General features: G+C 43.1%; 60 protein-coding genes (1 of these 60 only partly in view). 17 read left to right on the top strand and 43 right to left on the bottom strand.

What is annotated here, in order from left to right; all coding sequences use genetic code 11:
* A protein-coding gene (gene hpsL, locus AAFP11_RS11015) for a hormogonium polysaccharide biosynthesis protein HpsL (RefSeq protein WP_341737101.1) crosses the window boundary here: on the bottom strand, positions 1-200 show its start. The gene continues 1459 nt to the left of window position 1, outside the view; only the first 200 of its 1659 coding nucleotides appear in the window; it begins with the start codon at positions 198-200; its stop codon lies off the left edge, out of view.
* Positions 201-406: 206 nt separating this feature from the next.
* Between hpsL and AAFP11_RS11010 the strand changes: the two genes are divergently transcribed.
* Both AAFP11_RS11010 and AAFP11_RS11005 read left to right on the top strand, forming a co-directional pair.
* A complete protein-coding gene (locus AAFP11_RS11010) occupies positions 407-1108 on the top strand; it encodes an alpha/beta hydrolase (RefSeq protein ID WP_341737100.1) in 702 nt (233 codons plus the stop codon).
* A gap of 586 nt (positions 1109-1694) precedes the next feature.
* The gene (locus tag AAFP11_RS11005; protein ID WP_340522145.1) at positions 1695-1943 is read left to right on the top strand and encodes a DUF6761 family protein; all 249 of its coding nucleotides are present in this window, start codon (positions 1695-1697) and stop codon (positions 1941-1943) included.
* A 178-nt stretch (positions 1944-2121) separates the two neighbouring features.
* Here AAFP11_RS11005 and grxD read toward each other — a convergent pair whose 3' ends face one another.
* The 3 genes from grxD to AAFP11_RS10990 all read right to left on the bottom strand — a co-directional run bounded on the left by grxD (position 2122) and on the right by AAFP11_RS10990 (position 3484).
* Positions 2122-2445 (bottom strand): Grx4 family monothiol glutaredoxin, encoded by a 324-nt coding sequence (gene grxD / locus AAFP11_RS11000; protein ID WP_341737099.1) that lies wholly within the window; start codon positions 2443-2445, stop codon positions 2122-2124.
* Between the two features lie 105 nt (positions 2446-2550).
* Positions 2551-2811: a BolA family transcriptional regulator gene (locus AAFP11_RS10995; protein WP_340522120.1), complete on the bottom strand. Its 261-nt coding sequence runs from the start codon at positions 2809-2811 to the stop codon at positions 2551-2553.
* 46 nt (positions 2812-2857) lie between these two features.
* Entirely contained in the window at positions 2858-3484 is a 627-nt protein-coding gene (locus AAFP11_RS10990; RefSeq protein WP_341737098.1) for a hypothetical protein, read from the bottom strand.
* Positions 3485-3806: 322 nt separating this feature from the next.
* On the opposite strand from AAFP11_RS10990, the gene AAFP11_RS10985 reads away from it, so the two are divergent.
* Complete coding sequence (locus AAFP11_RS10985; RefSeq protein ID WP_341737097.1) at positions 3807-4217, top strand: hypothetical protein; 411 nt, start codon at positions 3807-3809, stop codon at positions 4215-4217.
* Positions 4218-4651: 434 nt separating this feature from the next.
* A complete protein-coding gene (locus tag AAFP11_RS10980) occupies positions 4652-6979 on the top strand; it encodes a S8 family serine peptidase (protein ID WP_341737096.1) in 2328 nt (775 codons plus the stop codon).
* A 213-nt stretch (positions 6980-7192) separates the two neighbouring features.
* Here the strand turns inward: AAFP11_RS10980 and AAFP11_RS10975 are convergent, their stop codons facing one another.
* The 4 genes from AAFP11_RS10975 to AAFP11_RS10960 all read right to left on the bottom strand — a co-directional run bounded on the left by AAFP11_RS10975 (position 7193) and on the right by AAFP11_RS10960 (position 9196).
* On the bottom strand, positions 7193-7558 hold the full coding sequence (locus AAFP11_RS10975) for a PIN domain-containing protein (RefSeq protein ID WP_341737095.1): 366 nt from the start codon (positions 7556-7558) through the stop codon (positions 7193-7195).
* A 34-nt stretch (positions 7559-7592) separates the two neighbouring features.
* Positions 7593-8066 carry a helix-turn-helix domain-containing protein gene (locus tag AAFP11_RS10970; RefSeq protein WP_341737094.1) on the bottom strand — a complete coding sequence of 158 codons (474 nt, stop codon included), beginning with the start codon at positions 8064-8066 and terminating at the stop codon, positions 7593-7595.
* A gap of 125 nt (positions 8067-8191) precedes the next feature.
* A complete protein-coding gene (locus AAFP11_RS10965) occupies positions 8192-8923 on the bottom strand; it encodes a WecB/TagA/CpsF family glycosyltransferase (protein ID WP_341737093.1) in 732 nt (243 codons plus the stop codon).
* A 132-nt stretch (positions 8924-9055) separates the two neighbouring features.
* Positions 9056-9196, bottom strand: coding sequence for a hypothetical protein (locus tag AAFP11_RS10960; protein WP_341734694.1), 141 nt, complete (start codon positions 9194-9196; stop codon positions 9056-9058).
* A 250-nt stretch (positions 9197-9446) separates the two neighbouring features.
* Between AAFP11_RS10960 and AAFP11_RS10955 the strand changes: the two genes are divergently transcribed.
* From AAFP11_RS10955 to AAFP11_RS10940, 4 genes are all read left to right on the top strand, one after another.
* Positions 9447-12656, top strand: coding sequence for a glycoside hydrolase family 15 protein (locus AAFP11_RS10955; RefSeq protein WP_341737092.1), 3210 nt, complete (start codon positions 9447-9449; stop codon positions 12654-12656).
* 308 nt (positions 12657-12964) lie between these two features.
* Complete coding sequence (locus AAFP11_RS10950) at positions 12965-13786, top strand: M15 family metallopeptidase (RefSeq protein ID WP_341737091.1); 822 nt, start codon at positions 12965-12967, stop codon at positions 13784-13786.
* Positions 13787-13858: 72 nt separating this feature from the next.
* Positions 13859-14437: a pantetheine-phosphate adenylyltransferase gene (gene coaD, locus AAFP11_RS10945; protein WP_341737090.1), complete on the top strand. Its 579-nt coding sequence runs from the start codon at positions 13859-13861 to the stop codon at positions 14435-14437.
* Positions 14320-14985: a DivIVA domain-containing protein gene (locus tag AAFP11_RS10940; RefSeq protein ID WP_341737089.1), complete on the top strand. Its 666-nt coding sequence runs from the start codon at positions 14320-14322 to the stop codon at positions 14983-14985. Before coaD ends, AAFP11_RS10940 begins: the two co-directional genes overlap by 118 nt.
* A gap of 114 nt (positions 14986-15099) precedes the next feature.
* On the opposite strand, the gene AAFP11_RS10935 is transcribed toward AAFP11_RS10940, so the two are convergent.
* Positions 15100-15831: a TIGR04283 family arsenosugar biosynthesis glycosyltransferase gene (locus tag AAFP11_RS10935; RefSeq protein ID WP_341737088.1), complete on the bottom strand. Its 732-nt coding sequence runs from the start codon at positions 15829-15831 to the stop codon at positions 15100-15102.
* Between the two features lie 199 nt (positions 15832-16030).
* Here AAFP11_RS10935 and ubiG point away from each other — a divergent pair, with 199 nt between their 5' ends.
* Entirely contained in the window at positions 16031-16876 is an 846-nt protein-coding gene (gene ubiG / locus AAFP11_RS10930) for a bifunctional 2-polyprenyl-6-hydroxyphenol methylase/3-demethylubiquinol 3-O-methyltransferase UbiG (RefSeq protein WP_341737087.1), read from the top strand.
* Positions 16877-17176: 300 nt separating this feature from the next.
* Here the strand turns inward: ubiG and AAFP11_RS10925 are convergent, their stop codons facing one another.
* From AAFP11_RS10925 to AAFP11_RS10905, 5 genes are all read right to left on the bottom strand, one after another.
* A complete protein-coding gene (locus tag AAFP11_RS10925) occupies positions 17177-17443 on the bottom strand; it encodes a FeoC-like transcriptional regulator (protein WP_341737086.1) in 267 nt (88 codons plus the stop codon).
* A 203-nt stretch (positions 17444-17646) separates the two neighbouring features.
* Positions 17647-19986, bottom strand: coding sequence for a Fe(2+) transporter permease subunit FeoB (gene feoB / locus AAFP11_RS10920; RefSeq protein ID WP_341737085.1), 2340 nt, complete (start codon positions 19984-19986; stop codon positions 17647-17649).
* Positions 19986-20228 (bottom strand): FeoA family protein, encoded by a 243-nt coding sequence (locus AAFP11_RS10915; RefSeq protein ID WP_341737084.1) that lies wholly within the window; start codon positions 20226-20228, stop codon positions 19986-19988. The genes feoB and AAFP11_RS10915 overlap by 1 nt, the downstream gene beginning before the upstream one ends.
* Before the next feature lie 180 nt (positions 20229-20408).
* The gene (locus AAFP11_RS10910; RefSeq protein ID WP_341737083.1) at positions 20409-20783 is read right to left on the bottom strand and encodes a FeoA family protein; all 375 of its coding nucleotides are present in this window, start codon (positions 20781-20783) and stop codon (positions 20409-20411) included.
* Between the two features lie 294 nt (positions 20784-21077).
* Complete coding sequence (locus AAFP11_RS10905; RefSeq protein WP_341737082.1) at positions 21078-21203, bottom strand: hypothetical protein; 126 nt, start codon at positions 21201-21203, stop codon at positions 21078-21080.
* A gap of 48 nt (positions 21204-21251) precedes the next feature.
* Between AAFP11_RS10905 and AAFP11_RS10900 the strand changes: the two genes are divergently transcribed.
* Entirely contained in the window at positions 21252-22142 is an 891-nt protein-coding gene (locus tag AAFP11_RS10900; protein WP_341737081.1) for an alpha/beta hydrolase, read from the top strand.
* 84 nt (positions 22143-22226) lie between these two features.
* Here AAFP11_RS10900 and AAFP11_RS10895 read toward each other — a convergent pair whose 3' ends face one another.
* The 4 genes from AAFP11_RS10895 to AAFP11_RS10880 form a co-directional block, all read right to left on the bottom strand.
* Positions 22227-23129: a glycine betaine ABC transporter substrate-binding protein gene (locus AAFP11_RS10895; RefSeq protein ID WP_341737080.1), complete on the bottom strand. Its 903-nt coding sequence runs from the start codon at positions 23127-23129 to the stop codon at positions 22227-22229.
* A 154-nt stretch (positions 23130-23283) separates the two neighbouring features.
* Entirely contained in the window at positions 23284-23859 is a 576-nt protein-coding gene (locus AAFP11_RS10890; protein ID WP_341737079.1) for a Uma2 family endonuclease, read from the bottom strand.
* A gap of 155 nt (positions 23860-24014) precedes the next feature.
* Complete coding sequence (locus tag AAFP11_RS10885; protein ID WP_341737078.1) at positions 24015-24512, bottom strand: PIN domain-containing protein; 498 nt, start codon at positions 24510-24512, stop codon at positions 24015-24017.
* A complete protein-coding gene (locus AAFP11_RS10880; protein ID WP_341737077.1) occupies positions 24509-24817 on the bottom strand; it encodes a hypothetical protein in 309 nt (102 codons plus the stop codon). The genes AAFP11_RS10885 and AAFP11_RS10880 overlap by 4 nt, the downstream gene beginning before the upstream one ends.
* Before the next feature lie 270 nt (positions 24818-25087).
* On the opposite strand from AAFP11_RS10880, the gene AAFP11_RS10875 reads away from it, so the two are divergent.
* Positions 25088-25357: a hypothetical protein gene (locus tag AAFP11_RS10875; RefSeq protein WP_341737076.1), complete on the top strand. Its 270-nt coding sequence runs from the start codon at positions 25088-25090 to the stop codon at positions 25355-25357.
* Positions 25358-25362: 5 nt separating this feature from the next.
* Here AAFP11_RS10875 and AAFP11_RS10870 read toward each other — a convergent pair whose 3' ends face one another.
* The 11 genes from AAFP11_RS10870 to AAFP11_RS10820 all read right to left on the bottom strand — a co-directional run bounded on the left by AAFP11_RS10870 (position 25363) and on the right by AAFP11_RS10820 (position 38525).
* Positions 25363-27162: a mechanosensitive ion channel family protein gene (locus AAFP11_RS10870; protein ID WP_341737075.1), complete on the bottom strand. Its 1800-nt coding sequence runs from the start codon at positions 27160-27162 to the stop codon at positions 25363-25365.
* Between the two features lie 165 nt (positions 27163-27327).
* Positions 27328-27678, bottom strand: a complete 351-nt coding sequence (locus AAFP11_RS10865; protein WP_341737074.1) for a hypothetical protein — start codon at positions 27676-27678, stop codon at positions 27328-27330.
* Between the two features lie 49 nt (positions 27679-27727).
* Positions 27728-28321 carry a DUF6272 family protein gene (locus AAFP11_RS10860; RefSeq protein ID WP_341737073.1) on the bottom strand — a complete coding sequence of 198 codons (594 nt, stop codon included), beginning with the start codon at positions 28319-28321 and terminating at the stop codon, positions 27728-27730.
* Positions 28322-28594: 273 nt separating this feature from the next.
* Positions 28595-29905 (bottom strand): SpoIIE family protein phosphatase, encoded by a 1311-nt coding sequence (locus AAFP11_RS10855; RefSeq protein ID WP_341737072.1) that lies wholly within the window; start codon positions 29903-29905, stop codon positions 28595-28597.
* 52 nt (positions 29906-29957) lie between these two features.
* Entirely contained in the window at positions 29958-30995 is a 1038-nt protein-coding gene (locus AAFP11_RS10850; protein WP_341737071.1) for a chemotaxis response regulator protein-glutamate methylesterase, read from the bottom strand.
* 46 nt (positions 30996-31041) lie between these two features.
* Entirely contained in the window at positions 31042-34035 is a 2994-nt protein-coding gene (locus AAFP11_RS10845) for a hybrid sensor histidine kinase/response regulator (protein WP_341737070.1), read from the bottom strand.
* Positions 34032-34721, bottom strand: a complete 690-nt coding sequence (locus tag AAFP11_RS10840; RefSeq protein WP_341737069.1) for a chemotaxis protein CheW — start codon at positions 34719-34721, stop codon at positions 34032-34034. Before AAFP11_RS10840 ends, AAFP11_RS10845 begins: the two co-directional genes overlap by 4 nt.
* A gap of 39 nt (positions 34722-34760) precedes the next feature.
* Positions 34761-36245, bottom strand: a complete 1485-nt coding sequence (locus AAFP11_RS10835) for a methyl-accepting chemotaxis protein (protein WP_341737068.1) — start codon at positions 36243-36245, stop codon at positions 34761-34763.
* Positions 36246-36368: 123 nt separating this feature from the next.
* On the bottom strand, positions 36369-36710 hold the full coding sequence (locus AAFP11_RS10830; protein WP_341737145.1) for a HAMP domain-containing protein: 342 nt from the start codon (positions 36708-36710) through the stop codon (positions 36369-36371).
* Positions 36707-38068 carry a CheR family methyltransferase gene (locus AAFP11_RS10825; RefSeq protein ID WP_341737067.1) on the bottom strand — a complete coding sequence of 454 codons (1362 nt, stop codon included), beginning with the start codon at positions 38066-38068 and terminating at the stop codon, positions 36707-36709. The genes AAFP11_RS10830 and AAFP11_RS10825 overlap by 4 nt, the downstream gene beginning before the upstream one ends.
* On the bottom strand, positions 38040-38525 hold the full coding sequence (locus AAFP11_RS10820) for a chemotaxis protein CheW (RefSeq protein ID WP_341737066.1): 486 nt from the start codon (positions 38523-38525) through the stop codon (positions 38040-38042). Before AAFP11_RS10820 ends, AAFP11_RS10825 begins: the two co-directional genes overlap by 29 nt.
* A gap of 152 nt (positions 38526-38677) precedes the next feature.
* Here AAFP11_RS10820 and AAFP11_RS10815 point away from each other — a divergent pair, with 152 nt between their 5' ends.
* Complete coding sequence (locus AAFP11_RS10815) at positions 38678-38893, top strand: hypothetical protein (protein WP_341737065.1); 216 nt, start codon at positions 38678-38680, stop codon at positions 38891-38893.
* A 51-nt stretch (positions 38894-38944) separates the two neighbouring features.
* Here AAFP11_RS10815 and AAFP11_RS10810 read toward each other — a convergent pair whose 3' ends face one another.
* The 3 genes from AAFP11_RS10810 to AAFP11_RS10800 are packed head-to-tail and all read right to left on the bottom strand — an operon-like array spanning position 38945 to position 41109.
* Positions 38945-39526 (bottom strand): TdeIII family type II restriction endonuclease, encoded by a 582-nt coding sequence (locus AAFP11_RS10810; RefSeq protein WP_341737064.1) that lies wholly within the window; start codon positions 39524-39526, stop codon positions 38945-38947.
* 14 nt (positions 39527-39540) lie between these two features.
* Positions 39541-40911, bottom strand: a complete 1371-nt coding sequence (gene dcm, locus AAFP11_RS10805; RefSeq protein ID WP_341737063.1) for a DNA (cytosine-5-)-methyltransferase — start codon at positions 40909-40911, stop codon at positions 39541-39543.
* Positions 40912-41109 (bottom strand): type II toxin-antitoxin system HicB family antitoxin, encoded by a 198-nt coding sequence (locus AAFP11_RS10800; RefSeq protein WP_341737062.1) that lies wholly within the window; start codon positions 41107-41109, stop codon positions 40912-40914.
* Between the two features lie 186 nt (positions 41110-41295).
* Here AAFP11_RS10800 and AAFP11_RS10795 point away from each other — a divergent pair, with 186 nt between their 5' ends.
* Entirely contained in the window at positions 41296-42054 is a 759-nt protein-coding gene (locus AAFP11_RS10795) for a hypothetical protein (protein ID WP_341737061.1), read from the top strand.
* Between the two features lie 7 nt (positions 42055-42061).
* Entirely contained in the window at positions 42062-42508 is a 447-nt protein-coding gene (locus tag AAFP11_RS10790; protein ID WP_341737060.1) for a hypothetical protein, read from the top strand.
* Between the two features lie 2 nt (positions 42509-42510).
* On the opposite strand, the gene AAFP11_RS10785 is transcribed toward AAFP11_RS10790, so the two are convergent.
* The 4 genes from AAFP11_RS10785 to AAFP11_RS10770 all read right to left on the bottom strand — a co-directional run bounded on the left by AAFP11_RS10785 (position 42511) and on the right by AAFP11_RS10770 (position 47925).
* Complete coding sequence (locus tag AAFP11_RS10785) at positions 42511-43275, bottom strand: class I SAM-dependent methyltransferase (protein WP_341737144.1); 765 nt, start codon at positions 43273-43275, stop codon at positions 42511-42513.
* A gap of 88 nt (positions 43276-43363) precedes the next feature.
* Positions 43364-43570: a type II toxin-antitoxin system HicB family antitoxin gene (locus tag AAFP11_RS10780; RefSeq protein WP_341737059.1), complete on the bottom strand. Its 207-nt coding sequence runs from the start codon at positions 43568-43570 to the stop codon at positions 43364-43366.
* Complete coding sequence (locus AAFP11_RS10775) at positions 43560-43835, bottom strand: type II toxin-antitoxin system HicA family toxin (protein ID WP_341737058.1); 276 nt, start codon at positions 43833-43835, stop codon at positions 43560-43562. Before AAFP11_RS10775 ends, AAFP11_RS10780 begins: the two co-directional genes overlap by 11 nt.
* A 94-nt stretch (positions 43836-43929) precedes the next feature.
* Complete coding sequence (locus tag AAFP11_RS10770; RefSeq protein ID WP_341737057.1) at positions 43930-47925, bottom strand: magnesium chelatase subunit H; 3996 nt, start codon at positions 47923-47925, stop codon at positions 43930-43932.
* Between the two features lie 520 nt (positions 47926-48445).
* Here AAFP11_RS10770 and AAFP11_RS10765 point away from each other — a divergent pair.
* The gene (locus AAFP11_RS10765; RefSeq protein WP_341737056.1) at positions 48446-49498 is read left to right on the top strand and encodes a calcium-binding protein; all 1053 of its coding nucleotides are present in this window, start codon (positions 48446-48448) and stop codon (positions 49496-49498) included.
* Between the two features lie 191 nt (positions 49499-49689).
* Here the strand turns inward: AAFP11_RS10765 and AAFP11_RS10760 are convergent, their stop codons facing one another.
* From AAFP11_RS10760 to AAFP11_RS10750, 3 genes are all read right to left on the bottom strand, one after another.
* Positions 49690-50457 carry an ATP-binding cassette domain-containing protein gene (locus tag AAFP11_RS10760; protein ID WP_341737055.1) on the bottom strand — a complete coding sequence of 256 codons (768 nt, stop codon included), beginning with the start codon at positions 50455-50457 and terminating at the stop codon, positions 49690-49692.
* Positions 50458-50669: 212 nt separating this feature from the next.
* Complete coding sequence (glyQ, locus tag AAFP11_RS10755; protein ID WP_341737054.1) at positions 50670-51548, bottom strand: glycine--tRNA ligase subunit alpha; 879 nt, start codon at positions 51546-51548, stop codon at positions 50670-50672.
* A 294-nt stretch (positions 51549-51842) separates the two neighbouring features.
* Positions 51843-53348, bottom strand: coding sequence for a hypothetical protein (locus tag AAFP11_RS10750; protein ID WP_341737053.1), 1506 nt, complete (start codon positions 53346-53348; stop codon positions 51843-51845).
* 124 nt (positions 53349-53472) lie between these two features.
* Here AAFP11_RS10750 and AAFP11_RS10745 point away from each other — a divergent pair, with 124 nt between their 5' ends.
* Positions 53473-53595, top strand: coding sequence for a hypothetical protein (locus AAFP11_RS10745; RefSeq protein WP_341737052.1), 123 nt, complete (start codon positions 53473-53475; stop codon positions 53593-53595).
* On the opposite strand, the gene AAFP11_RS10740 is transcribed toward AAFP11_RS10745, so the two are convergent.
* Positions 53590-53916: an XRE family transcriptional regulator gene (locus AAFP11_RS10740; protein WP_341737051.1), complete on the bottom strand. Its 327-nt coding sequence runs from the start codon at positions 53914-53916 to the stop codon at positions 53590-53592. The two genes, AAFP11_RS10745 and AAFP11_RS10740, sit on opposite strands and share 6 nt — an antisense overlap.
* Positions 53913-54287: a type II toxin-antitoxin system RelE/ParE family toxin gene (locus AAFP11_RS10735; RefSeq protein ID WP_341737050.1), complete on the bottom strand. Its 375-nt coding sequence runs from the start codon at positions 54285-54287 to the stop codon at positions 53913-53915. The genes AAFP11_RS10740 and AAFP11_RS10735 overlap by 4 nt, the downstream gene beginning before the upstream one ends.
* Before the next feature lie 150 nt (positions 54288-54437).
* On the opposite strand from AAFP11_RS10735, the gene AAFP11_RS10730 reads away from it, so the two are divergent.
* Positions 54438-55592 carry an Rpn family recombination-promoting nuclease/putative transposase gene (locus tag AAFP11_RS10730; RefSeq protein ID WP_341737049.1) on the top strand — a complete coding sequence of 385 codons (1155 nt, stop codon included), beginning with the start codon at positions 54438-54440 and terminating at the stop codon, positions 55590-55592.
* Between the two features lie 230 nt (positions 55593-55822).
* Here the strand turns inward: AAFP11_RS10730 and AAFP11_RS10725 are convergent, their stop codons facing one another.
* Both AAFP11_RS10725 and AAFP11_RS10720 read right to left on the bottom strand, forming a co-directional pair.
* Complete coding sequence (locus tag AAFP11_RS10725; protein ID WP_340523812.1) at positions 55823-56110, bottom strand: NfeD family protein; 288 nt, start codon at positions 56108-56110, stop codon at positions 55823-55825.
* A 671-nt stretch (positions 56111-56781) separates the two neighbouring features.
* A partial coding sequence (locus tag AAFP11_RS10720) for a GNAT family N-acetyltransferase (protein ID WP_341737048.1) occupies positions 56782-57062 on the bottom strand: 281 nt, incomplete at its 5' end.

Raw genomic sequence — 57062 nt, 5'->3', positions numbered from 1 at the left:
ATGGCAAGTTTGGCGCGGGTAACAAATAATAGGGGGATGATGACAACGGTGCTGATTAAGGTGTAAATCGCGATCGCCTGGATGAGTTCATTGCGCTTTTGTGAAGTTTTACGTTTTTGGGCAGCTATTTCTTTTTTACTGAATCCTGTGTGTTTTTGTTTTTGTTTAGACTTCGGGGATTTACGCTTGTTTTTTAACATAAATTTTCAGATTTATTTCAAATAAATAATGCAGGGAAATCCACAGAATCAATCGTTGGCTAGCGACTTAATCCTGAGAACAATTTATCAAGTTTTTTTGTAGGTGTAGATGCTGTCAAAAAAAAGGGTCGCGAGCTTGTAGAATATAACTCCTGCATCTACAATAGTGTAGGAAGCTCTAATTAGTTTTAATTTTGCAGTCAATTATGAAGTTAACAAAATTTGTATCGATCGGCATCACCGTATTTTTGGGAGCAAGCGCTAGCATATTATCGACCAATACTAAAGCATTAGGCGCAGAAAAAGTTGTCCTCACCTTTGGCCCCATCAGACAAGCCATTAATGTCACCGACTTAGAAGACTTTGCGAAAAACGGTACAACTACCACCACCATCCGACAAATTATCGGAGTGTCAAAAATGGATGCGGGAACCCTGCGCGGGTTAATGAGCCTAGAAATTGGCTTAAAGCCAGCTAATCTAGCGCGGGTAGTCTACAGTACCCCAGGAGAAAAAATTACTGACGAAGTTGGTCAAGCAATTCGGACTCAACGCAATACAGAAAGTGGCAAAGCTTTGCGCGCCGCGATGATCCTCGCAGCCAGCGATGACGGGAAAGTTTCGGTGCTGGAAATCCTGAAACAGTATCCTTTGCCGGAAGTTTATGTAGATGTTGCCAAAATTGGGGGTGCGGTAGCAAAAGTTCAAGGTTTAGCGGGGACTTTGCAAACATTGCTTCAGGATAGTATGCGATCGACTACGACAACTCAAACAACTCGTACCGAAACGACAACGACAGTGGAACCACGTCGCAGCGTGCAGCCCACCACTGCGCCTCCAGCCCGTCCCGTCTTTGCCCCAGCCCCCGCACCTGCACGGACACCACAGCCTGTCAGAGGACTTTGGTGAAGATTCAAAACTTTATGGCTGTGATTGGGGAATATTAAGTTGTGAGTTTGGAGTTTTGATTTAAGTCGTGTCTGTTGCTTCTTATAAAGCTATGAACAAGACAAGGGTGACAATTTTAAAAATTTTGTCAAATTTTGCCGATTGAGACTCCAGAAAGATTCCAGCGCTCTGGTGACTATCTTACAATGAAAGTATTAGAGTATGCATTCGATCGACTCGCCGGCCTCAATCCTCGGCAAAAACAGATTCCCAACCAAAAATCCCTTCCTGGGAAGTTGACAAATCTGCCAACTCAAACTAAAATAACGACCACCGTTCCCTCGGTAGCCGGACCACTGACACAGTTTGACCATAAAATTAAATAACTTCCCGACTCTATTCAACCCAGGATGAATCATCCATCTAGCGTTTACACACTTTGAGTCGTGCCAACTAGCCCGTGAAATTTTTTATGGAGGGTAACCTGTTAGCAGGGTAGAAATTGTTATTTAGCAATAGCCTAGACCTGAGCAATTGGGCCACAGTCGAAGCATTTTCTAAATCCCGCCGTCATTGTACTAACCACAAAGGATTTCAACCTCACACCATGCTTCAAGACACCCAAACCATCCGGCACTACCAAAAACTCACCGACGCCCTCGTCGAAATGTGGAATAGAGGTTATCGTTTTGATGACCTGCGACTCTACTTAGACGGGTATTTGGCAGCCCTCCGTCATTCAAACGGTTTAGAACCCTACCTGATTCACAGATTGGAGGAAGAAGCCGCCCGTTATATTCACGACCCCTCCAATTTTGAAATGCCCATGCCCCAGCCTGAATCCGGCTATTACTAATACAAAATTTATCTGTAATAGTCAGCAGTTTGGAATCTGTCGGCACAAAAAATCATATTTTTGTAGGGTCGGCAGTGTCCGCCCTACAGCCGTTAAGGTTGGGAATTTGGGAATTTGGGAATTTAGGAAAATTTAGAGTTCCAAATTCAGAACTCCAAAATTTCTGCCCTCCCATGATTTAAGAGGCTAAAGCAACTTCTACGGCTTCTTGCAATTCGCCTTTCTGATACATTTCGATCAGAATATCCGAGCCACCAACAAATTCGCCGTTAATATAAACTTGGGGAATTGTCGGCCAGTTGGAATATTCTTTTACTCCCTGACGAATTTCCTGGTCTGCCAAAACATCCACAGTTTCGTAAGGCACTCCCAAGGTATTGAGAATTTGCACTACGTTGTTAGAAAAACCGCACTGGGGCATTAATTTATTGCCCTTCATAAAGACCATGATTTTGTTTTGTTTAACCAAGTCGTCAATTCTTTGATGTGCTGCTGTACTCATGGTCGCTCCTAAATATTGCTTGAATAATTTTCAACAGTGACAGTTGCTGGTTAAGCAACTATTGACACATTAACCAATTTCTGAACTCAATTGCTCGCTCAACAATTAAGCCACTTGACTTTGCGCGTCCCATTCTGCGGGAGTGAAAGTTTGCAAAGCCAAAGCGTGGATGGCTTCACTAGCCATTGCTTGTTTGAGCGCACCATACACCAGTTGATGTTGCTGTACTCGGCTTTTCCCTTCAAAGGCGGCAGAAACTACCCTGGCTTGGTAGTGGTCGCCACCACCAGTTAAATCATCAACTTTTACTTTAGCGTCTGGCAATCCAGTCTGAATCATTTCCGCTACTTGAGATGGTGTAACCATTAGTTTTTTTTTGGGATAAACGGCTGCAATTTAGATTTTAGTGGAACTATTTCTTAGGCGGAGTCGGGGGAGTGCTGCTGGCTGGTCGAGGATAGGGCGTATCCACAAACCCCAACTCCACTAACTGCTGGTAAGCTTTTTTGCCCAAGTCGCGAGTTGGCTGCTGGGAACGAATAATCTGGATCAGCAGTGGAACAGCCAGTTCCGGCTTATTTTGGGCTCGGTGTACCAACGCCAGCCGATAGGTGGCTTCGTCACGCATTTGGGCTGTATCGACGGCTTTGGTGCGGTTGCTGTCAGCGATGCGGATGTCGATTCCGGCAAAACTGCTGGACAGTTGTTGGTAGAAATTGGACAATTGATTGAAAATTTGGCGGGATTCTTGAAGTTTTTGAGAAGCTACAGTGTAGTTCTGGTTGGAAATAGCGTTGCTAGCTTCTGTCATTAAACGCTGACCTCCGGGAATGCTCAAGAGGCTGTTGTTTTGGATAACGGGACGGAGATTGTTTGGGTCCGTAGGGTCATCTACGGGTTCGACTTGGGGTTTGTTATCTAGCCCAGAAGGTTGCTGTGCTTGGGCTTGGGGCGGTTGTAATAGGAGCAAAGCTGCGATCGCCACAATGCTAATCCGGGCGGTGGAGCGAAGCCAGCAAACAGTTCCAGAGTATACCATGAAATTACTTTGCGCCCTGGGCGCTTTAAAAAAGATATTTAGCTTGAGCAGATCTTACCATTGGCGATCGCAACCGGATGAGTGTAAACCAAATTTGGGGAAATGTCAAAGGGGGGGAGCGATTTTGGATTAAATGAAGAAAATCGCAGGCGATTCGGAAATATCCCGGCGGTTGAAACCGCTGCTAAACAAACAAAGTCCGCCTGCGCGGACTGAAAAAGAAAGGAAATTCAACCGGACTGATGTTAGTTGAGTCATCCATGCTGATTACCCTGAACTTTTTGGTATAACTTTCAAATGCCGCAGTGACGGTAGTTTTTCCTTGACTCCAACCGCCGAAAAATGGATGGAGTGGGCGAATAGCACCATGAAGAACGGTCATTGCGAAGGGCTGGCAGCACTGAGTTTGTTGATGTACGAGGGTAAGATTCGTCCCCAAGATTTTGGCGCCGAACGGGCGGCGGATTTGAATCTGGAAGGGAATACGAAGCTTCAGCGCGAGATTGCTTATTGGTATGCAACTGGTTTGGTCGATCGGGACACCACGGTCAAAACTTCCCCTAATGATGTTTTAGCAGCATTACGGACGAGTTTGAACACATCAGGCTCGGCGATCGGGACTTTGCGGTTCTCCAATCCTGGTGGTTCAGGAGGGCATTCCGTCGCGCCGATTGGCATCAAGGAAGAAGAATTCATGACCGAGGATGTGGGTGACAACTTACCGATAACTTGAGATTGCCTTTTTCCCTAGCCTAAAATGGCGGGGATTTTTGTTAGCTAAGGCTTGCAGTTGGGTAGCGATCGCTGCGTCTTTAACCATCGAACTTTGAATGTTTTCGGCAATCCAAAATTTTCGGAGAGGCACTCCCAAACCAAAAAAATGATTGGTGGCTGCATTCTTTTGAGGGTTTCCTGCAAGTCGTTTTCTTGCTCTTTAGACAGGTAGCCGTGCTAGGAAATAATTGACAATCCCTTAACTTTTTGCGGCCAATATTCAGGTGCGTCGCCTTCTAGAATCTGCAAGTTCCACGGAATATCTCATAGCGACGTACCCTACAAAGCGTGAATTGCAAATTGCTAGGTACCTACCTCACTTCAAAAGAAACTGCTATAGTGCGGGAAAATTAAATTGTAAAATTGCATTAAAACTGAACAAAGGCATTTCTGATGACACAACCGAGCGCACTTTCTGCCACAACCTTACAAAATTATCAAGGTATAGGAGTCCCAGATGAAAGTCTGGCATTGATTTTGCAACGCGGAGGAGATGAAGTGCTACTGTCAAAAGCGACCGATCGCTTTACAGTCCGCCCCTCATCCACAGCATCAGCCTCAAACCCTTGGTTAGTCAAAGCCCAAGCCAAACTCATCCGCCGCGTCGCCAACAGCAATCTAGAAGAATATCTAGTTGTGCCCGCCCTTCTCAATACCGCCATGCAAGCGGCCAGGGCCAGCGATGCCGTTGCTTTTGCTAGCCACGTCTATTGTCCCGCCAACAATCCGGGTACATTCTTTTATTTAACCGATCGAATTACCATTCAATTTACCGAACCACTAAAAGAAGAATCGCGAAATGCGATCGCCAATGCAGCAGCATTAAAAATGGTCCGACAAGTAGAAGGAATTCCCAACACATTTATCTATGAAGTCACCAAACAAGCCACAGAAAACCCAGTCAAAATAGCCAACCGTTTGACCAGATACCCAGAAGTTCTCGTTGCAGAACCAAACATTATAGTACAAACTCAACACCACTATATCCCCCGCGATCCGCTGTATCCCCGACAGTGGTATCTCAATAACAGAAGCGGTAGCCAAATGGCAATAGGTTCTCACGTTTTTGCCGAAAAAGCCTGGGACATTACTCGCGGAATACGATCGATCGTAGTCGCGATCGCCGACGATTCCGTGGACATGACACACCCCGATTTTCAAGGCCAAGGCAAAATCGTTTTTCCCCTGGATTTAAAAGACGGCGACTTGTCCCCAATGCCAGTCCTCGACTCCGACAACCACGGCACATCCTGCGCGGGTGTCGCCGTCGCGGAAGAAAACGGCAAAGGCATTGTCGGTGTCGCCCCTGGATGCGCCCTAATGCCCATCCGTACTACAGGCTACCTGGACGATGATTCTGTTGAACAAATATTCAATTGGGCGATCGACAAAGGGGCCGCCGTCATTTCTTGCAGTTGGGGGCCATCAGCGGTTTATTTTCCGCTTTCCCTCAGACAAAGTGCCGTCATCACCAAAGCAGCCACCCTAGGGCGCGGTGGCAGAGGTTGCGTCATTGTCTTCGCAGCCGGCAATGCCAACCGCCCAGTCAACGGTACGATTAACGAAAAAGGCTGGCCCGATGACATCATCAAGGGTCAAACTCGATGGCTGAGTGGATTTGCCGTTCACCCAGACGTGATTGCGGTTGCAGCTTCCACTTCCCTGAATAAAAAAGCAGCCTACAGCAATTGGGGTGGCAGCATCTCGGTTTCCGCCCCCAGCAACAACGCCCCGCCGGGAACTTGGATGCAGCAAACCGGATATATCAGCACTCCGCCGGAGGTGACGCAAGATTTGCCCGGTTTGGGAATATTTACTACCGATCGCATCGGGACCGAGGGTTACGATCCAGGGGACTATACCGACTCCTTTGGCGGTACTTCCAGCGCCACTCCTCTAGTGGCTGGGGTGGCAGCTTTGGTACTTTCGGCCAACCCCCGTTTGACGGCGCGGGAAGTGCGGGGAATTCTGGAACAAACTGCTGACAAAATTGTTGATGGCGATCCCGATCCCCAGTTGGGTACTCGCATGGGTACTTATGACACTCAAAATCAGCGTAGCGATTGGTTCGGTTACGGGAAAGTGAATGCTTTTCAAGCTGTGCAAGCGGCGGTGAGAAAGGGTGGCGGTAATCCGAATATTGGTGATTCGAGGTTTAGTGATATTTCTGGACATTGGGCCCAGAAGTTTATTGAGGCCCTGGCGGCAGCGAATATAATTAGTGGTATGCCGGATGGTTCTTTTCGACCTGATGAGAGTTTAAATCGAGCTCAATATGCTTCGTTGTTGGTGACTGCGTTTAGTCCGGTTCCGAAGATGCCTGCTACGAATTTTATTGATGTTTCTGCTAGTTTTTGGGCCAGAAGTGCGATCGAACGGGCGAATCGGGCTGGGTTTTTGTCGGGGTTTCCGGGGTTGAAGTTTGGCCCGAATTTGAATTTGACTAAGACTGAGGCGATCGTGTCTTTGGTGAATGGTTTGGAACTGAAGGGCGGAAATGCTGACACTCTGAAAGTATACACCGATCGCTCTCAAATCCCTAATTTTGCTTTAAGTGCGATCGGTACAGCAACTAGCTTGAAGATTGTGGTTAATTATCCTTCCCGCGATTGGCTTTCGCCGCAGCGGGATGTCACCCGTGGAGAGATTTCAGCTTTGATTTACCAGACTTTGGTGGCGATTAAACGGGCCAAGGCGATCGATTCTCCTTATATCGTTTAATCGCGATCGGTCTATTGTAACTCAAATGAGTGTCACTCGAAAAAGCGACTAGGCGATCGGCTCATATCAATTCCGGTTACACCGGAATGATGTTGACTGTTGACGGTTAATGTTTGACAGTCAACAGTCAACTCGAATTTACTATTCCGATGCTAACAGATTTGATATCAGACTTTGCTGATGTCGAATACAAACCAACAAAAACCCGTTTCTTTATTTGTAGATTTGTTGTAAACTTTTGACGGTACTTTGTAACCCTTGCTTCAGCAAAATTTCCAAGTATTCATCGAGAGATTTAGGGGGATTTTTCAAACGTTGATGACAGGTTGTTACAGCGTTAGCAACCTTTAAGTAATTCAAGTCAATTAAGTCTAAGATAAAATCATCTGGGTGTTGAGCCTCAATCTCATATTGGTCGAGAATCAACGGTGGAAAGTCCTTGAGGTTAAATGTAACGATCGCACTAGCCTCTGATTTGATAGCTGCTGCTAGAATATGTCGATCGTTAGGATCTGGTAAATTAAGAGAAGGAATTATCCATTCATAAAATCGCGTAATGGGGCAGAATATAATACGCACGCATCATATAAGGCGATCGGATTAGAGGCCATAATTACTCATAGCCCATGTTCAGTTCTTGTGCTTGGAATGCCAGTTCATCAAGCACTTTTAAACGTTCATTATCAATCCATTTCTTATACTTCATAACATCTTCAAAGCGGATACGTTGATGTCTTCCGACTTGATGAAAGGGAATTTCCCCTGATTTTAACAATTTCGTTAAGTAAGGACGGGATACGTTTAGCAATTGGGCCGCTTCTTGGGTGGTGAGTTCGGCATTAATAGGAATTAAGGTAATTGCTTTACCTTGGGCTATTTGTTCTAGGATCTCAAACAAAAGTTGGAAAGCGACAAAAGGAATATCAACTACTTGTTCGTTACCATTGGATTCAACAATTTTAATTTTTTGAGTTGAAGTGCGAACTGTCAGAAAATAAGCAGCCAGAATGCGACTACCTAGCTGAGACAGTTGAGTATCGGCTTCAGAGGGAATGACTGGTTCTTTACTTTGAGGAAGGGCTGTCATAATTGATTTTAAGTAGATGAGTTGTTATAGCAACCACCAAGATGATTAGGATATTTCGAGGGAGTTTATCCTGAGCGTATAGCCTTGGTGACTGCTATATTATCAGTGTAGCGCCTACAATTTATTCACCCTCGCAAATTGCCCAATGCTTTGAATGCAAACTGTGGCAAAGCCAACATCCTACGCCAGCGCCAAGGCTCTTGATAAAGTCGATACAACCATTCTAAATGATTGTCGCAAAACCAAGCCGGAGCACGAGTTTTTGTTCCCGCCCAAATGTCGAAACTGCCACCTACTCCTACCCAAATAGATTGAGGACAAAGATGTCGGTGTTTGGCAATCCAAAACTCTTGACGCGGCACTCCCAATCCGACTAAAATCATTTTGGGTTGGATTTTTTTCAGGGTTTCCAGGAATTCTGGTTCTTCTTCAGGTGAGAGATAGCCATGTTGAGATATAATAGATATTCCGTTCATCTGCTGTTGCCAAGTTTCTGCTGCTGCGATCGCCACTCCGGGCGCACCTCCAAAGAAAAATACTGATTCCCCATGCGGCAATTTGGCCGCTTGTTGCAGCAAGGACTCTGCTAATTCAATCCCCGGAAATCTGTTGACTTTTTTACCTCGCATTCTCAAGTACAGCACGACTCCGGCACCGTCTGGAATCACGAGTTCCGCAGAACTAATTATATCGGCTAAAGCCTGATTTTTCTCGGCTTGCATCGCCATCTCTGCATTCAGCGTGACGACGTGACTTCCTAATCCTTGATGCAGACGCTCTATCAGCCAACCTGCATGATCGTCTAAGATGTGAACTGGTAGTCCCAGCACAGAAAATTGTGAGCGCGATCGATCCATATTTTTTGATGGGAGATTCCTACACAGGTAGTTATACCAGAAGGGAGAGGGAAGAGGGAAGAGGGAAAAGGGAAGAAGGGGAATACTCATATCCAAAATCCCCAATCTAAAATCTACAATCGATCGACCTAATTAGCGATCGCTCTTTTTAACAGAGCCATCTGCGTACCATTCCATCGGGACTAACTCTATTTTGCCATTGACTTTAATTGTAGAATAGACAATTTTTACAAAAGGAGCATTATTGTTGTTATGGTGATGGCGGTGAGACATGGTAATTACCTCCAGATTATTTACAAAGTAGAAATTTTTAACAAAATGTTAACTTCGATTCAAAATATATTTTATGGACTAAGATTGACTTAAAGTTACTGTCAAATCCTAGACGAAGCAGAAACTATGACAACTCGACGCTCAGAAAAATAAAAGTTGAGAGACACAGAGCAATCTAATTTCTGATATATTTAAAAGTCTATTCAGAGCAACTCAGCTAGCTTCAGGAAAAAAGTACAAGGAAAACGAAATGGCGATCGCAACAGCTCAGCGGCAAAGCAGGTTAGATTATTACTACCAACAAATCAAAACTGTCATACTCAAGCGGCAGAACCCAATTACCGGCTTACTCCCAGCGAGTACCGCCGTTAACGCCCACGGCGACTACACCGATGCTTGGGTACGCGACAACGTTTACAGCATCCTCGCAGTTTGGGGCTTGGGCTTAGCTTACCGTAAAATTGATAGCGATGGGGCTAAAACATTTGAACTCGAACACAGTACAGTAAAACTGATGCGAGGCTTGATGTTTGCGATGATGCAACAAGCCAATAAAGTAGAAAAATTTAAAAATACCCAGTTACCCCTAGATGCCTTACACGCCAAATACAATACCCAGACGGGCAATATTGTTGTCGGCGATGATGAGTGGGGACACTTGCAGTTAGATGCAACATCTATATTCTTGCTAATGCTTGCTCAAATGACAGCTTCAGGATTGCACATTATTTTCACAATCGATGAAGTCAATTTCGTGCAGAATTTAGTGTACTATATTGGTAGATCCTACCGCACACCCGATTATGGAATTTGGGAAAGAGGCAATAAAATTAATCGGGGCAATGCCGAATTAAATGCCAGTTCCGTAGGAATGGCAAAAGCAGCACTTGAAGCGATAAATGGATTAGATTTATTTGGCTTAAACGGCTCTCAAGCCTCTGTAATTCACGTTTTGCCAGACGAAATTGCCCGAACTCGGATGACATTAGAATCGCTTTTGCCTCGCGAATCGAGTTCCAAGGAAGTAGATGCGGCTTTGTTGAGCATCATTAGTTTTCCCGCTTTTGCAGTAGAAGACAAACAATTAGTTGAACGAACCCGAAATAAAATTATCGATAAATTGCAGGGAAATTACGGCTGCAAAAGGTTTCTACGGGATGGACACCAAACAGTATTGGAAGATGGCGATCGCCTCCACTACGAACCCACAGAATTAAAGCAGTTCGAGCACATTGAATGCGAGTGGCCACTGTTTTTCACTTACCTATTATTAGACGGAATATTTGAGGGAAATCAAGCCCAGGTTCAAGAGTACGAGCAGCGTTTAGCATCTCTGGCCGTTGAGCGATCTGGTTTATCTCTGCTACCAGAATTGTATTATATCCCTGCCGAAAATATCAATGCCGAAAAATCAAATCCCCGCAGCCAACAGCGTTTACCCAATGAAAACATTCCCCTAGTTTGGGCGCAAAGTTTGTATTTTTTAGGTCAATTATTAAACGATGGATTAATCGCCATTGGTGATATAGATCCCCTGGGAAGACACCTCTCAGTGGGGCGGCACAGAGAACCTCTAGTCCAAATTGCACTGTTAGCTGAAGACGAAGATTTGCAAGCAGAATTAGCAGCCAATGGAATTGCAGCCCAAACTCCAAAACAGGTAGAACCAATTCAAGTCCGTCAAACTAAAGAATTATCAGCCATTTACACCCAAATAGGACGCAATGACCAATTAGGCTTGACCGGCCGTCCCGTTCGCAGGCTACGGAGTTTGACCACTTCAAGGGTGTTCCAAATTCGCGGAGAGGCGATCGTCTTTCTGCCCTCTTTTCTCGACAGACAAGAGTTTTATTTAACCCTAGATTACCACTTTTTAGTATCTCAAATCAATAGTGAATTAGCTTACATTCACCGTCATTGGTCTCAGTTGGGACGACCGACAGTAACCCTGATGCTGACTCACAGAATGCTGGAAACTGGTCGGGAAGCTTTGTTAAACTTGATGAAAGAACTCCGGGATGGACACTGCAAAAATACGCCTGTTAAGTTGGGGAATCTCAATCAATTAATCCTGACTGCTGGTACGGAAAAAATTGACTTTCTTCACGATTTTGATTTTACGGAATCTCCAGTTACAGGTGCTGTAGAATTGCCGAGCTATCTCCGTTACAATCCTGAAATAACAGGGCCTTTGGGTCACACTCAAGAATTTAAATTAGAGTGCGAAACTAATACTAGCTTCTTGCTAAAAAGCCTGCGGGAATCAGAAAATTTGTACGAACAAATAGAGTTACTCCACACCCTAGTACGTCTCAAAGGGATGGACTTTGATACTGGATTTGGAACCCAGGGAGAAAGTGTTAAAGTTGTAGATTTGCTCAAGGAAGTTTATACTAAAGCCGGAGACAGTTCCCAATCTAAAATAGAATGGGCAGTCATCCGTTATGCTGCTGGTTTGCTGGATAAGATTGATATCAGCTTGTCCGATGCCGTGACGGATATTTTGGTTCGACAAAAACAGATTTCTGTGGGGAAAGCTTACAGCGAAGCTTCCCTGATTTCTCGACCTGGTTCTTACATGGAAGTGATGGACAAAATTCGCCAATTCTGCGGCGAAGACGTTCGCGATCGAGTTCTCACCCAAGAAGTTTTGATCTACCTTGGTTTGCTGATTAAAGCAGAACCTCAGTTATTTAAAGGACTTTTGACCCTGAGAGTTAGCTATTTTATTCTGTTGCTAACTAGCGAATTGGCCCGCGAATTGGGAATCACGCAAAATGAAGCTTACGAAGATTTAATGCAGTTAAGTCCCTTTGAAATTAAAAACCGCCTGCGCCAAGTTTTGTCAGAGTATGAGGAAATGAATCAAGTCCTGAAACAGCAAGAATCTCTGCGGGTCAAACAATCGGAAAAAGAAATAGAATGGGTGGTCGCGCCTGTTTCGTCCGAGTCCCAAATGCCGGCGGGTGGATGGCGCAGGAAGCGACAAATGGAAGGTGCTGTCAATCGGGTTCCCAAGGATTTTTATCCGAATGTTTGGGGAATGCTGCGTCACTGCAAGGGCTTGATTATTGGGGATAAGTTGGAACGCCGAAATCGGTTGGATAGTGAGGTGATTTTATCGGAAATGACTCCTGGTGAAAAGAATTTTGCTCTACAGGTGGAGCATTTGCTGAATAAAATTGTTGCGCCTGAGTACAGACAGGTTAATATTGAGGCATTGATGGAGTTGGCTGCGATCGCCCAACGCAACCCAGAGCTACAAATAGAAGAGTACATCGTCTTAGATGTATTGATCGGTCACGCTGTCAGGCTCAATTGGCTGGAAAAACACTTGGAAAGAGCAGATAGATACGACGAAGATAAGGCAGCGGCTTGGCAAGCTTTTTATAATACTTCGCCTTATGTCTGCGCTACTCATGTTCTGAATGCTTTCCGATTCTTAACGCAGTTTGGGTAAATCTTATAGGGGCATCGGGCATGGGCATTAGTGTCAACTTAACGTCAAACCCTGTCACAGACTGCTGTTTGACTATTAAGGCCAGATCCCCCCTAGCCCCCCTTAAGAAGGGGGGGACAGGAGTCTTCTCTTTCGTCCCCCTTCCCCCATCCCCCCTTGGGGGGATGGGGGAAGGGGCATGGGGCATTGCTTGCAAATAACCAATTCCCAATTCCCAATTCCCAATTCCCAATTCCCAATGACTTTGGGCAATATCAGTCTACAATTTGTAACGTTGAGCCTTATTGAAGTGCAGGAGCGAAGCTGGCTTGGATAACGCGAGTCTATCAAGAAAACCCCCGCAAGCATCAGAGCTTGGGATTGACGAAATTCCAGAAGCAGTACGAGACCATCCATATATTGAAGTCAAGCCTAGTCAGTCCAGAAAAAAAGGGCTGATTTGGAAACTCCTAGCGTTGGGCGTAGTCGCCTTTGGGGTCAGCATTTGGCTGCACCTCAACTTTAAATTTTTCCCAGACACCAGTAGGGCAGAACAAAGTCAACCAAACCCAGTATCGGCAAGTTCCCCCTCACCCACAAGTCCCGTTGCTAACTCAAAAAGCAGTACGGCAACACCGGACAAACTACTGGGACATTTACCTTATCAAGAAGCACCAGCCTCTGACTTGGTAGCCGTCACCGGAGACGGCGGGATCAAACTCCGCAAAGCCGCAGCCGCCAAATATCAAGAAATGGCAAACGCGGCTGCCGCCCAAGGCATATATTTTGCTCCCATATCCGGCTTTCGTTCCCTGGAAGACCAACAACACGTATTTTTTGACGTGAAAGCCGAACGCAAGCAAGATGTTAGCAAGCGGGCGGAAGTTAGCGCTCCTCCAGGATATAGCGAACATCATACCGGGTACGCGATCGACCTGGGAGACGGCAGTGTCTCATCGGCAAACCTCAGTACCAGCTTTGAAGATACCCCAGCATTCAAGTGGCTAGAAGCTAACGCCACTTCCTTTAGCTTTGAAATGTCCTTCCCCAAAAACAATCGCCAAAAAGTCAGTTACGAACCTTGGCACTGGCGGTTTGTGGGCGACAAGCAAAGCCTCGAAACTTTCTACAAGGCTCATTCGCTTCCTTGACAAACTCAAGAGTTTTCCGAGAAACTGGTATTTTTCCTTTAGTCCTGTTAATTACCGCATCGGGCCCAATTTGTGATTGCAATTTATCCAGGCAGCTTTGACCCGATTACTTTGGGTCACGTAGATATCATCGAGCGAGGCTGTAAACTGTTCGATCGAGTAATCGTGACCATAGTCCGAAATCCCAGCAAAGTCCCTCTATTCACCGTAGAAGAACGGATAGAACAGATTCGGCGCTCTACCCAACACTTGCCAAACGTAGAAGTAGATAGTTTTGAGGGTTTGACAGTAAACTATGCTAAAATCCGACAAGCCAAAGTGCTGCTACGGGGGCTGCGAGTATTAACAGACTTTGAAATGGAACTCCAGATGGCCCACACCAATAAAACCCTGTTAGGTGAAATTGAAACAGTCTTTTTGGCGACTTCTAACGCCTACAGCTTTTTAAGTAGTAGTGTAGTTAAAGAAATAGCCAAGTTTGGTGGCTCCGTAGATCATCTTGTTCCGAAACACGTCGCCCTAGATATTTACCAATGTTACGCCAGCAGGAACCAACTCGTATCGAACCCAACAGCACCGGACGCACAACTGAGAACGAAACACCTCAGCACCCAGCCGCCTTCGGAGACGACAGCAGAACCGCAGGAGTAGACATCCAGCGGGAATTGAATCGGCTTGAGGAAATTGTTCTCGACAGTCCGCGTATCCCCATGACCAGACGTACTCTGGTAGATGAAGAACAGTTACTTGACCAGCTAGACTTGGTGAGGCTAAATTTGCCCATAGCCTTTCAGGAAGCCGAGTTGATTATCCGACACAAGGACGACTTGCTGCAAGAGGCCGAACTCTACGCTCAAGAAGTCATAGAAGCGGCAGAACAGCGAGCGGCAGAGCTTTTAAACGATATGGGCCTGATCCAACAGGCGAAGGTGGAAGCGGATCAGTTGCGACAACAGGTATTGCTTGACTGTGAAGCAATTCAGCAAGCGACGCTGGCGGAAGTTGAACAAATTCGCTATCAAGCTCAAGAAGAATTGGCAGAAATGAGAGCGAGGGTGATGGCTGAATGCGAGGAAATTCAAAACGGAGCCGACGACTACGCGGATCAAGTTCTCGATGATATTGAGCGTAAGCTGAGCGATGCGCTGCGGGTAGTTCGCAACGGCCGCCAGCAGTTGGATAATGTTTCTGGCTCTTGAATTTATAATCCCAAGGAAGGGCAGGCTGGATGCCTACCCCACAAGCAGGAAGGTAACTCTTTGTGGAACAGGCAGAATGCCTGTTCTTGATGATCAGTAAGGGCAGTTTGTTGGTTAGCGAACCTCTTCATAAAATTGTTTTAAATACTTCCCAGAAACTCCGAAACCCCACAAAAAACCAATCGCAAGATAGATAAAAATTGCTTTAAATTCCCCCCAAGATGCAACTCGGCGATCGCTACTTTCGACAATCCTATTTACTAACTTCATCTTACCTCGTCTTACCAACTTCAAACACAAATCTGCTTCCTCCATAATTGGTAGTTCTGCATCAAAACCATCGCATTCTAAAAAGTCTGTACGACGGCAAAAAATAACTTGATCCCCAAAGATTAACCGCAATCCTTTGATAAATAAATGAGGGCGAAATAATAACGGGGCATAGTAAGTTTTCAGGTAATTATGTAGCGAAAAACCCCATCTTGTTTGTTGGGAACCCGACATCAGAGAGATAAATCCGCCAGCGACTATTTGACTGTCAAACAGGGTTTTCTGGATGACGGCTACGAAGTCATCTGGTACTAAAGTATCAGCGTGGAGAAAGCACAGAATGTCACCAGTGGCGGTTTGTGCACCTAGGTTCATTTGTACGGAACGTCCGGGTATAGTGCTATAAATAACCTGGGTTTGGCAGGAAAGGGCGATCGCCACTGTCTCGTCTTGACTACCACCATCTACCACCAACACCTCCCAAGCAGGAGGATTGAGAATGCTGAGTTGACGGAGAGTACGTTCGAGACAACCCGCTTCGTTGAGGGTGGGAATAATAATAGAAACACGATCCATCTGGTTAAAATTTATGCCAAAAGTATTATAGCAACCCTAAATAAGTCGTATAAATATGTAGGGGTAGTGCCCCCGTGCCTACCCCGACCAAAGGGGCAACCACGGGGGGTTTGCCCCTACAAGAATTACACAAATGATTTAGGACTGCTATAATCTTAAATTGTGGCGATGTAAATCATTATAAGTAGGAAAAAAAATCATGGTAAAAACAGAAGTCAAAAATGATTTAGAATTCTACGATGAGAATGCCGATAATTGGTGGGACGAAAAATCTAAAATCTACGCTCTTTACCATCTAAACAAACCCAGATTTGAATTTTTCGACAGACACGCGACAAATTGGCGAGGATTGAAAACCTTAGATGTTGGGTGCGGCGGCGGTTTTTCCTGTGAATTCATGGCTGAGAGAGGCGCGCTTGTTTCGGGAATAGACCAATCTGAAAAATGCGTTCAAGCAGCTAAAAATCATGCAGTGATCAGTGGTTTTGAAATTGATTATCGGCAAGGTTTGGCAGAAAATATGCCCTATGATGATAACACGTTTGATGTGGTAATTTGTGTTGATGTTCTAGAACACGTTGCCGATTATAAACAAGTTGTCTCCGAAGTTCACAGAATTCTGAAGCCTGGGGGATTGTTCTTTTTTGACACGATTAATCGAACTTTTTCGTCACAAGTTGTGATGATTGGGCTGATGGAAAATATCTTGCAGGAAATTAGGAAGGGCGTTCACGATTGGGACAAGTTTATTATGCCAGAGGAACTGTCTGTGGTGATGGGCGACACCGGTTTTGGCAATATCGAAATTAAAGGTTTTGATATGTTTGGCGAAATCGGCGCTCTTTTAGCTCAGATGAATGGTTTTTGGGGAAATTTGATGAGCGGAAAGCAGCTATTTCCAGATTCGGGTGTTATGAAACAAGCATCTCAAACATTAATGTCTAATTTCGGTAATTATGTTGATTACAAAAAGTCTGGGTTGTTTAAAATCCAAATTAATGAGGATACTTCGATTATGTATGTTGGGGTGGGGGCGAAGAATTAGTTAGTCATTAGTGGTTAGTTATTAGTTAACCGTGATTAATTGTAGGGACAAAGGCCAAGCCCATTGGTGTCAACCTAGGCCTGAAAGCCTGCCAATCCTCTTGCTCGCCCGCCAGTCCGCCAGGGAATGAATTCCCTGTCTAATAGCTAAAGTCCTCTAAAGAGGACTAATGAGTTGAAAATTCTCCTCTTCAGTCCTCTTTAGAGGACTTTAGCTTTGAGGCAGGGGTTTTAACCCTTGTCGGACTATGGGTTCTACGTTAAGTTGACACTTATGGGCACCGTGCAGTCTCCTAATTTCTTAATGGCAAGTTGCAGAAACAGGCTCTTTTTCTAACACCGACTGGCCAGGATTTACCCATACATAAATCTCGGTGGCATCGTCGGAACAACTGTGACAGCCGCCACATTTTTTGGCTGCTGCCATTTTACTAATGCGGCCTTTACGAATTAAGCGGTTTAGCATTCCGCGCAAAGCGTCGCTATCCATGCGGAAGTGGATTTTGAGATCCGCGATGGAGGCTCTTTTGTTGTCAGCAATAAATTTTTGCAGTTCGCTTAAAATCATGGTTTTTCTGGTTTGGTTGACAGTTAAACGCAGTTATGGGTTAGCGGTTATATCAATTCTGGTTGTATCGGAATGATTAAACCACAGAGAACACAGAGCACACAGAGAAAGAGAAGAGAGAAATAGTAATTCCGATGTCAACGGATTTGATATTATCGGTTATTTGTTAGGTGCTAATAGCCAAGCACCAAAACTAATAACAATTAACTACTAATTACTTCGCGTCGCTTTGGTAGCTTTTCTCCAGCCATTTTTAATCCCGCAAGAGTCACACCCATAGCTATTGTTAGTCCGACAATCCAAGCAATAGATGATTGTGGATGCTGTGAAAATGTGGCGAGTTGATAGTAGCCAACTGCTGTGAAATAAGCAATGCCAGTAGTCCAAGAACCCGCGAATATTGTCCAACCTAAATTTGTTTCCCGGTAAAGTGCAGCGGTGGCGGAGACGCAGGGAAAGTATAGCAAGACAAATAGCAAATAGGCAAAAGCGGCGGCATTGGAACCGAAGCGCTGGGACATTTGCCCGTAGGTGCTACCAGAGATACCTTGGGCTTGTTCTGCTTGTTTTTGGTCGGTAATATTGGCTGAACTTAAGCCTAGGGGATCGAAAAGTTGACCGGGGAGTTTTGCGAAATTATCTGGAATACTGACAAATGCTTTACCGATGTTTCCCCAGAAGCTAAATTCTGCTGCTTTCTGCGGTGTTCCGCTTGCTGATTTTTGTTCGTCTGCTAGTTGGGTGTAGAGGGAATCTAAGGTTCCAACCATTACTTCTTTGGCAAATACTCCTGTTAGTAAACCGACGGTGGCTGGCCAGTTTTCTTGGCTGATTCCCATGGGGGTAAATACAGGTGTAACTGTGCGGCCGACGGCGCTCAAAATTGAGTCTTTGCTGTTTTCTTTGCCGAAGGAACCATCGGTGCCGACGGAGTTCATGAATCCTAGTATAATCACCATGATCACGATCGCAATTCCGGCTTTTCTGATAAACGCTTTGAGTCTATCCCAAGTACGCAGTAGCACTCCTTTGAGTTTGGGAATGTGATAGGGCGGCAGTTCCATCACAAAGGGCGCTGCTTCTCCTTGCAAAAGGGTATTTTTTAAAATGAGTCCGGTGAAAACTGCTGCTAAAATTCCGATTAGGTAAAGTCCCAATACCATATTTTGACCGCCGACTTGGAAGAATGCGCCACAAAATAGGGCGTAAACTGCTAATCGGGCGCTACAAGACATGAATGGATTCATCATAATCGTCATGGTGCGATCGCGCTTATTTTCCAAAGTCCGCGTCGCCATAATTCCGGGAATGTTGCAGCCGAAACCTACCATCATCGGTACAAAGGATTTACCGGGAAGTCCCACAAATCGCATTAATCTGTCCATCACAAAAGCGGCCCGCGCCATGTAGCCGGAGTCTTCTAAAACTGACAAACACAAAAACATCATCCCAATTTGAGGGATAAATGTAGATGTGGTTTGAACGCCACCGCCAGCACCTTTTGCTAGGAGTCCAATCAACCATCCGGGCGTACTAATGCTGGCTAATAATTCACCGAAACCATCGACAAAAATTGTGCCAAAAAAGATATCAAAAAAATCGATAAACACGCCACCGACATTAATAGAAATCGTAAACATCAGGTACATTACCGCTAAGAATACGGGAATTCCTAGGAAACGGTTGAGAACAATTTGGTCTATTTTATCGGAAACGTTGGTTTTGACTTCTCTAGAAAATTCAGCGACACCTTGGGTTAAGTTGCGGATGAAGGTGTAGCGGCTGTCGGCGATGATAATATCGAGGTCGTCATCTAGGGTTTCATGGACTCGGCGACGGTGCGGAACTACGATTTTTTCGAGTTCTGTATGGGCGAGTTCCGGGGCGACTTCATCCACGTATTCTAACAGTTTCAGGGCTGTCCAGCGGGCATCTACGGTGCGATTGGGACTGTATTTTTCGATGTGTGGTATGAGTTGGGCGATCGCATCTTCGATCGCAGCCGGATAAGCGACATAGGCAGATGGTACGATCGGCTTAGCCAGGGCCCGATTAACCGCATCCCGCAATAAAGGAACACCCTGATTGGAAGCAGCACTCATCGGCACAACCGTACAGCCCAGACGTTCAGCAAGTTTGCTAACATTAATTCTGACATCCCGTTCCTTAGCAACATCCATCATATTCAGCGCCAAAATTGTCGGTACGCGCATCTCCAAAATTTGGGTAGTCAGATACAAATTGCGCTCTAAGTTAGAAGCATCAACAATATTAATAATTACATCGGCTTCACCAGATAACAAATAATCTCGCGCCACCAATTCATCGAGTCCGGTATCTCCATCTTCGGCATCCAGAGAATAAACTCCCGGCAAATCAACAATAGTAATAGCTAAACCATCATGAGTGTATTTTCCCTCTTTCCGTTCCACCGTTACTCCAGGCCAATTACCTACTCGCTGGTTAGCACCAGTCAAGGCATTAAATAAAGTAGTTTTACCACAGTTAGGATTGCCTACCAATCCAATAATTTGCTTACTCATTATTTCACTTCTTCTACAAATAGACTTTTAGCTTCATCTTTGCGTAAACTGAGTTTAAAACCCCGCACCAGAATTTCTACAGGGTCTCCTAAAGGTGCGTGCCTAGTGATCGTAAATTCAGTTCCCGGTGTCAGCCCCATTGCCAACAATTTGCCCTTATAACCGCGGGCTGTTTTCTCATAACCAACGACGCGACCGATAGCGCCTACAGCCAAATCCCCTAATTGTTTTCTCTCGTTCATCAGTTGTTGTAATAAAGTCTAAATTTGAACAAATTAAACTCCTGAATCTAGCAACCCTTTCAAAATGTGCGAACATCTCTCTTTACTCTTCCTCTGCGCCCTCTGCGCCCTCTGCGGTTAATAAAAAAAAATCTTGGTCACAAATCAAATAGGATTGCTGTAGATACAAATTTTTTAGATCTATGCAGAATTCCTACACATAATTTTCTGTGCCATACCAGCCCCCAAACCGATGCGGTTGTCACCAATTGCCACAATGACAGAACCGCCAGAATTGCTGACGATTTGAACTTCGATAGCGGGGACCAATCCCATGCCAATCAGGCGGCGCACCGTGCCTTCTGAACCCTTAAGTTTGACAATCCGCAGTTTCTCGCCGACGCTAGCCATTGCTAGGGGGAATGATTTACCTTCGGGTACCCCAGGCTGAGTTTCTTGGCGGCACTCTTCGCTTCCAGAGACTTCTGGTGTCTCGCCGTAAAAGGTGAAACCCTCGAAATGTCTGGGGTTTGACTCTTGGTATTGTTGGCTGTAGTCTTCTGTGTTTTGTTTCATGGCCTTGGTGATATCGGTTTTAGCAGCAAGTTGTTGGGCTTCATGGCACTAAGAACTTGACATATATTCTCAATATACTTGAAGCATCGCAATTTTACGCATTTTGAGATTTCCCTTGCAGTTAGAGATTTCGGACACTGGGATCGCCCAGAGACGGAAATTAGGCTGATTTTTGGGGCTTTGAGAGCTTATATCTGTCTTGGGTTAGATGCTGCTCTGCGGTAAAATCCTGTGTATGCGACAAGTCCTGCTGTTTATCATGTTATATGAAAAATAGTTTATTAGCAATTGTTCTCAAATAAATTCACTAAAAAAACCATCCTCAGCCGCTATTTTTAGTATGCTGGGAAAAATAATTCTCCATGGCGATCGAATTTTGATGGCCCGATCGCCGATCGCCCTACAATAGCGATCGAGCATATATACTTAACCCGCTCCCCCGTACAGATTAACAATCGATCGAGAATTATGCCAGCAAATTTCCTGCCAACATCCATCGCCCAGCTTACAGAATCCACATCCATAGCTTTAGCCCAAAACATTCAACAAACAGTCATTACAACCCCCCTCAGCCAGCAGCCAATTGCCACCACCTACGTACATGAAGGTACTGGAAATACACCGATTTTGCTAATTCACGGCTTCGACAGTTCGGTGTTTGAATACCGCCGTCTGTTGCCGCTGCTGGCAGAAAAAAATGAAACTTGGGCGGTGGATTTACTAGGTTTTGGCTTTACGGAAAGATTGGCTGGTTTGCCTTTTAGTGCAAAGGCGATCGGTACTCATCTCTACTATTTTTGGAAAACCCTAATTTCGCAGCCCGTCATCTTAATTGGTGCATCGATGGGAGGTGCAGCAGCAATTGATTTCACGCTCAATCATCCCCAACTTGTCAAACAATTAATCTTAATAGACAGTGCAGGTTTTGCCATCACTTCTAATAATGGCAAATTTTTAATTCCACCTTTAGGATATTTGGCAACTTCATTTTTACGCAACCCTAAAATTCGCCAAAATATTAGCCTTAATGCTTATTTTGATAAAACCTTCGCTTCTGTGGATGCCCAAACTTGCGCCGCGCTACACCTAGAGATGCCCAATTGGAATCAAGCTTTAATTGCTTTTACCAAAAGCGGTGGTTACTGTGGTTTTGGGGAAAAATTGTCGCAGATTCAGCAGCAAACCCTGATTTTGTGGGGGAAACAAGACCGAATTTTGGGGACTGCGGATGCAGAAAAGTTTGCCAAGGCGATCGCAAATTCTGAACTAATTTGGATACCCGATTGCGGACACGTTCCCCACTTAGAAAAACCGCAGATTAGCGCCCAACACATTTTAAAATTTATCACTAATACATAATATGGGGAGATTTTGAGTGGGTGAAGGCGGGTTTTTGATGTTTTTGGTAGTTTATGTTGTGGAACAGGCATCTTGCCTGTTCTCTTAATTAGAATTACCAAATTTTTGCTGTAAAAACTGCTGTGCAACTTCTCCAGCATCCTGTTGTTTTCCATCAACTAGATAGTTCATTTTCCGCATATCTGCTTCTGATATTTTCCCGCCCAATTCTGCGAGGACCGATCGCAATTCTGGGTATTTTGTCAAGATTTGCGATCGGACCACAGGCACTGCTTCATAGGAAGGAAAATAGTTCTTATCATCTTTGAGCACCACCAAACCGAAACTTTCAATCAAACCATCAGTAGTATTCCCAGCAATCACATCCACCTCTTTTTGTTGCAAAGCCTGCACCAACAAACCTAACAACAATTCCTTCGGTTCTTCCGCAAATTTAATCCCATAAGTTTTAGCCAATCCCGGAAATCCATCCTCTCTTTCTTTGAACTCTGGTCCAAAACCCGCCCGCAGTTTCGGTGAAACCTTTCCTAATTGCGAAATAGTTTGTAAATTGAATTTTTTCGCATCATCTCCCCGCACAATAATCGCAAAACTATTATTAAATCCCAGGGGTTCAATCCATTCTGCTTTAAACTGTTGCGGATACTCCTGTTTGATATAATTAAAGACTTGTTTGGAATCAGAAGTGGTCTTTTGTTTAAGAATATTGGTGTAAGCAGTACCCGTATATTCGACGTACAAATCAATTTTACCTGCGGCGAGGGATTGATGACAAAGGGAACCTCCCAGATTCAGTTCTCGTTCCACCTTAATATCAGTTTTCGCTTCGATACGGCGCGCTAAAATTTCGGCCAGAATGACTTGTTCCGAAAAATCTTTCGAGCAAATGACAACTTGTTTTTTGGAACTAGAGGTACATCCTGCTACAGCAAACAAGGAAAGCAGCAAGCAGGAGGAGAAAAAAAAATCGTTTTTAGATATTCTCATGAGTTTACTATGTTTTAAATTATACAAAGGTTAATAGCCCTAGCTGAAAATTCATCGGTGATAACCATACTCAGCCATCTAGACATCTTTTAATCTATGGTAGCAGAAAAGGGACTGCTCAATGATAGGGTGATGGACCAAGTGCGATCGCACATTACCAGATAGATTCAAGATTCAAAATAAATCCGGGGAGAACATCTTCACCGGATACAGTGGCTGGAGATTCCAGCATTTCAACTTCTTGATGGGGACGGTAAATTTCAACTTGTCGCGATTTGCGATTAATTAACCAACCTAAAACAGCACCATTGTCTCGATACTCTTTCATCTTATCCTGAGTTTCTTTCAAACTATCGCTGGGAGAAAGTAACTCGACGACAAAATCAGGACAAATCGGGGGAAATTTCTGTTGTTGTTCGGGAGTTAGTGCATTCCAGGTTTCTAATTTTACCCAAGAAGCATCAGGCGCTCTATTTGCACCATTTGGAAGTTTGAAACCAGTTGAGGAATCAAACACTTTTCCCAATTTATGTTGCTGATTCCAAATCCAAATCTGTGCAGTTAATCCTGCATTGCTGCTTCCAGTTTCTCCTCCTGCTGGTGACATGATAATTAGTTCTCCTTTGGCTGTGCGTTCCAATCTAATATTTTCATTCTCCTGACAGAGTTGGAAAAACTGATCGTCTGTCAGCTTAATAATGGGGTTGAGGTTGAGGGTGAGGGTAGTCATAGGGGTATTTTATCGCGACTAAACGACCTTTATTGGCGATTGTAGCAGATCGAGTAAGGCTTGAGGGCGATCGCTTTTCGTAATAGCTTTGTTTGTGCGGGCTTTGCGGGAGAAAAGGGTGATACCGATTCCATTTATTCTAAGGTAAATGAATATCACCATCCATAGGTTCTAATATTGTTAAAATTTATCGTATCAATTCCTATTTTTTGAAGATAAGATGCTAACTTCAGATCGTCTGTCAGCACCAGATAACCTTGGCTTCCTAAATATATAATTCCCACATCAGTCAACCCAAATTTAGTAAACTTATCAACTTGCACAGCCGTTAGACTTTCAATATAGACTTCGTTTAATCTTTTAATTCCTTGTGCAAATATTTTTAAGCATTCAGAACGTTCTGGCTCTCCTATTTGGTTAAGTAAGCTATTAACTTCAGTTAAAATATTTGGTGTAGTTATTATATTACCAAAATTAGATAATATGTTTACTAATAAATCATAATCCTCTGGTGCAAATTTTTCTGTGCGATTAAATTGAGAAATCCGGGAGCGATTAACACTCCCGACAAACCACAAAACCAAAATATTTGTATCTACAATGACCCCTTTTTTTCGATATTTATTAAAAATATTATGGATATACTCCTTCATACTTCTCTGATTTTCATTGATTCTATTTCACCTGTTTCTGCATTGACTTTAAAAATTTTATACTCCCGTTCATCTCTATATCTAATTCCCATCGGGAGTTCTTCTGTAAACGTCTTACCCTCAAAGCTTATAGTAATCAACCAAAATTGTTTATCATCTGATAGCTCAATTTCCTCTAATCTGATATCGTTGGTAGAAAGTCGAATCAAGTCTTGTATATATTGGCAATAAGTTTTTACTGCTGAGACAGCAGCACGCACATCAATTCTCTTGATTTGTGTGATTTGTTCGAGTTGTTGTTCCATAATTTTTATTAAGTTTCAAGTAATTCTTGGTTGGAGGTTGTTTTTTTAGGATGATAGTAGGCAAGATGCCTGGTATATATTATAACAAAATAAGTTCTAGTAAAGCTTAAGATAGCATAAACGAGAATACTCTCCAAAGTCCGATTAGTGGTAAAGGGGAGGGGCGATTCCCTACGGGAATCGCTTCGCACGCGCGTACTTTGGGAAAAAAGGGGCGAGGCAGTCATCAAGGGCTATAATGGTAAAAATAGAGAATAGTTGATATTAGCTATGCAGCGAATATTTGAGGCTATATTGAAGGGAAACTTTTTAGAATGGTCTAATGAGGTTCCAATACAGGGCGATCGCCCTGTCAGAGTTTACGTTACTTTACAAGAAGAGCTATCGACTTTAAGTGCGGAGTTTCGCCGTCAGAGAATAGTTGAAATATTGGAAAAAATCGCAGCAAGTAATGTCTTTCAGGGTTTCACCCCTGTGTACTCGATCGACCTGCAATCTGCTGTATATTCCAACTTTTATTATACGTCATTTAGATGCTGAATAGCTTACCCCTTAAGAGTTTTTGAGGACTTGACCCCCGGTTTATTTCTACCTACGGACAGGTAAAAGGCGAACCCTTGCTTAGCAGTAGTCGGGTCTAGTCCAGTCTGCACAAAACTGCTGACAGGACTCTGATTAATGCTAGCATCAACCGCATTCCCATTATCCTCTGACTCGGACTCTCCTATCGGTTTAATGCCATTCCAATTAAGGTAAGTATTCCGCAGATTGCTGAAAATTTCTTGATAAATTTGGCTTCTGACGCGATCGCCCCGCTTCCCATCTTCCAGTTTGATATCATCCACAAAAAAGCCGATCTGCAATTCAAGATACACCGAGGATTCCTCGTGATTCATTCCGATCATCCTGATTTGCGGTTCTTGCCATTTTTTTCGCGGTACTTTCAACTTTTCTCTGATCCATTTAATTATATCCATGACATAATCATCTAAGCGAGTTTCGTCAGCTTGAGGGTTCGAGATTTTTTGATACAAGCGTTGCGCTCTTCGCTTTAACAAATTAATCTTTTGTTCCCATTCTTCAGAAATAAAGTATTGATCGTCATCCAGCAAATTTGGATCTCTCAGCCAAATTCGATACCACTGCCTAATTAACTCAATCAGTCCCTCTTCATTATATTCTTCAAAATTAACTACAGCACGGCTATCTTCAGTTGCCTCGATCACTTGAAAACCAAAGAGTTCTAAGATTGCTAAATATTCCTGTTGGACGTTTTCTCTTTCATCTTGAGTTAACCCTCCTTTTTCTGCAAACTGCACCGTAACAACCAAAGATTCCAGGGCTTGTTCAATTTCCTCTAATTTTAAATTGACCTCCTGTTCAGCCAGTAGTCGCGATTTCCCAACTTCTTGTTGTTCGACTAGAGCGGCATCACTTCCTTCCGCGTTATAGTACCTATCAATTACCTCCAATTTAGCATCCATATCCCCTAGTGTATCTGGATGAGCTAACACAATTTCTTGCATCAGCTTCTTGGAATCCTCAAGATTACCTTCCGAGGGTATTTCTATTTCTATAGAGTTATAGTATAAGGAGGTAGGGCGACTTAGATTAGTAAGTTTTTGACCCTGCAATACACTGTTGGGAATATAAACATCGCAATGGTTGCTAAATATATATAGCTCAGTCACCCTAATCCCAATCCGGCGCAGCATTCCGATTGAACCATCTTCAAGGAGCAGAATATCACCAAATCGAAAAGGAGTATCAATAAGTAAAACAACTCCACTAAAAAAGTTAGACAAAATATCCTGAAGCGCAAAACCCAGAACAAAAGTAGCACCACCCAAAGCTACCCAAATTCCACTTAAATCAACCCCAAACGAACTGATAACCAGCACACCGCCACCCACGAAAATAATCACAGGAACAACGGCTGAGAGGATGGGAAGCAAGACATCATCCCACATCACCTCAGTTTTTTTAGTGTACTCTTTGAGGTAGTAGATAAAAACTTCGATAAATAATTGAACACACCAATAACTAATAGTGATAATTAAAATCGGTGTCAGGATGTGTTCGATGGCAGCAAAAATATCAGGAGAGACTAACTTCCCAAAAGTGATTTTTAGACCGAAAATAGCGAAGACAATGAGAGCGGGATAGGCAGAAACATTTAAGGTGACAATTGCAATGTCCCGTTCAAATCTCCGAAAAATGGGGCGCAAGATATAAAACAATATTAGATATAATAGCCCAGTTCCCAGAGCGGTGAGTAGCAAACAGATCGAGAGCTTACTAATTATATTTAGCGTGTCAAATTGATGAAAAATGTTTTCTAACATAGTAGTTTATCCCTTAAATAAATTAACTTAATTTTTGTCACAAAAACTCCCTAACATTTTTGGTCATTAGTTGCATTTACTCCTCTAGAACAGTCATCAACTAATTGGACATGAATAGAGGTGTAAATTTCATAAAATGTTACGTTCGCTCCTAAAGATTTTACTTTATTCAACTACAAGCTTTAAACCTGGAAGCAATCGCTCTAAGTTTTTCAAAGATTTAACTTGCCAGGGCATTCTTTTTGTGCCTAAAACCACCAATTGACTCTTCTTTTTCCGCATCCCAAGTACAAATTTCGACAGCATACTGATGCCAGAACTGTTGAGAAATTTTAATTCTTTCACATTTAATGTGAGAGTTGTGGGTGCTAATTTAGCTACATCATCGAGCAATTTAACAATGGGAGCATAATCCTTGGGGCCTCCTAGACTGATAGCACCTTTAAAATAAACTGTTGAGGATGCTGGATCGTATTGCACTTGATAATCCTCGCCGGTGACTTCTTGATTGGTCATAGCTTTTCTGTCTTTTTTTGCTTCTGATGTCTAAATTAATCAGTTAAAATTATACAACAACTTGAGCCATTGTAGTAACGGTGATAATTTGTGGATTACTGGGCTCGGACTCAAATTTCCAGCCGAGTTTGGCTGAATAATCATTGATCGCGGTCAGCAAACCTAAGCCAGAAGCTTCACCATCTTCGGATTCGGCTGCTTTTGTTATCTGCTCAACATATAAGTCATTAGGATCTGCCGATCGTAATTCCTCAATAAAGGCTTGAAATTTCTCCACACTTTCAGGACTAATACTGTTCGTGGTAAAAATTACAGCAGTGACTATCTCCAAGTTTTCCCTAAAATGTATGCCAAACTTAACTGGATCGTTCTCGCTTCCTTCATTAAATTTCATGGCATTCTCTAAGAGTTCGTTTCCGATATAACTCACCGCGTTTTTCATGGCTTCGATGCGTTCTTCTACCTCACTATCCTCCTCGTCAATTGGCATAATATTAAAAAAATAGTCGGCGATAAAACAAGCTGATAAGCGGTTATTCAGCCACCGCCGTTTAACTGGTCTAGAACTGGAAGTAAAGCTCAGTTCTAAAGAATCATGTGACCGGGAAAACTCTTCAATAAAATCTCCAACAAGCTGGATCATCTTTGTTACCTATTAATTGATAAAGGTTGGTAAGTAGAAGGAAGAAGGAAGAAGGAAGAAGGAAGAAGGAAGAAGGAAGAAGACATACACAGCAAGCTTGAGCGCGAGCCGTATTTGACGTTTACTTAGGTGATTTAGTTATCATCCCTTAGTTGTTAGTGACATTTTTTTGGTTTTTCGGGATATTTGTGCTGGATGCAGAATAAGTTACCATTTTGTGAGGCTTTAAGGTTAATTGCTAACTGCAAAATGTTCATGGCAAGCCTACGCACATCAGTTGCGAAAAAGGTTGAATATATTCTTTTTATTCACATTCTCTTTAACTTCCTTCACTAATTCTGGTTCCTCAAATGATTCCAGGTTATCAGATGCTTCTTCCTCAAATGATTCTAGGTTATCCGATGCTTCCTGCTTGATCACCAGTAAAGTAATGTCATCAAAAACTTTCTGCTTGCCAATAAATTGTTTAAGATCGTCAACGATCGCTTGTTTGATTTCTTCGGCCGAGCCAGCCCAATTATGACTAATAACTTCGCAGAATTTATCCAGCCCATACTGTTCTTTATCAAGGTTATAAGCTTCAGGAATTCCATCGGTATAGAGGACAATTCCATCCCCCTCCTTTAATTCAATGATTGTATGATTGATAAATTCAGTAATTTCTTCATCTAATCCAATAGGGAAGCCTAGATTCATCGTGTCAACGCGCTCAACCAACCCGCCCTTTCGCACTACAATAGTTTCCTCATGCTGACCGCTGATACTTATTCTACCTTTTGTATAGGTGAGAATGACTAACGTCAAATTCTTCTCAGAATTCATCCGTCGGACATTTTTATAAATAGTGCGGTTGAGTGCATCTAAAAATTTAACCGGATCGAGTTCTCTAATTTCTTTAAGAGTACGAACTGCTGTTTGCGTCATTACCATTAAAATCCCACTTTCGAGTCCGTGTCCGGTGACATCACCGATGCCAATTGTGACGATTCCGTCTACGTAGAGAACGTCATAGTAGTCGCCGCCTATTTCGTCTGCGGGTTCCATAAACCCTGCAATTTCTAAACCTTCGATGGCGTCTAGTTCGTCTGCTGTAGGAAGAATCATCTGTTGCATTTGACGCAACATATCTAGTTCTTTAGCCATGCGGAAGTTTTCCGATTGGAGGATTGCTTCTGCTTCGTTTCGCTTGAGAAGGTTTACATAGGCTTTAGAGTGGTAGCGGATACGAGCTATTAGTTCTGCCTTGTCTGGGAGTTTAACTATATAATCGTTTGCCCCTAAAGCAAAAGCTTTTGCTTTAATCAGCGGTTCTTCTTTACTAGAGAGAACGATCAGCGGAACATATCTTGTGGGAGCGTTATTGGCTCGCAAAAAGCGTACTAAGACCAGTCCGTCCATCTCTGGCATCACTAGGTCTTGTAAGATGACTGTTGGTTGACATGACCTCGCGACTTTGATCGCCTCGGTAGGGTTGCTACAGTAATGAAAGGTGATATCTTTTTCTGGAAGCAACATTCGACGAACGGCTTCGCCGATCATTGGCTGATCGTCGATGAGTAAGACTGTAATCGGATCTTCTGTCACTGAGTTCACTTCCTTTTGAAAGACTAACTTGAAGATAAAATGTAAGCAGTAGTTAACGGCTCCTTGCTAATCGGTCAATGAGAGTAGAAGCGATCGCATCCAGTGGTAAAATCTCCGTCGCTGCACCAAGCTCTACTGCTGCCTTGGGCATCCCATAAACCACACAACTTGCCTGATTTTGGGCGATCGTATGCCATCCCTTTTCGCGTAACAAACCTAGCCCTTCCGCTCCATCTCGACCCATACCTGTTAGTAACACAGCAGTTCCTTGACGGTGCCAGTAATGAGCGACACTTTTGAAAAACACATCAACCGAAGGACGATAGGGATAATCAATCGGGTTTTTTGTATAACTTAAGCTAAAATTTGGTTGCAATGACAGGTGATCGTTTGTCCCGGCAACTAATACCTTTCCTACTTCCAAACGACTACCTTCGGATGCTAGCTCTACGCTGAGGGGTGTTTGTTCGTTTAGCCATTCTACCAAACTGGGAGTAAATTGTGCATCTACGTGTTGGACGATCGCCACTGCTGCACCAAAGCTTGCTGGTAAACGAGAAAGAATCTTTGCTAGAGCATTGGGGCCGCCAGTAGAAGAGCCGATCGCAACTAGGGGAGGAACGCGGGCTGCGAGGGGTGAGAATATAGATTGAGGGCTTTGGGTAGTGGTTCTATATTTAGAAGTTGCACCTGATTTACCAATTAGTTTACCAATTGTCACGATTTTCGCAAGCAAAGCTGTGGCAGCTTCTGGGTTGCCGCTAGCACCCAAAACTGGCGTGCTAACAGCATCTAATGCTCCATATCCCATTGCTTCAAACACTTGAGACCCATTTTTTTCAACGCTAGCCGTTACTACCACAATAGCGCAGGGAGAATTCTTCATGATGTGGCGAGTTGCCTCTACCCCATCCATGATTGGCATGATCAAATCCATCAGAATCAGATCTGGGGTATCTTGGGCACATTTGCTAACTGCTTCAGCACCATCATGTGCTACCCAAGCCACTTGATAGTCTTTGACAGTCATCAAGACTCGCCGTAGCGTCTCTACTGCCATCACCATGTCGTTTACAATTGCGATTCTCATAGGATTGGTAATTGGTAATTGGTAATTAGTAATTGGTAACGAATGACTAATTACCAATCAAGTCGTACACGGCGTTTACTAATGTATCGTCCTGAAAACTTGCTTTGGTTAAGTAATAATTAGCTCCAGCTTCTAAGCCACGAATGCGGTCTTCTTCACGGTCTTTGTAGGAGACAATAATCACCGGAATCGAACTCAGTTTGGGATTATTTTTAATCTTACTGGTAAACTCAATTCCGTTCATGCGGGGCATATCAACATCACTAACTACCAAATCGTAGTGATTTGTGGAAACTGCGTGCCAACCTTCCATGCCATCTACCGCAACATCAACATTGTAACCTTTATTTTGTAGCAACTTCCGTTCCATTTCTCGCACGGTAATAGAATCATCCACCACCAGAATACTCTTGCGGTCGTCTACAGAACTTTTATGAGAACTGCTAATAACACGGTTCAAGTGGCTGTTATTAAGCAGATTATCGACAGAACGCATCAAGTCAGAAGCATCGACAATCAGGATAGGAGAACCGTCTCCCATCAAAGCAGCAGCACTAATATCCTGAACTTTACCCAATCGGGGATCTAAGGGTCTTACCACCAAATCGTGTTCGCCCAAAAAGCGATCGACCACCAGTCCGTAATAGTCTGATTGTTCGCTGATGACGACGACAGACAAGGTGTCGGAATGGGGCGGAGGTTGCTTCAATTCTAATACTTGATAGGCAGCTACTAAGCCGATATTCTTATTGTTCATAGTGAAATATTGGCGATTTTCCACTGAGGCAATCTCTTTTTTGTCCACATTGACAATTTGCTCGATCCGCGCCAGAGGAAAGGCATAGGGTTCGCCAGATATTTCTACTAACAGGGTGCGAACAACGGATAGCGTCAAGGGTAATTGGAAGTGGAAAGTCGTACCTTTTCCCAGATTAGAACTAGCTCGCACGGTGCCGCCAACTTCGTGCGCCATGCTTTTAGCAATATCTAAACCCACGCCGCGGCCGGAAATTTCGGTGACTTGTTGGGCTGTTGAAAATCCTGGTAAAAATAGAAATTCCATCAGTTCGGCTTCGTTAAGCTGAGCTACTATTTCCGGGGTTGCCAGGTTCTTATTAATAATTTTTCCGCGCAGCCAGTCAAAGTTAATTCCTCTACCATCGTCAGTGATGGTAATCGATAGCATTCCTCCTCGGTGGACTGCTTCTAGCCGCACGGTTCCTTCTGCTGGTTTGCCGGCGACGAGGCGCTCTTCGGGAAGCTCCAAGCCGTGATCGATGGAGTTACGCAAAATGTGGGTGAGGGGGGCTTCCAGTTTTTTGATAATATCCCGATCGACAGGCGTGCCTTTGCCGAAAATTTGAAATTTTACTTGCTTATTCAGCTTCCTGGCTAAATCGCGCATCATCCGAGGAAACCCCTGCACCCCATCGGCGAAGGGACGCATATTAGAGGCAATTACTTCCTGGTAGAGGCGATCGCTCAGACTGCCGGTGCGACGGGCATATAATTCTAGTTCGATCAGGCGATCGCTCAAAATCTGCCGACATTCCCGCTCCTTTGCGCGGGCTCCTTCTAAATAGTTTGCGGCTTCTTGATTGTGCTTGACTGCGAGAGTTTGCTGAAAATTATCTAAAATTTTAGATAATTCTAGTTGGCGTTTTTTGAGGATCGTCAGGGAATCGGCAAAGGGCTGAAGCCAATTTGCTTCGATCAAAGATTCGCCAGCCAAACCCATGATCCGGTTTAAGTTGTCGGCGCTTACCCGGACAACGCGATCGCTAGAGGCCCCTCCCTGTTCTGCTCCCGGTTTGACTTGCTCTACATCGCTAGATGTTTGCTTAACAATTGATTGAGTTTCACCTAAGTTATTCTGACCATTTGGTTGTGTTTGGATAGTACCGGGAGCGCTGAGCACGATTTCCGGTTTTTGCACAGGAGTAGATTGTGCCTGAGTTTCCTGATTAGATGGCAAGATTTCGGCTCTTTTCACTGGTGCAGATCCCGGTGTCAGCAGAGCAGAAATTTCCTCTCTAGTAGTTTCAACATCGTCCCGATTTTCCTTAACCCAACTTTGCCCTTGCTGACTGATGTTTAGCAGCAGATCGACTCCATGCAGCAACACGTCAACTCCATCGGCTTCTAGGGTAATTTTTTGGTTCTGTGCTGCTACAAAACAATCTTCCATAACGTGAGCCAAATTAACCGCAGCATCGAGGGCCACGATGCGGGCGGCTCCTTTAACGGAATGGGCGGCTCGCATTAACGACTCTAAGACTTTGGGAGACCCTGGTTGGCTTTCCAGGGCTAAGAGTCCCTCACTTAAAATAGCTGCTTGGGCGTCTACTTCCAGCTTGAATAACTCCAACATTGAGGTGTCGCCGATGGTTGACATCTCATCTGATTCTGGATAATCTTGACGGTTTGCGATCGTGGTTGGCGACACCTCGGTGGTCACTGCTGCACGAGCAAGCGAGTTCAAATCTCTAGCTGATTGGTTTGGCCCAACCGATATTTTGGGGCTATTTAAATCATCTTCTAATCTTACTTCTACAGTGGGAGTTTCTGGCTTTCCCTGCCAACTTTTCAACTCTACTCTTGGCTGAGAAACTAATACAGATTCTGGTGTCAGTAAGGTAGCAACACTGTTGGTAACGGTTTCGATGTTATCTTGATTTTCTGAAAGCCAACTGTCTAAATCGTCTTCCTTGACTCTGCTGATATTTAGGAGTAAATTTACACCTTGCAGCAGCACGTCAATCTCACCCGCACCCAGAGTAAAGCTTTGCTTTTGAGCACGATCGAGGCAGATCTCTATGCTCTGAGCCAGATTAATAGCATCATCGATTTCTACGAGCCGAGCCGTTCCTTGAATTGCATTAGCGACACGCATTAATGACTCTAGAATTTGGCGAGACTGGGGTTCGCTTTCCAGGGAGAGAAGCCCCTGATTTAGTATTGCTGCTTGGGCTTCCACTTCCTGCCGGAATACATCTAGCATCGTGATGTCGTTCATCGCATCCTCCCTCTGATCTGTCATAATATTCTTTTGTTTAAGGTGTAAAATAATAAATCAGAATCTATGTAATTAACCTTATGCCCCTGCCAGCGAACCACCCCTTTTGTATAAGTTTCTGAGGCTTTTGAAATCACTACAGGTGTATTTTCTAATTCCCTGAGCGGGAAGCGATGAAGACCGCAAACTTCGTCCACGATAAAAACCCAGCGATTGTCTCCACTTGCCATAACTATCATCCGTTTAGCAGCAACAGAACTGGCACGATCTGAAGAGTTAGCGTGATCTTCTAAGTCAAGGAGATGGCCCAGAGAAACGCACATTAGAATTTCTCCTCTAATGTTGACCAAACCCATAAACAGTTCGTTGTTGCGGTGGGGTAGGGTATGAATTACACAGGGTTCTGTCACTTCTTGAAGCAACCGTACTGGTAAAGCTAACCATTCGCCGCCTAGCAGAAATATCATGACTGATATGGTTTCTCCAGAAACGACGATCGCCCCGTTAGTTTGTGCTAGAGAATGATCGGACGGAGTTTTTGCTAGTATCTCAGTCCACTCTTTTACATACTCTGGCGGAGCTTCCCTTTCTAATAAACTGCGTCCGGCGGCAGAATAAACGGGGCAGTTCCGACAATGAATTACTGTTTTTAGTTGTTCGCAGGAGCGATCGCCCTCAACTCCTATTTGGTTCCAGCAATCATTGCTCATAAGTCCCATTCCAAAGTAGTTTACTATGAACCATCAACTCTAACCCACTTTATAACCAGAGATTCTCTCGCGTAAGCCTTGTGCCGTTTCGTTCAATTCCCTGATCGCACTGTTGATCTCGCGTAGAGATTGAGTCGTTTGCGAAGAAGCTTCACTCAATTGCACCATGCCTTGACTGATTTGCTGTGCCCCCTCTGACTGTCCTTCCATGCTGCTACTCACTTGTTGAAAACGGGGGGTTAGGGTTTGCACCTGCCCAATAATCGAATCTAATTTACCGCCGATAGTACGAACATCCTCTACACCTCGTTCTACATCTTTGGTAAATTTATCCATTTCCATCACCCCTGTGGAAACTGCGCCTTGCATCTCTTTTACCATCGTTTCAATGTCTAAGGTAGCGACTGCTGTTTGGTCGGCGAGGCGGCGAATTTCACGGGCAACCACAGCAAATCCCGTTCCGTACTCTCCGGCTTTTTCTGCTTCAATTGCGGCGTTAAGTGAGAGCAAATTGGTTTGATCCGCTACTTTTGTGATCGTGGTGACAATGCTATTAATGCTGTTAGCTTTATCGCTAATAGTTCCCAGCTTTGATGAAATGGTATTAGTGGCCTCCGCTAACATACGCATAGTTTTTTCCATGTGGATCAGGTCTTGTTGGCTCTCACCCGTCCCCTGAGCCGTCGCTTGCGATGTGTACTCAACTTCATCCATTGTCTTCACCAGTTGTCCAGAGGTGGCAGCAATCTCCTTTACTGTGGCAGCCATCTCATTAGTAGAGGCCGCCTGTTCAGTCATCGTTGCCTCTAGTTGCTTGCCTGATGCGGCAATTTGGGTGGCAGAGCTGGTGATTTTAATGCCAGATTGCTGAATTTGAAGAATTAAAGAACTCAAGTTATTTGTTAGGTCGAATATCAGATATGCTAGCACCAGGGCTATAGCTATAATGGCTAGAGATGATAATTCTATTAAGTTAAAATTCTTGTCTACATTCTCACTTATTGTGTTCAACTTGTCTATTTCAATCTTGGCAAATTCTTGGTTTAGTGCGTCGAATTGTCCCAAGTTGCTTTTCGATTCTTTCAGGTATGTAGTTACTGCTTCTTGTTGCTTACCTTGATCTTTCAATTGGAAAGTTCTCTTCGACAGCTCTTCAAATTGACTTTCTAATTGAAGCATATTTCTAAATTTCTCTTGTTGTTGTGGATTTGGATTATCTTTAATTAGTATTTCGGCGCGCTTGGTAGATTCCTGAAACAGATTTTTTTGTTTCTCAAAAGATTCTAAAGCACCCTCAGCATTGCCCACAAGTAGATAGCCCCGAACTTGCCGAGCCATCATCGAAGCTCTTAAAATCATTTCATTGGTTTCTATAATCGTATTCCGCGATCTTCTTGTTTCCACGTAAAGTTCCCTTGTATGATGAGTGCTTATAAATACTAGGCCGCTTAAAACTACAAATAATAGAGCGGGTAATGAATAAGTAAGAAGCAGGCGTTGCTTGAAATTCATTTGGTTCAACATTCTAGTATTTCTCCTTGGTAATTTTCAGCATTTAACATGATCATCATACATTGAAATTAGTTACTTGCCACTTTAAAACGAGAGACTTCCATGCGTAAACCTTGTGCCGCCTCATTCAATTGGCTAAGTGAGGTGCGATGAATTCTGAACTTCATCCATCGTCTTCACCAGTTGTCCAGAAGTGGTAGCAATCGATCGCGCTGTGGCGGCCACCTGATTTGTCGAGGCAACCTGTTCGGTTATAGTTGCTTCTAGTTGCTTGCCAGATGCAGCGATTTGGGTAGCAGACGAGGTAATTTGAATCCCGGATTGCTGAACTTGGCGGATTAAAGAACTCAGGTTTTCAGTCATGGTGCGGAAGGCTGTCTCTAATTTCCCAATCTCATCCTGAGCATCTGTCGCCTGTACGCGGGTAGTTAAATCGCCTGTCGAAATTTTTTCGGCTACTCCTACAACTCCAGCTATTTTTGCAGGCGTTGGATTCGTTGCCGCAGGACTGCTGCTCTAGCAGTATCACCGCGATGTTCTGCGAGTAAAGTAAGATGCAGGAGTGCGTCATAGTTATTGGGTTCTAAATAAATCGCTTTTTGGAAGCATTGCTCTGCTTGAACATCAAGCCCTTTAGCTTGATATATTTCTCCCATTAATATATAATACTCAACACTGGTAGAGTTTTGCTTGAGATAATTTTCGCACATTGTGGTTGCTGCGCTTAACTGTCCCCCATCGGCTAATTTACGGGCAGTTTCCAACTGGCTTGCTGGCAATTGACTTGAGTTTTGAGCGTTGGCTATTTTGCTGGCAGATGTTGCTGGAACGCTCACAGGCATGGTTTTCAATTGTGTGGTTTCTCGATTGGCTGTTGGATTGTTTGGTCGGGCGATAGTTGGAGAATCTTTTCTACTAAATAGAGGAGATTTATTTTGGCGATCGAGCCGCGACAAACTAACCTCTCCGGTAGATATTAACGGCTGATGTCTCATTAGTAGTTTTTCACCATTTATTAAACCGCCGCTATCATTTTCTTGCTTTCGGTAGGCGAAAGCAAAAGGATGTTGTACAGATACAAATGTGGATTCTAACATTTGCATCTTTTCCGCGTGCCCCAAAAATAGTAGCCCTTGATTTTTCAATAATCCGTTTAAAGTCCGAATACTTTTTTCTCTAGCTGCATCGTCGAAATAAATTAAAACGTTACGACACCAAATTACATTGTAAGGATTTTTTCCTGTGATGAAATTGGGATCGACTAGATTGCCGTGCATGAAGTTAACGGCGTTTTTTACTAAGTCGCACAACTGATATTTATTGCCTAATTTAGTAAAATATAGTTGCTGAAATTGTAGGTTATTTACCCGAAATGAATTTTGGGTATACACAGCTTTTCTAGCTTTATCTAAGGAGCAGTTGCTAATATCAACCGCATCAATTTGAAACTGATTAGGTGTAAAACCTGCCTGGAGCAGGCTCATAGCAATTGAATAAGGTTCTTCCCCAGAAGAACAGGGCACGCTGAGCACGCGCAAGATGCGGTGACTTTGGGTTGGCAACCACTCAGATTTGACGTAACGCTCTAAAAAAACAAAGGGTTCCCAATCTCGAAAAAACCAAGTTTCTGGGACAATTAATAATTCAATCAGTGCTTCGAGTTCCTCCGCTGATATTTGCAATTGCTGTAGATAAGTTTGTAGATTGGGGGAATTTTCGGCGGTCATCCGTTGTTCTACAGCTCTGCCAATTTCCTTAGAGCCAAGGATACTTGCAGACAAACCAATCCGATCTTTTAGGAGTGACTCAATTTGGTTTTGTATTATTGCTGTCATTATTCCTTCCTGCCAATAAATATTGTTGCTGCGAATCTGACAGCAAAGATTCTAACCTAATGCGTTGGATCATCCCCTTCTCATCCATAATCATTTCCCCTAAATAACCATGAGTTTCATCTAATTGTGTGGCTACATCGATCAACTCACTATCCGGCTTATTTAATGTTTCGGTGACTCGTTCTGCCATCAACCCGATACAACGCTTACTGTTATCCTTCCCAAAATAATTTACCATGATAATTCGAGTGCTCAAGTAGGAGCAACTGGGCTGGCCTCGAATTAAATAGCAAAGATCGATTACTGGTACGATCGCCGATCGATATTGAAACATACCCCCAACATAGTCAGGCATTTGGTGCGTTTTTCTCAGGATAACTCTGGGTATAACTTCCACAACCTGGGAACTATCAAGCGCGTAAAGGTTATCTCCTACATAAAACAGTAGCATTAACATTGGCTGCCCTTCCTGATTAACTGTTCATGATTATCTGTTTGTCTTGATACTCTTGAACGCCAGAAACTCCCTCTAGCTGGAGAAACCTTCTACAGCTATACTATAGTATACTAAGCTGTTCTGCATCTAAAACGCATATTATACCATACAATATGCGTTTTAGCCGTCAGTTTTTTGCTACCCAAATTTTACTGGTCAAGATGGCAATTATTTGCTTTTCAAGTGGTGTGACTATTTACTATCAACAAAGTGTAATGGTCGCCGCAGTCGCGTCAATGATTGCCGGGTGTACTGTAGAAATAATTGACGCTTGGCGCGAACAACACAACGATCGAAAACCGCCAAAAAATGTGACGAGGGTGAAGTAATTTTGTGTTAGGGGTAAGGCAGATTTTACCCCTATTCCAATAAGAATTTGGTTATAAAGGTAGGTACTGAACGCGGTTAACAAAATCTTCAGGTTCGCTCACCTTAGCAACAATTTCCAAGTCACGAATACAATCACCAAAAGTTACTTTTTGTTGATGGGCATAGATGACACCAGAAAAATTGACTTCCTCTTGCTGGCGACGGTTGGCTATGGCTAAAAAATCTTCGTCTTGTGTAAAAACAACGCGCTGAAGATCCATTGCGCGATCGAGTATAACCGTGTCTGGCATACCTTTTCTACCATCGTCTTGAACTGTCAAAACATCTACGTCCCGAAACTGCAATCCCACCGTATGATGTTCCAGGGCAATTAACTTAGCGCATTCTTCAATAGAGTTTCCTAATCTGGTACTTAAACCTCGCTCAAATTGATTAATTCTTATTAATTCTATTGGAATTAGCGCGGCTTGAAAAGGTTTTAATTCTCCATTAGTTGAACTGCGCGACAGATACTCTATTCCAGTAGTTGACTTGTGAATAATCCGACCTTTGTATTCATCTACAATACCTTGAATAAAACCTTCAAGATATCCTTTAATTATTTCTCGTTGTTTTGTGCCAATAGCTGTCATATTTTAAGTCACAATTACAAAATAATTTCGAGTAATGCTTTGGCTAAATGGTAAACCACAGGAATTGACACAGCATTACCCAATTGATGTTTGGCTGTAGTTTCATTTTCAGTAATCTTGAACCATTCGGGAAATCCTTGCAATTTTGCGTAATCCTGTGCTGTTAAAGGTTGGAAGTTTTTCTTTTCATAAATTTCCCTAATAAAACTTTGCTTATATGCTACTGGTTCCTGACATTGAATCGAGATTGTTGCTACAAAGTCTCTAGTTCCAGTTGCGGTTAAAGTTGCGATCGCATCCGCATGAGGTAAGAAAATTTTAGAAATTCCGTTAATCCCTGAAGAAATTTTAGAATTCACAAAATCATAGCCTTTCTCATCTACACTCCGCAAAATTTCCTTGTCAACTAAGTTGTCAATTTCTGTTTTTTTCAACTCAGAAATTAGTGTTGCTAACACTTTAAATTCTAAAGGATTACCGTCCTTTTCTCCATAAATATTTTTTCTCCGATTTTTCATAATCGTTTGACAAATTAATTTTTCCCTGCTAGTTGTTTCTATTAAATCCCAAGAATGGATTGCAGTATGTCCATCTCTAATATCAGTAAATAAGAAAAAGTCATTTAATTCATCTAGCTTTTGAAATCTGCCTCTGGAACCCGGTATTTTTCCATCAAATAAAACCGTTGGTGAAAATTTTTGCTTCCGAAAATTGCTACGCTGAACCCCTGGTATCACATCATAAAGCTTTATAGCGCTATCGATAGGTTTAGGAAATGTAAATCCCCAGCATTTTTCTATGTCATTCCTAATGCCAACTATAAACATTCTATCTCTATCTTGCGGTAATCCAAAATCATAGGAATTTAGGACTTCGTATTTGACAACATAACCAGATGATGTCAAGTTATCAATTATGTACTTCAAGCTTTTTATGTTTCTTGGTTCTGTCAACCCTTTGACATTTTCAAATATAAAAGCTTTGGGACGATTAGCTTTTACTACCCTAAATACATCTGTCCATAACTTGCCTCTTGGGTCGTCCAAACCTTGCATTTTACCTGCAATCGACCAAGGTTGACAGGGAACACCACCCACTAATAGATCTATGGCAAAATGAAATTGACTTAGATTCGTAATATCTCCTAAATATACTTCATCTGAGTTGGCATCTTTAATAAAATTATCTCGATAAACTTGAATGGCTTTTTTATCAATTTCTGAATAGCCCAAACATTTACAGCCTAATTCTTGTAGAGGAATTCTGAAGCCCCCAATCCCAGCAAATAAGTCTACGAACGTTAATTGCGATCGGACAGTTTTAAGAGAATTTGGATTGAATAAGTCAAATAATTCAAGTTGTTGAGTGTACATAGTTGGATTCATTTAACGATCGGGTTCCTGTCCCAATTCTTGGCAAAACTCTAGATAATCATCGATCGAATTTTGGAATTTTTGGCGCGCTTCTTCAATAGTTTGTGCTTTAAAAGTCACTACGTCATTAATATCAAGGACTCGCCCGAAAAGAATTTCCGCTTCTAAATCTACTTCAATGTTAGCACTGTAACCTTTGTAAGTCATCATGGCTGTAAAAATATATTTTTATGTAAATAATTGTGTTAAGTTGGATTTTGTGTTGAGGTATGATATCAAAAAATGATATAATTGTCAACTGCGAGAGATATCTTAATTTACCTAGTGTGAGGTCATCTCTCTAAGAACGCTATAAGATATAATGCAATTGCTGAAACTAAAATTTAAAGAGCCTTTGTGAGAAAATACCTCAAATCAGTAGCTATTGTTGGTGCAATCATCAGCACATGGAGCTTGGGCATTATTGGTAATACTTTAGCTCAGGAAAATACCTTCGATTTAGTCTTGAGAATTTTAAGAGGGGAAAACTGCCAAGGTTCTACGGAGATTAAATATCGCTCACAGAGTCTAATTTCACCAGACGGCAAAACTTCTGTTTATTATGACGTAGTTCTCAGAAGGTTAGGGCAGCCAGACAGTCGCTTAAGAGGTCCTGCAAGAACTAGATACTGTATGCCATTTAAAGGCAAAACTGTATCTGCAAGAATGATTATCCAGAAGGATTCTGGTCAAATCATTAAAGATTTGCCAATAGTCTCAGAAGCCCTTGTTTTGCTCACTCCAGTCTCTTTCTCTACTGAATCAAGATATTTGATTGAAGAATCACAATTTTCTAATGGCTTTTATTCCGATACCAGCTATAGGATTATTGATTCTAAAAACAACTTTAAACCGTTATCCTTGTCCCCTTGTCAGAAAGCAGAATATGGTGGAAAGTATAAAGGCTTTATTTCAACCAATGAGATTGTTTTTGAATGTAATGCTGATCCTAGAGCAAAAAGAGGAGAAACAATTTATGAAATTTTAAATTTGCAACAAAGATTTATTCGTTTAGAGTCAATACAATTTGAAAATCCAAATAGCCCGCCTACTTCAAATTATGGTTCTATCTCACGCCCATTTAGTGTTGTGAAAGTACAACAATTTCCCAAGTAATTACTCAATGAAAACAATCTTTACTACACCTATTTTATTGGCTTCTTTATTACTAGGTTTCGCTACTACAGCAATTGCTAGTGAAGGAGACTCTTGTTATTCAGAGTTAGCTGGATTAGCTGGACACATCAGTGATGATATTTGTGTCCCTCCTTATATTTTTGCAGGGAGTGCTTGGGGGAGAGTCAAGGGAATGAGGTATATATGGAACTACCTGCAAATTGCAGTTAATGCTGGTCGTCGTGGAGACTATGACACTGCATTGCTAAACTTTGAAAGAGCTATGCAAGCCTTAAGAAATAATCCAGTAGATCCCAGAGAAGCTAAGTCCATCAAAAGAGAACTAGATAGGGGATATAAAGCAGCGTGGAATGCAAAAGAAGCCATGAAAAGGGGAGATATTAACGCTGCTTATCGGACGTGGGTGACTATTAGTGGATGGAAGAAGAAGTAAAATTAGTTGTTATTGGATAACTGAGAAGATTTTCTAGCAACTATTCTGATATGTTGGTAGTTCACAAACCACTTGTCATTTCTAAAGAGTTGATCACTAACTTTCTTTTGAACATTTTTAAAAATTGCTTCCTTATTTATATGATTAAACATTTCAGTATTGAATGGTATCTGTTCAAGCCAGCTACGGATATCTACTCCGTACTCTAAGTCTAACTTTTTTGGAAAAATCTCATTAACAATTTCTGTAAATCCTTGACTTGTCAGCAAATTGCAATATTCTTCTTGAGTCGGTAAGTACCAAGGAAAATCCTTATTAATATCAAAAGAAGAATTTTGAGGACTCATAACTTCTTGAAGAGCTAATATAATTTCTTTAGCAGTACCGTGTCCATAAAATTCTGCAACAAACCGTCCGCCAGGTTTAAGTGCATTCCAAACAGAAGATATCACTTGTTCTGGAGGTTTTATAAGATGAATTACACGATGTGAGAATACAGCATCGAATTCTTCATTAAATTTTAAATTAGTTGCGTCCATTACTTGAAACTTTAAATTTTCATAAGAACCATTTGCTTCATTCGATTCTATATCTTCACAAGAAAGGCAGTCAATACCAACTACTCTAGCTGCCCTTATAGCAATCTGTTTTGTTAATTCCCCATTTCCACAACCCACATCAAGAATATGTTCATCCTGTGTAGGCTTCAAAAGTTCCAATAAACACATACCTTGAATCCGTTCCATATTATTTTTACTTGAATATATAGTGAGTTTTTTCTGACTTAGGGGTAAGGTAAACCTTACCCTATTTAAATAAGAAACTGAGCTATTCTATCCCTTCTTAATCCGGTATTTATGCGAAGATCAAGCGACCTTTCGGTTGTGGAATAGGATGACCCACTGCGTTAGCCGTTTCTATCCACTCCTGCATAATAATCTCTATATTTTGGAGTGCTTCTTGATAAGTTTCACCATCAGCAGCACATCCTGGCAATTCTGGTGCTTCCGCAATAAATGCCTGGTCTTCCTCACTCCAGTAAATGATTACTTCATACTTCATGATCATCTTGGTTAACCAATTTATATTTCAAAATTACTGCACGAACTTGCTTTACTTGATAAGCTTTAGCTTTTGATTTATCTGCTTTTTGGGGTTGGAGGTTAAGAATTTCTGCGAGTCCCTCCTTACTGAAAATATGGTGACTGCCATTAATTCTTACCTCAAATCCTAAAATCTGGAGTATTTGACATAAATCGCTAAAGGAAAAATTAGCATCAGATGCACCAAGCATCAGCTTGGTGAGGATTTTGTTTATTTGAGTCATTAATTATTTTCATTATAGTCTTTGCTTTAGTAGTCTAAAAATAGTGCAGGGGTATAAGCGACCCCCTACACCATTTTATACTAATTCGGGAACCTTACTCTACCCCCTCAATCCGATCTTCCACCTCCTGATACAACTCACGCAGACGATCCAAATTACTCTCCGAAGTCTCCCAATAACCCCGGCCATTCACCTCAAGCAAAGTGCTCACAATCTTGCGGAAAGAATGAGGATTCAGATTCAGCAAACGCTTCTGCATCTCCTCATCTTGGATAAACGTACCGTTCACATCCTCATACACCCAATTATCCACCGCGCCCGCAGTCGCACTCCATCCAGTCGTGTTCACCAGACGCTTAGAAATCTCCCGCACGCCTTCATATCCGTGCGACAACATCCCCTCATACCACTTCGGATTCAACAACTTAGTCCGCGAATCTAAACGCACGGTTTCTGATAGCGTCCGTACCTGGGCATTGGCTGTTGTTGTATCAGCAACGAAGGATGTTGGTTTCTTGCCATCTGCGCGCAAACTGCCGATTAATTTAGTTGGATCGGAGTCGAAATAGTGCGACACGTCGGTTAGCGAAATCTCCGCAGAATCCAAGTTTTGGAAGGTGACATCAGCAGTTTTCAAGGATGACTCAAAAATCTGTCTGTCTTGTTCCATTGTTCCAGGATTGTCGGAAGAAAAGGCGAAGGATTTGCGGGTTAAGTACATTTCCTGCAACTCAGCTTCGCTTTCCCATGTGCTGTTTTCTACCGCCAAGTTGACGTTAGATGAATAGGAACCGGAAGCATTGGAAAAGACGCGGGTGGCTGCTTGGCGCAGGTTGATTCCCATTTCTTCCGCTTGTTTCAATGCGTGTTTGCGGACGAAGTTCATCTCTAAAGGTTCGTCGGCTTCCGCTGCCATTTTCACGGCTTTATCTAACAAATTCATTTGGTTGATGAACAAGTCGCGGAATACGCCGGAACAGTTGATTACTACGTCGATTCGAGGCCGTCCTAACTCTTCTAATGAAAGTAATTCCAGCTTATTAACGCGGCCTAAAGCGTCGGGTACTGGCTTCACTCCCACCATCCACATTACTTGGGCGAGGGATTCGCCGTAAGTCTTGATGTTGTCGGTTCCCCACAATACAACGGCGATGGTTTCTGGGTAATTTCCGCCGTTATCGGTGCGCTGTCTTTCTAATAGCCGATCGACTACAACCTTAGCAGACTTAATCGCCCCCGTCGTCGGGATTGACTGCGGGTCCAAAGCGTGCATATTCTTGCCAGTCGGCAAAACATCCGGGTTGCGAATTGGATCGCCACCTGGGCCGGGGGTAATGTATTCACCCTCTAGCGCGCGCAACAGTGCGCCTAATTCGTTGTCGGCGCAAACTTGTTCTAAGCAGAATTCCAGATACTCAAACAGCGGTTTAATTAGGTCTGGATCGACTTTTTTGTAACCCGCTGCGTGTAAGGATTCAATCCAAGGTGTTTTCTTGCCCATGTTGAAGAAATTCAACTTGGAAACTAGGGAAACTCTACCATCAGCATCGGTTTGTTCTTTGACTAAAGCGGTGACAGCATCTCGACAGGCTAAGGTGATGTTTTGCAGCAATTCGACATCGGTTAAAATGCCTTTGTCGTTGTTGGTGTAGATATCGTCAATGTTGCGATCGCAACTTAGAGCAATAATCCGCGACAAACTGACTAATCCGTCTTCTTCCCGGTCTAAATTAGCAATGTTAACCAGAGTTGCGATCGCCTCTTCCGCAGTCGGTGGCTTCCCAACAACGTGCAAACCACAAGGTAACAACCGCGACTCAATCTCCATCAACTTGCGGTAAACCAAGCCAACTAAATTGTCTCGTTCCTCCGCAGTCATATCCGCAGCAACCCCTCGTTCTTGTTCGGGAGGTAAGGCGATATCCTTATCCAAATTCACCAAACGGCACTTCTCAACGATCGCATCCACAATCGCCACACCGCGGCCAGTACCCTTCAAAGTTTGATAAGAAGCAATCAACTCGCTGAGTTCCTGCAAACCTTTATACAACCCAGCATTTTCCGCCGGAGGAGTCAGATAGCTAATCGTTTCAGCATAACTGCGACGCTTCGCAATTGTTGCCTCACTGGGATTATTAGCAGCGTAATAATAGAGGTTAGGAATCTTGCCGATCAAACTGTCAGGATAACAATCCACAGACATTCCCATCTGCTTACCAGGCATGAATTCTAGCGAACCGTGAGTGCCAAAGTGCAGCACCGCATCTGCACCCCAAATGCGCTCTAAATACGTGTAGTAAGCAGCAAAACCGTGGTGCGGACTAGCAGAACGAGAGAACAACAACCGCATCGGATCGCCTTCGTATCCAAAAGTAGGTTGCACTCCGATAAACACATTGCCGAAGTGTTTCCCGTAAATCAGCAAATTTTGTCCGTCGCTGTTCAAATTTCCCGGAGGTGGCCCCCAATTTTCCTCCAAACGTTCCGAGTAAGGAGTGAATTCTTCATACTCCGCTACAGACATCCGGTAAGCAACATTTAATTCCGGGCTTTGGTATTGGGCTGTTGCGTCGTGGATGACTTCTTGCATCAGTTTTTCGGCGGAATCTGGCAATTCTGGCAAGTCGTAGCCGTTGCCTTTTAAGGCTTTCAATACTTCGTAAATCGAGCCAAAAACGTCCAGGTAAGCGGCAGTTCCAACGTTACCTTTATCGGGAGGGAAACTGAAAACTGTGATGGCAACTTTCTTGTCTAATTTTGGTTTGCGACGCAGCGTTGCCCACTTCATGGCACGCTGGGCGATCGTCTCAATTCGATCTTGTAGCGCGATCGCCTTTCCAGTTGCGCCATCACGTCCCGACACAATAATCGGTTCGATCGCACCATCCAACTCAGGAATCGCCACTTGCAAAGCAACTTGAATCGGGTGCAAACCTAAATCGCTATCTTCCCATTCTTCAGTAGTTTGGAAAACCAGCGGCAAAGCCACCATGTAAGGACGATTTAATTTTTTCAAAGATTCGATCGCCTTTGGGTGATCTTGCTTCGCCGGGCCACCCACCAAAGCAAAACCAGTCAGAGAAACCACCGCATCAACAATTGGCAGAGGCGTTACACCTTTCGCCACAACTTCCAAGAAGAAAGTTTCAACAGGTTTCGAGAAGTCCAAACCGCCAGCAAAAATCGGTATAACGCGCGCGCCCATTGCCTCCAATTCCTGCACCATTGCTACATAGTGCGCGTCATCTCCTGTCACTAAGTGAGTGCGTTGCAAGACTAAACCAATGCAAGGTGCGAGGGGATCTTTGAGATCCGCAGAAATATCTGTGCGGGCATTAAACCAGTTCAGATATGATTTGACATCTTCAAACATGGACGGTGCCAAAGGATGCCAAATTCCCATGTCTAGGTAAACAACTGGTTCTTGGAAAGTTGACTTAGACAAGTCTTTGAAGACATATTTTTGTGACAACATCAGCAAGAAGTTTTCCAAGTTTTCTTGGGAACCTCCCAGCCAATATTGGAAACTCAGCATGAAGTTGCGGGCATCTTGAGCTTTGTCAATAGGCAAATATTTCAGCACTTTCGGCAAAGTTTGCAGCAGTTTCAGCATTCCGTCTTGGAAGGAACTCCCGGATTTTTCCTTCCGTTTTTTCATGAATTCGCCGATCGCACTTTTGCTTTGTCCCAATTGTGCCATCGAGAAACTGCCCATTTTATTGAGCCGCATCACCCCCGGCATCGACGGGAAGACGACGGCGACATCCAGTTTGTCGCGCAGCGGCGCTACCGCCTCTACCACTTTTTCGGCCAAATCTTCGATAAAAATTAGAGAGGCTATAAATATGTTGGCATCAGCGACATCCCGCTTGAAAGCTTCGTAGTTTTCCGGGCTGCGGAGTTCCTCGATCAGGTAGCCACTGATTTCGATCGCCAGATTAGGATTTTTGTTGTTGATCGATCGAACCGCCGCCGACAGGGCGCTTTGATACTGCGGTTCGAGTACGACATAGACCACCTTGAGGAGCGATCGCCCCTGCAAGTTTTCCGGCACGATGTGGCGAATGGTGGGCTTGACGTGAGTGAACATCCGGTTAGGCTCCTTTAAGATGCTGTTTTTCAGAATCGGGAATTTTTCTATCCCATAAGCATTTTTACCAGAAAACGCTTGCCATTAGGTGATTTGAGCCTGCACATGACACAATTCGACAAATTTAGGGCAATTTTTAGTTACATTTTTTTACAAATTCCTTGAGCAAACACTCCAAATCTTCTTTACATAAATTTACTTGACATATTTACGTTTATATGATTTATGAGTTCGATCGCGAAATAATCCCAAATCTACCCAGCTAGCAGCAAAAAATTTACAAATTTGGTAGCAAAAATAAAACTTGCGATAGAGGAATTAGCAGAGGTAAAAACATATAAATTATGAATTTCTCATCAAGATTTAGGAACAATTATTTGTTACAAAAATTGATAATTTACCAGGAACTTAAAACCTGTTAATAGCCTCTTGATTATGTAAATTCCTGAGCAGCGATCGAGTTGATGAAAATCTAATTAGTATTCACAAACAAACTCATCAAAACCTTGGTAAAAACAATATGGCTAACTACGCAATTTTTGACGAAAAATACTACCTTGCCTCCTATCCTTGGCTGAAACCAGCCATTGATGCAGGCATCATCAAATCCGGCATAGAACACTTTGAAAAATTCGGTCAAGCCGCCGGCCTCACAAAAATATCGCGGTATTTTGATGAAGATACCTATATAGCTCAAAATCAAGATATTGCACCCTTTGTTCGCACTGCCACCAACCCAAATCGACAGTTTGTTTCAGGCTTAGATCACTTTATCCAGTTTGGTTACGAAGAAGGTCGCACGCGAGTATCACCTGACTACGACGAAGTTTTTTACTTAAAGCGCCACCCCGATATAATTCCCTTCGTCGAGAGTGGAACTTTTAAATCTGGTTTTCAGCACTTTATCAAATTCGGAAATACAGAAGGTAGGTATGGGACAAGTTTCTTTGAACCACGTTACTTGTCAGACAACCCAGATGTTGCGGCAGTTGTGGCGAATGGAACTTTGAAAACTGGTAGAGAACATTATCTAAAATTTGGGCAATTTGAGCCAATTCGATACGGATTTTTTACGGGAACTAACGGTAATGATATTGTCACGGGATTTACAGCCGGAAAAAATCAAATTACAGGATTTCAAGTAGCTTTCGCTGGCCCTAATCCACCCTTGGGGATTAATAAGAATAAGTATGACGCTTTGAAGTTGGATGAGAGTACGAGAGTCCCTGTTCTGACTACCACTGAATTCGATACATTAATTGGCACTTCTGGTACTGATTACTTTGTTCTTGGAGATGCTGTTCCCAATGGCAGACTTAGTTTTATTAGCCGGGTCGATTTCTATACCGGAAGTGGCGAGGCCAGGATTGTCAACTTTGAAAAAGGAAAAGATTATCTCCAACTTGTGGAAAGCTTCGATCAACTTACCATCCGTCCATCAGGGGGAGACTTATTAATTCAAACATCGGGAGATACAATAGCCCGAATTCAGGGCGGAGCGAATCTAAATCTGCAACAGATTCCGATGACAAATCCGTTTAGTCCTCCTGTAGGTCTCACTTTTCTAGGCTAGAAAATAGAGAGTTTAAGTGATATTTAATATCAAATCCGTTAACATCGGAATTATTATTTCTCTCTTCTCTTTCTCTGTGTCCTCTGTGTCCTCTGTGGTTTAATCATTCCGATACAACCGGAATAAATATAAGTGTTCCGAAAAGGAAGCATTAGAAACAACTAAACAATCTTCTACCGTTGATTGAAAATTCACCATTCTTGTTGTGATTCCGCTTCTGCTTTGATTAAATTTTGCCGCATTTCCCCCCAATTCATCCGAGTAGAAATAGCATTTTCCAGAATTTGACCACGCTGTAAATATAAAACTTTGGTGGCAAATTCCTGGGCTAATTCTAATTGGTGATTTACCATTAAAATAGTGATTTTGCTGTTGGTTAACTCGGTGAGTACCTGCATCAGGTGGTGGGATTTGCCGGCATCTAGGGCGGATGTGGGCTCGTCTAAGAGCAAGATTTTGGGTTGGAGGACGATCGCCCGTGCGATCGCCACCAGTTGTTTTTGGCCTACTGAGAGTTGCAATTCTGTGCGTGTCAGCCATTCTTCGGGTATGTGCAATTGTGCGATCGCCCCACTAATTCTCTCTGCAATGTTTGATGGATGCACGCCGCGCAGCTTCAAAGGATAGGCGAGTGCTTCTCGCACCGACATTCCCAACAGCTTCGATTCTTGAATAACAAGGGTGATTTGTCGGCGAAGTTCGATCGCCCCTATTTGTCGATATTCCTGATTTTCCAGATAAATCGAGCCACTGGTAGGGCTGCTAAGTCGGTTTAGCAGCCGCAACAGGGTAGTTTTCCCCGCACCAGAAGGGCCCACAATCGCCACGCGATCGCCCCCAGTTACCTCAAAGGATATATTTTCCAGCAAGTAACTGGAGGCGATCGGTGTTTTAAAACTTACATTATCAACTCGCAATTGAGGAGTTGTTTCTGTATTATTGTCTGAATAATTAGGCATTGAATTAATTAAAAATCCCAAAAAGTTTCACATATTTCGATCCCCCTAAATCCCCCTTAAGAAGGGGGACTTTGATCGGAATCTTGTCCCCCCCTTATTAAGGGGGGTTAGGGGGGATCGGAATTCTATGCAAGGACCTATAAAATTGGTATGACTCCAGGGCGATCGCAACTAAATTCATCGGTGTATCCGTGTCGCGCCCCTCTTCATGCTCAAACCTTTACAGCTTTTTCCAAAGGAAAACCCAAATGTTCGCGCTGTTCCAAATAAAGCTGAGCCACCCGTCGCGCCAAGTTACGAATTTTGGTAATGTAGCGAGTTCTTTCCGTTACTGAAATCACACCTCTAGCATCTAATAAATTGAAAGTATGCGAAGATTTTAGCACATAATCAAGACTAGGCAAAACCAATCCTTTCTTAGTCAATTGTTCGGCTTCTTGCTCGTACAAACCAAATAGAGTAAACAGCAATTCAGGATTTGAAGCTTCAAAATTATAAGTACACTGTTCTATTTCCCCTTGCAGGTGAACGTCACCGTAAGTGATGCCATCTTTCCACTGAATTTTAGTCATCGCATCGACTTCTTGCAGATACATTGCGAGGCGTTCCAGTCCGTAGGTAATCTCAATGGATACCGGGCGGCAATCAATGCTACCGCACTGTTGAAAATAGGTAAATTGCGTGATTTCCATGCCGTCGAGCCAGACTTCCCAGCCCACGCCCCAAGCTCCTAAAGTCGGAGATTCCCAGTTGTCTTCTACGAAGCGAATATCGTGGTCTTCTGGTTTAATTCCTAATGCTCTCAGCGAGTCTAAATAGATTTCTTGGATATTAGGAGGAGATGGTTTAATTAGGACTTGATATTGATAGTAATGTTGGAAGCGGTTCGGATTTTCACCATAACGTCCGTCAGTGGGGCGGCGACAGGGTTCGACGTAGGCGACAGACCAAGGTTCTGGCCCAATTGCTCTGAGAAAAGTGTGGGGATTCATGGTTCCTGCACCTTTTTCTGTGTCGTAGGATTGGGCGATCAGGCAGCCGCGATCGCTCCAGAATTTGTTTAAGGTGGCAATGACTGATTGAAAGTTCACTGGTTTAAATCTGGTTAGTAAGTGTCTAAGCTTATTTAAGCATACTCAAGGCAGGGTTTATTGAAATAAACCATGTCGAAATTAGATAAGACAGGACTTACGCGGGCACACTAGCGAACCTGATACTCATTTAACAGTGGTACGGCGGAGTATTTGCAACAATAATTGTTGCATGATTACAGCCATCTGTGCGTTATTTGGAACGGAGGAATTGAAATTTAACATTCGCTTGACACTGCTGGAATAGGTTCAATAATTGCCGATGTGCTGGCGTTTTACTACGAATTAGTCTTGCTAATCATGATGAGTCTGGTCTGTGTTATCCTCAGAGGAAATAAAAGGAAAAGACCTGCAAATCAATCCGTGTTTACTTCGTCCCAATGGATCATCTATCTCAATTTTTATAGACTCCATATAATTACCCTGATACCCCAGAATTGCCAGAAATACCCGCACAACTAGGTTTGACAACTTGCGAAGTTCAAGAGCTACATCCACTCCACCAAATCCTTCATGAACAATCTTGTCTCTTATTTTTATGAACTCTAATTCTGGAAATAAGTCTTCATATGGCACACTATAAGTCTTAAACATTTCCTTTAGGCTAGTTCGTAAATCTCCTATCTGATTATATGAACCACTAGCAAAAGACTTTTCAACTTTAAGCGCAAAAACATTATATTTATCAAGATCGTATTGGTTATCAATACCTTCCCTGAAATCAGATACAACCTTTAAAAATTTTTCTCTTATTTTTTTGTAAATATTCTTAGGAAGAAGCCTCTTACTGGCATTGCTAGAATGTTTTTTGTTTAAGGATTCTAAAACTGTACATAAAAGTAAGAAATTCACTTCAGCCATAGGGCTAACAAATGTATCAATGTACCAGCGCAAGGCTAAACCTACACCTTTATCGCTGAAGGTTTCCCATGCCAATTTTTGAGCGCACTGCTGAATGAATAGATATAAATGAGGTGATTGTATAACAGTTATTCCCCTTGCTTCACTATGTAGTTTTCTCCCTGACCAGTATTCACTTTTTATCTGAAAATGCTCATGCCTCACAGCCTTGATTATATATATTTTATCAACGCAATTCCCCGATGCAAGTGAAAGAAGAGATATAAGCCAAGCAGAATAAGTCTCATAGGAATTTTGTTCATTTTCACGAATATTTATGAGTGTCATCTCTGCGCTTAAGATACCACTTTTATTTGTGCTTTCTCTAGTTGAAACTGACTCAATACACATTTCAGCTTCAAAGTTTCCAATTTTAGCTGAAAATTTATGTCTTACTTCTATATTTGCAAGACCATACACAATTTCTTGAGTTCCTCCGTCTTCTAAGTAATCTAAATTGTAATCAATGTACAAGTCCCTAAGTCTAACTTGAGATTTACCCTCTTGGTCGATATTTTCAGAGTTGTCAAACCCAAGCGTGACTTGAAAGTTGACATCAGCAATAATCGCCTTTATTTTCCATCCCTCAACTGTTTTGCCTTCAATCTCGTAATCACCCTCATATGGTTGTTGAACCATCTCTCTTTCAAGTCCATCGAGTTCCCAGAATTGCAGAATATCTAGTTGCTCTGTTGTCACATCTTTCAACTGATAAATGGGAGAAGATTCATAAAATCTTTTGTGACTAATATCTTGATTTACTTGCGAGTTCATTTCAAACAAAATATTGCCGTTTACATGGCAATATATATTAGCGTCATTAATTTGTATCGGCTGATTATCTTCTTCGTGAAACTTCTTAAATATTCCTGAAAAAGTAAACTGCTTCTTAAGTTCCATACTGGGGTCTCTAGAGAGTAAATAATCCAGCTTAGTTTATAGGCTAGATTGTGGCGCCGATGATTTTATTTGCAAGCCGATTAAACGGAAATATCTGCTGGCGAAGATTCGGGCGTTGTTGCGGTTGAAGTCTGCGATTGAAGAACGCGATCGCGCTAGCCGCGCACGCTTCTTGCGCGATCGCATTTACGAAGGTGCGGATACAATCACGAACGACATTACCATCCGCTTTCATCAACCCCTATAGCGAGATCGCAATTTCAGCAGATTGATTTCCCCCATGACGAGGGCGAAGATGTAAAGTAATTTCCGTATCGAGTCGCTTGAGGAAAAGCAGTAGTTTGCCATCGCTGAACCGTTGAAACTCTCCGTTCATTAAATGAGAGACTTCTGGTTGTGAAATGCCCAGTAACTCGCTCATTTCACGCTGTTCCAAGTTGCGCTGTTTCAACAGACGAAGTACCTGAATTCCGATTTTACCCCGCGCAAAAAGTTCGTCAGCATCTGCCAATCCAAGGTCAGCAAATACATTACCGCTGCTTTCTTCAAAAATGGTTTCTTCTGTCATAATTTTTCCTCCCTCGCTAGTGCGTTTTGATAGCGTTTTTTAATTAAGTCAACATCAGCCTGTGGGGTTTTAATCCCTTGCTTTGATTTCTTTTGAAAAGCGTGCAACACATAGATTGTTTCACCAATTTTCACAGCATAAACCGCCCTGTAAGTATCGGTATCGTAACGTTTGACAATTTCATACACACCGCTTTCCACCCCTTTAAAGGGCTTGGCTGACAAAGGTGTTTCCCCAGCTTGCACCAGTTGTAGGGAATAACCTACGGCTTTTTGTACCTCTTTAGGAAACTCGCGGATATTTTTGCGAGAGTCTCCCATCCAAACAAGAGGTCGTAAAGGCACTTCTATAGTATCTTTGTTATCGACCATTTTATCCGAAATTTCCTGTAAAAATCAAGTTTGACAATAGCATAAAATGTTGCCCAGCCTAAAAATCTATTTCCCCGATAAAGGGTTCTTGTGTCATGATTCCTCTCTTGGCATGGTATAATACCAATCTTCGATTCCCATCGACAACTCATGAAAACAGACACCATTTTCTACAGCCTGTTTCAGGAATTTCCCAGCTTCTTCTTTGAACTGATCGATCGCTCCCCAGACGAAGCCGCCGCCTATGAATTCACCTCCCGCGAAATCAAACAACTCGCATTCCGCATCGATGGCTTATTTCTGCCCACAACCGAAGCACCGGAAAAACCATTTTACTTGGCGGAAGTTCAGTTTCAACCCGATCCAGACTTGTACTACCGCATCTTTGGCGAACTCTTTCTCTATCTGCGACAATACAAACCCGTCAATCCTTGGCGCGTCGTTGTTATCTATCCCAGCCGCCGCATCGAACACGAACAGATGCTGCAATTTCAGGAACTCCTAACCAGTCAGCGGGTGCAACGGATTTACCTCGATGAATTGCCAGAAACCGCCGATCGCTCGCTGGGAGTCAAAATTGTTAAACTGGTAATCGAGCCAGCAGAGACAGCCGCAGAACAAGCACGCCAGTCGATCGCCATGGCCCGACAGCAGTTGTCCGATCCCACCGTTCTACGGGATTTAATCAACCTCATCGAAACAATTATTGTCTACAAACTCCCCCAAAAAAGCCGCGAGGAAATTGCCGCCATGCTAAATTTAAGCGAACTCAGACAAACTCGATTTTATCAGGAAGTCAAGCAAGAAGGTTTAGAAGAAGGACTCGAACAAGGACTCGAACAAGGACTCGAACAAGGTGAACGGCAGGCGAAGTTAGAAGCCATTCGTCGGATGATCACGTTTGGCATGAATTTAGAGACGATCGCCCAATTATTAGATTTGTCTGTAGAATTTGTGCGGAAAACGATTAACAAAATCCAACGCGAATCCATGTCAATCCCCGAACAAAAGATTGACTCGTTGATCGAACTATTAACTCAGCAGCGATCGCTCTTTTCGGCCACACAATTAACTGAACTAGCGCAGCTAATTGAACCTTTATCTGATGAGAGCGATGTCCTTTCCGAAACGATTTCATCCTGGGCTGAAAATTATCCTTCAATTCAGGAAGCTCAAGCTAAACTGCTGGAACCGCTACTGCCGATCGCCAAAGCATCAGAAACACCCGCAGCAAGCCCAGAAAGCGAATCTCCAATGGGCGATCGCCTCAACAAGCAAGCTCTCAAAAATGCCATTTTATTGTAATAATTCGGCGGTTGAAACCGCTACTACACAAACAAAGCCCGCCTCCGCGGGCTAAGAAATAAAGCGGATATTTTACCCAAATTGCAAGGCTCTTGTAGGGGCAATCCCCCCGTGGTTGCCCTAGCCCTAGGCATAGTGAGTCAGTCCTCTAAAAAACAAAATAGTCAGAGTCCCGACTTCTTGAAGAAATCGGGACTCTGACAGTGAAAAGGTTTAGATTACTTTCTCGTTTAGTCTGCGGGTGCGAGGGAAACTAACAGAGTGATGTTGTCAACGCCGATGACAAAAACCGTGTCTCCTGGTGTTAAAGTGATTTGGCGATCGCACCGTGCGGGCCACCAGCTACCTTGGAAACGAACGCGACCAGTTTGATTTGGGTAAATTGATTCATCGACTACTGCTTCTTCGTTGAAGTAGTGGAAATTGGTATTGATGTAGTTGTTGATTAACATATTATTAGCAGTGCTGTAATTTTGAGCGGAAAAGATAGAACCGAAAGCTTTTACGACGTTGAACATATCCGTAACTCCTTGTGTGTTAATATAGGATCTAATTTTGTTTGTATGCAATTTGAAAGGCTGCATTTCCAGGGTTGAGATTATTTATTCCTGATATTTCATTGTTCTTGCTTTCCCTCCTTTTTTCAGGATAGAATTCAAATAAGTTTTGAAATACTTAAGAAAGTTGCCAATCTGTTTATCAAAGTCCTAAATCTGCTAATTACCAGGAATGGAATTAAGGATTTAGTTGTGTGGTAGTTAGTGGTATTTACCTCTAGGTTGGATGTTGTTAGCTACATTAGAGATTGAGTGATTCCGCATTACTGAGACTAGGAAAATATTTTATTTTTCGGTTGCCTTTTTTTGACTGGGTTGTGACTCACTTGCTTTACATTTACTAATTTGCCAGGAGTCTAAGGTATTTGGTGCGATCGCCTGTCCACTTTCGAGTGCTGGTATTGGCACAGGACAATTTTCACCGGGCAAACAACGATTTTATAAAGTTTTTCGGCTAGATAACAGCCGTAGTGCTGTGCCACTTACGCCCAGTGACACAGGACTAGGTAAATCATCAACTTACACAATCGGGAGCTCCAAACCCGGAATATCCGTAAATTAGACATCTGTTAAACAGCCTGTGAAGGGCTCGCTGGATGCCTACCCCAAGAATTTTCGGAGATGTCTAGTCTTTAACATTTGTTTGATACCTGCATAATAGTGACAGGAATTCTGAAAAAAACTTTAGCTAATTGAGACAAGCCGAATTTAAATTTAAGCGACTGCGGTAACTCTTGCCATGGAGCTTGTACGAACCCAAAGCGAGTGTAAAATGCTGCAAGTCTGGAACCCAAACATTCTAAGTACAGAGGTGCTGTAGCCTGTGCAATCAAATGTTGAGTGAGGTAAGTCCCCAAACCGCGATCGCGCCAATCCTTCCTCACCACCAAACTGCCCAATTCTTGCGCCCCCG

The organism is Microcoleus sp. CAWBG640 (genome assembly GCF_020883015.1).
Classification (GTDB): domain Bacteria; phylum Cyanobacteriota; class Cyanobacteriia; order Cyanobacteriales; family Microcoleaceae; genus Microcoleus; species Microcoleus anatoxicus.
The sequence above is the reverse complement of the archived record's forward strand: the minus strand, read 5'-3'. Positions and strand labels throughout refer to the sequence as shown.

Bases quoted from the DNA above. Each gene is read 5' to 3' on its own strand.
- AAFP11_RS10820 (WP_341737066.1), bottom strand. From the start codon at position 38,525: ATGTTAATGCTACTGTTTTATGTAGGAGATAACCTTTACGCGCTTGAT.
- AAFP11_RS10865 (WP_341737074.1), bottom strand. From the start codon at position 27,678: ATGACCAATCAAGAAGTCACCGGCGAGGATTATCAAGTGCAATACGAT.
- AAFP11_RS10815 (WP_341737065.1), top strand. From the start codon at position 38,678: ATGCGTTTTAGCCGTCAGTTTTTTGCTACCCAAATTTTACTGGTCAAG.
- AAFP11_RS10860 (WP_341737073.1), bottom strand. From the start codon at position 28,321: ATGATCCAGCTTGTTGGAGATTTTATTGAAGAGTTTTCCCGGTCACAT.
- AAFP11_RS10725 (WP_340523812.1), bottom strand. From the start codon at position 56,110: ATGTTCAACGTCGTAAAAGCTTTCGGTTCTATCTTTTCCGCTCAAAAT.
- AAFP11_RS11005 (WP_340522145.1), top strand. From the start codon at position 1,695: ATGCTTCAAGACACCCAAACCATCCGGCACTACCAAAAACTCACCGAC.
- AAFP11_RS10955 (WP_341737092.1), top strand. From the start codon at position 9,447: ATGGCGATCGCAACAGCTCAGCGGCAAAGCAGGTTAGATTATTACTAC.
- AAFP11_RS10960 (WP_341734694.1), bottom strand. From the start codon at position 9,196: ATGTCTCACCGCCATCACCATAACAACAATAATGCTCCTTTTGTAAAA.
- AAFP11_RS10835 (WP_341737068.1), bottom strand. From the start codon at position 36,245: ATGTTGAACCAAATGAATTTCAAGCAACGCCTGCTTCTTACTTATTCA.
- AAFP11_RS10895 (WP_341737080.1), bottom strand. From the start codon at position 23,129: ATGAGAATATCTAAAAACGATTTTTTTTTCTCCTCCTGCTTGCTGCTT.
- AAFP11_RS10965 (WP_341737093.1), bottom strand. From the start codon at position 8,923: ATGGATCGATCGCGCTCACAATTTTCTGTGCTGGGACTACCAGTTCAC.
- AAFP11_RS10885 (WP_341737078.1), bottom strand. From the start codon at position 24,512: ATGAAGGAGTATATCCATAATATTTTTAATAAATATCGAAAAAAAGGG.
- AAFP11_RS10990 (WP_341737098.1), bottom strand. From the start codon at position 3,484: ATGGTATACTCTGGAACTGTTTGCTGGCTTCGCTCCACCGCCCGGATT.
- AAFP11_RS10735 (WP_341737050.1), bottom strand. From the start codon at position 54,287: ATGGTCGATAACAAAGATACTATAGAAGTGCCTTTACGACCTCTTGTT.
- AAFP11_RS10740 (WP_341737051.1), bottom strand. From the start codon at position 53,916: ATGACAGAAGAAACCATTTTTGAAGAAAGCAGCGGTAATGTATTTGCT.
- AAFP11_RS10730 (WP_341737049.1), top strand. From the start codon at position 54,438: ATGAAAACAGACACCATTTTCTACAGCCTGTTTCAGGAATTTCCCAGC.
- AAFP11_RS10840 (WP_341737069.1), bottom strand. From the start codon at position 34,721: ATGAGCAATGATTGCTGGAACCAAATAGGAGTTGAGGGCGATCGCTCC.
- AAFP11_RS10775 (WP_341737058.1), bottom strand. From the start codon at position 43,835: ATGACTCAAATAAACAAAATCCTCACCAAGCTGATGCTTGGTGCATCT.
- ubiG (WP_341737087.1), top strand. From the start codon at position 16,031: ATGGTAAAAACAGAAGTCAAAAATGATTTAGAATTCTACGATGAGAAT.
- AAFP11_RS10765 (WP_341737056.1), top strand. From the start codon at position 48,446: ATGGCTAACTACGCAATTTTTGACGAAAAATACTACCTTGCCTCCTAT.
- AAFP11_RS10995 (WP_340522120.1), bottom strand. From the start codon at position 2,811: ATGGTTACACCATCTCAAGTAGCGGAAATGATTCAGACTGGATTGCCA.
- AAFP11_RS10875 (WP_341737076.1), top strand. From the start codon at position 25,088: ATGCAGCGAATATTTGAGGCTATATTGAAGGGAAACTTTTTAGAATGG.
- AAFP11_RS10870 (WP_341737075.1), bottom strand. From the start codon at position 27,162: ATGTTAGAAAACATTTTTCATCAATTTGACACGCTAAATATAATTAGT.
- AAFP11_RS10850 (WP_341737071.1), bottom strand. From the start codon at position 30,995: ATGAGAATCGCAATTGTAAACGACATGGTGATGGCAGTAGAGACGCTA.
- dcm (WP_341737063.1), bottom strand. From the start codon at position 40,911: ATGAATCCAACTATGTACACTCAACAACTTGAATTATTTGACTTATTC.
- AAFP11_RS10790 (WP_341737060.1), top strand. From the start codon at position 42,062: ATGAAAACAATCTTTACTACACCTATTTTATTGGCTTCTTTATTACTA.
- AAFP11_RS10905 (WP_341737082.1), bottom strand. From the start codon at position 21,203: ATGCTCGATCGCTATTGTAGGGCGATCGGCGATCGGGCCATCAAAATT.
- AAFP11_RS10825 (WP_341737067.1), bottom strand. From the start codon at position 38,068: ATGACAGCAATAATACAAAACCAAATTGAGTCACTCCTAAAAGATCGG.
- AAFP11_RS10940 (WP_341737089.1), top strand. From the start codon at position 14,320: ATGTTACGCCAGCAGGAACCAACTCGTATCGAACCCAACAGCACCGGA.
- AAFP11_RS11010 (WP_341737100.1), top strand. From the start codon at position 407: ATGAAGTTAACAAAATTTGTATCGATCGGCATCACCGTATTTTTGGGA.
- AAFP11_RS10915 (WP_341737084.1), bottom strand. From the start codon at position 20,228: ATGAACGAGAGAAAACAATTAGGGGATTTGGCTGTAGGCGCTATCGGT.
- AAFP11_RS10880 (WP_341737077.1), bottom strand. From the start codon at position 24,817: ATGGAACAACAACTCGAACAAATCACACAAATCAAGAGAATTGATGTG.
- AAFP11_RS10890 (WP_341737079.1), bottom strand. From the start codon at position 23,859: ATGACTACCCTCACCCTCAACCTCAACCCCATTATTAAGCTGACAGAC.
- grxD (WP_341737099.1), bottom strand. From the start codon at position 2,445: ATGAGTACAGCAGCACATCAAAGAATTGACGACTTGGTTAAACAAAAC.
- AAFP11_RS10810 (WP_341737064.1), bottom strand. From the start codon at position 39,526: ATGACAGCTATTGGCACAAAACAACGAGAAATAATTAAAGGATATCTT.
- AAFP11_RS10970 (WP_341737094.1), bottom strand. From the start codon at position 8,066: ATGACAGCCCTTCCTCAAAGTAAAGAACCAGTCATTCCCTCTGAAGCC.
- AAFP11_RS10900 (WP_341737081.1), top strand. From the start codon at position 21,252: ATGCCAGCAAATTTCCTGCCAACATCCATCGCCCAGCTTACAGAATCC.
- AAFP11_RS10780 (WP_341737059.1), bottom strand. From the start codon at position 43,570: ATGAAGTATGAAGTAATCATTTACTGGAGTGAGGAAGACCAGGCATTT.
- AAFP11_RS10770 (WP_341737057.1), bottom strand. From the start codon at position 47,925: ATGTTCACTCACGTCAAGCCCACCATTCGCCACATCGTGCCGGAAAAC.
- AAFP11_RS10925 (WP_341737086.1), bottom strand. From the start codon at position 17,443: ATGATTTTAAGCGAACTGCAAAAATTTATTGCTGACAACAAAAGAGCC.
- feoB (WP_341737085.1), bottom strand. From the start codon at position 19,986: ATGAGTAAGCAAATTATTGGATTGGTAGGCAATCCTAACTGTGGTAAA.
- AAFP11_RS10980 (WP_341737096.1), top strand. From the start codon at position 4,652: ATGACACAACCGAGCGCACTTTCTGCCACAACCTTACAAAATTATCAA.
- AAFP11_RS10760 (WP_341737055.1), bottom strand. From the start codon at position 50,457: ATGCCTAATTATTCAGACAATAATACAGAAACAACTCCTCAATTGCGA.
- AAFP11_RS10800 (WP_341737062.1), bottom strand. From the start codon at position 41,109: ATGATGACTTACAAAGGTTACAGTGCTAACATTGAAGTAGATTTAGAA.
- AAFP11_RS10910 (WP_341737083.1), bottom strand. From the start codon at position 20,783: ATGAAACAAAACACAGAAGACTACAGCCAACAATACCAAGAGTCAAAC.
- AAFP11_RS10750 (WP_341737053.1), bottom strand. From the start codon at position 53,348: ATGGAACTTAAGAAGCAGTTTACTTTTTCAGGAATATTTAAGAAGTTT.
- AAFP11_RS10845 (WP_341737070.1), bottom strand. From the start codon at position 34,035: ATGACAGATCAGAGGGAGGATGCGATGAACGACATCACGATGCTAGAT.
- AAFP11_RS10935 (WP_341737088.1), bottom strand. From the start codon at position 15,831: ATGGATCGTGTTTCTATTATTATTCCCACCCTCAACGAAGCGGGTTGT.